55 protein-coding genes (2 of these 55 only partly in view) are annotated in these 55,957 nt (G+C 65.5%); 28 read left to right on the forward strand and 27 right to left on the reverse strand.

Translation table 11 applies throughout. The annotated features are described in order from the left end of the window. Positions 1 to 1,731, reverse strand: the 5' portion of a protein-coding gene (infB, locus tag DV709_RS10460; RefSeq protein ID WP_117594394.1) for a translation initiation factor IF-2. 72 nt of this gene lie to the left of the window's left edge; the window shows 1,731 of its 1,803 coding nt (coding positions 1-1,731); the start codon lies at positions 1,729 to 1,731; its stop codon lies off the left edge, out of view. Positions 1,732 to 1,940: 209 nt separating this feature from the next. Between infB and DV709_RS10465 the strand changes: the two genes are divergently transcribed. Together DV709_RS10465 and DV709_RS10470 are read left to right on the forward strand one after the other, a co-directional pair. Next, entirely contained in the window at positions 1,941 to 2,189 is a 249-nt protein-coding gene (locus tag DV709_RS10465) for a PRC-barrel domain-containing protein (RefSeq protein WP_117594395.1), read from the forward strand. 4 nt (positions 2,190 to 2,193) lie between these two features. Next, entirely contained in the window at positions 2,194 to 2,652 is a 459-nt protein-coding gene (locus DV709_RS10470) for an NOB1 family endonuclease (RefSeq protein WP_117594396.1), read from the forward strand. A 54-nt stretch (positions 2,653 to 2,706) separates the two neighbouring features. Here the strand turns inward: DV709_RS10470 and DV709_RS10475 are convergent, their stop codons facing one another. Further along, positions 2,707 to 3,462 (reverse strand): CPBP family intramembrane glutamic endopeptidase, encoded by a 756-nt coding sequence (locus DV709_RS10475; protein ID WP_117594397.1) that lies wholly within the window; start codon positions 3,460 to 3,462, stop codon positions 2,707 to 2,709. 87 nt (positions 3,463 to 3,549) lie between these two features. Continuing rightward, positions 3,550 to 4,836 (reverse strand): glucose-6-phosphate isomerase, encoded by a 1,287-nt coding sequence (locus tag DV709_RS10480; protein ID WP_117594398.1) that lies wholly within the window; start codon positions 4,834 to 4,836, stop codon positions 3,550 to 3,552. Between the two features lie 117 nt (positions 4,837 to 4,953). On the opposite strand from DV709_RS10480, the gene DV709_RS10485 reads away from it, so the two are divergent. Beyond that, entirely contained in the window at positions 4,954 to 5,466 is a 513-nt protein-coding gene (locus tag DV709_RS10485; RefSeq protein WP_117594399.1) for a hypothetical protein, read from the forward strand. Positions 5,467 to 5,557: 91 nt separating this feature from the next. Beyond that, positions 5,558 to 6,034, forward strand: a complete 477-nt coding sequence (locus DV709_RS10490; RefSeq protein ID WP_117594400.1) for a DUF5812 family protein — start codon at positions 5,558 to 5,560, stop codon at positions 6,032 to 6,034. Positions 6,035 to 6,145: 111 nt separating this feature from the next. Here DV709_RS10490 and eif1A read toward each other — a convergent pair whose 3' ends face one another. Both eif1A and DV709_RS10500 read right to left on the reverse strand, forming a co-directional pair. Next, a complete protein-coding gene (eif1A, locus tag DV709_RS10495) occupies positions 6,146 to 6,430 on the reverse strand; it encodes a translation initiation factor eIF-1A (RefSeq protein WP_117594401.1) in 285 nt (94 codons plus the stop codon). Between the two features lie 137 nt (positions 6,431 to 6,567). Then, positions 6,568 to 6,996, reverse strand: coding sequence for a hypothetical protein (locus DV709_RS10500; RefSeq protein WP_332871836.1), 429 nt, complete (start codon positions 6,994 to 6,996; stop codon positions 6,568 to 6,570). Between the two features lie 79 nt (positions 6,997 to 7,075). Between DV709_RS10500 and secF the strand changes: the two genes are divergently transcribed. Both secF and DV709_RS10510 read left to right on the forward strand, forming a co-directional pair. Next, positions 7,076 to 7,966, forward strand: coding sequence for a protein translocase subunit SecF (gene secF, locus DV709_RS10505; RefSeq protein WP_117594402.1), 891 nt, complete (start codon positions 7,076 to 7,078; stop codon positions 7,964 to 7,966). Further along, entirely contained in the window at positions 7,966 to 9,567 is a 1,602-nt protein-coding gene (locus DV709_RS10510; protein ID WP_117594403.1) for a preprotein translocase subunit SecD, read from the forward strand. Before secF ends, DV709_RS10510 begins: the two co-directional genes overlap by 1 nt. 282 nt (positions 9,568 to 9,849) lie before the next feature. On the opposite strand, the gene rnhB is transcribed toward DV709_RS10510, so the two are convergent. After that, complete coding sequence (gene rnhB, locus DV709_RS10515) at positions 9,850 to 10,497, reverse strand: ribonuclease HII (protein ID WP_117594404.1); 648 nt, start codon at positions 10,495 to 10,497, stop codon at positions 9,850 to 9,852. A 594-nt stretch (positions 10,498 to 11,091) separates the two neighbouring features. Next, complete coding sequence (locus DV709_RS10520) at positions 11,092 to 12,396, reverse strand: tRNA pseudouridine(54/55) synthase Pus10 (protein WP_117594405.1); 1,305 nt, start codon at positions 12,394 to 12,396, stop codon at positions 11,092 to 11,094. Positions 12,397 to 12,586: 190 nt separating this feature from the next. Between DV709_RS10520 and DV709_RS10525 the strand changes: the two genes are divergently transcribed. After that, positions 12,587 to 13,573, forward strand: coding sequence for a DMT family transporter (locus tag DV709_RS10525; protein ID WP_117594406.1), 987 nt, complete (start codon positions 12,587 to 12,589; stop codon positions 13,571 to 13,573). A 192-nt stretch (positions 13,574 to 13,765) separates the two neighbouring features. On the opposite strand, the gene DV709_RS10530 is transcribed toward DV709_RS10525, so the two are convergent. Next, positions 13,766 to 14,086, reverse strand: coding sequence for an antibiotic biosynthesis monooxygenase family protein (locus DV709_RS10530; protein ID WP_117594407.1), 321 nt, complete (start codon positions 14,084 to 14,086; stop codon positions 13,766 to 13,768). Positions 14,087 to 14,294: 208 nt separating this feature from the next. On the opposite strand from DV709_RS10530, the gene DV709_RS10535 reads away from it, so the two are divergent. After that, positions 14,295 to 15,479 carry a trans-sulfuration enzyme family protein gene (locus tag DV709_RS10535; RefSeq protein WP_117594408.1) on the forward strand — a complete coding sequence of 395 codons (1,185 nt, stop codon included), beginning with the start codon at positions 14,295 to 14,297 and terminating at the stop codon, positions 15,477 to 15,479. 153 nt (positions 15,480 to 15,632) lie between these two features. On the opposite strand, the gene DV709_RS10540 is transcribed toward DV709_RS10535, so the two are convergent. The 6 genes from DV709_RS10540 to DV709_RS10565 form a co-directional block, all read right to left on the reverse strand. Next, positions 15,633 to 16,175, reverse strand: coding sequence for a DUF4112 domain-containing protein (locus tag DV709_RS10540; protein ID WP_117594409.1), 543 nt, complete (start codon positions 16,173 to 16,175; stop codon positions 15,633 to 15,635). A gap of 101 nt (positions 16,176 to 16,276) precedes the next feature. Then, positions 16,277 to 17,143 (reverse strand): universal stress protein, encoded by an 867-nt coding sequence (locus DV709_RS10545; RefSeq protein ID WP_117594410.1) that lies wholly within the window; start codon positions 17,141 to 17,143, stop codon positions 16,277 to 16,279. Positions 17,144 to 17,213: 70 nt separating this feature from the next. Next, a complete protein-coding gene (locus DV709_RS10550) occupies positions 17,214 to 17,690 on the reverse strand; it encodes a cation:proton antiporter regulatory subunit (RefSeq protein ID WP_117594411.1) in 477 nt (158 codons plus the stop codon). A 96-nt stretch (positions 17,691 to 17,786) separates the two neighbouring features. Continuing rightward, positions 17,787 to 19,436, reverse strand: coding sequence for a cation:proton antiporter (locus DV709_RS10555; protein ID WP_117594412.1), 1,650 nt, complete (start codon positions 19,434 to 19,436; stop codon positions 17,787 to 17,789). Beyond that, on the reverse strand, positions 19,429 to 21,135 hold the full coding sequence (locus tag DV709_RS10560; protein ID WP_117594413.1) for a cation:proton antiporter: 1,707 nt from the start codon (positions 21,133 to 21,135) through the stop codon (positions 19,429 to 19,431). The genes DV709_RS10555 and DV709_RS10560 overlap by 8 nt, the downstream gene beginning before the upstream one ends. Before the next feature lie 266 nt (positions 21,136 to 21,401). Further along, positions 21,402 to 21,743, reverse strand: a complete 342-nt coding sequence (locus DV709_RS10565; protein WP_157972708.1) for a hypothetical protein — start codon at positions 21,741 to 21,743, stop codon at positions 21,402 to 21,404. 616 nt (positions 21,744 to 22,359) lie between these two features. Between DV709_RS10565 and DV709_RS10570 the strand changes: the two genes are divergently transcribed. The 4 genes from DV709_RS10570 (at position 22,360) to DV709_RS10585 (ending at position 26,642) form a co-directional block, all read left to right on the forward strand. Next, positions 22,360 to 24,165 carry an L-aspartate oxidase gene (locus tag DV709_RS10570; RefSeq protein ID WP_117594415.1) on the forward strand — a complete coding sequence of 602 codons (1,806 nt, stop codon included), beginning with the start codon at positions 22,360 to 22,362 and terminating at the stop codon, positions 24,163 to 24,165. A 160-nt stretch (positions 24,166 to 24,325) separates the two neighbouring features. After that, the gene (locus DV709_RS10575) at positions 24,326 to 25,330 is read left to right on the forward strand and encodes an ABC transporter ATP-binding protein (RefSeq protein ID WP_117594416.1); all 1,005 of its coding nucleotides are present in this window, start codon (positions 24,326 to 24,328) and stop codon (positions 25,328 to 25,330) included. Then, positions 25,330 to 26,100 (forward strand): ABC transporter permease, encoded by a 771-nt coding sequence (locus DV709_RS10580; RefSeq protein ID WP_117594417.1) that lies wholly within the window; start codon positions 25,330 to 25,332, stop codon positions 26,098 to 26,100. Before DV709_RS10575 ends, DV709_RS10580 begins: the two co-directional genes overlap by 1 nt. Positions 26,101 to 26,210: 110 nt before the next feature. After that, positions 26,211 to 26,642, forward strand: a complete 432-nt coding sequence (locus tag DV709_RS10585; protein ID WP_117594418.1) for a universal stress protein — start codon at positions 26,211 to 26,213, stop codon at positions 26,640 to 26,642. A gap of 21 nt (positions 26,643 to 26,663) precedes the next feature. On the opposite strand, the gene DV709_RS10590 is transcribed toward DV709_RS10585, so the two are convergent. After that, positions 26,664 to 27,959, reverse strand: coding sequence for a cation:proton antiporter (locus DV709_RS10590; RefSeq protein ID WP_117594419.1), 1,296 nt, complete (start codon positions 27,957 to 27,959; stop codon positions 26,664 to 26,666). A 165-nt stretch (positions 27,960 to 28,124) separates the two neighbouring features. Further along, the gene (locus DV709_RS10595; protein ID WP_117594420.1) at positions 28,125 to 29,159 is read right to left on the reverse strand and encodes a Gfo/Idh/MocA family protein; all 1,035 of its coding nucleotides are present in this window, start codon (positions 29,157 to 29,159) and stop codon (positions 28,125 to 28,127) included. 211 nt (positions 29,160 to 29,370) lie between these two features. On the opposite strand from DV709_RS10595, the gene DV709_RS10600 reads away from it, so the two are divergent. Continuing rightward, positions 29,371 to 30,567 carry an amidohydrolase family protein gene (locus DV709_RS10600; RefSeq protein ID WP_117594421.1) on the forward strand — a complete coding sequence of 399 codons (1,197 nt, stop codon included), beginning with the start codon at positions 29,371 to 29,373 and terminating at the stop codon, positions 30,565 to 30,567. A 94-nt stretch (positions 30,568 to 30,661) separates the two neighbouring features. Here DV709_RS10600 and DV709_RS10605 read toward each other — a convergent pair whose 3' ends face one another. Further along, entirely contained in the window at positions 30,662 to 31,231 is a 570-nt protein-coding gene (locus DV709_RS10605; RefSeq protein ID WP_117595282.1) for a metal-dependent hydrolase, read from the reverse strand. Positions 31,232 to 31,349: 118 nt separating this feature from the next. On the opposite strand from DV709_RS10605, the gene DV709_RS10610 reads away from it, so the two are divergent. From DV709_RS10610 to glmS, 7 genes are all read left to right on the forward strand, one after another. Then, positions 31,350 to 32,162, forward strand: coding sequence for an undecaprenyl-diphosphate phosphatase (locus tag DV709_RS10610; RefSeq protein ID WP_117594422.1), 813 nt, complete (start codon positions 31,350 to 31,352; stop codon positions 32,160 to 32,162). A gap of 78 nt (positions 32,163 to 32,240) precedes the next feature. Beyond that, a complete protein-coding gene (locus tag DV709_RS10615; protein ID WP_117594423.1) occupies positions 32,241 to 34,811 on the forward strand; it encodes a cation-translocating P-type ATPase in 2,571 nt (856 codons plus the stop codon). A gap of 76 nt (positions 34,812 to 34,887) precedes the next feature. Beyond that, complete coding sequence (locus tag DV709_RS10620; protein WP_117594424.1) at positions 34,888 to 35,181, forward strand: DUF211 domain-containing protein; 294 nt, start codon at positions 34,888 to 34,890, stop codon at positions 35,179 to 35,181. 7 nt (positions 35,182 to 35,188) lie between these two features. Next, complete coding sequence (locus tag DV709_RS10625; protein WP_117594425.1) at positions 35,189 to 35,758, forward strand: VIT1/CCC1 transporter family protein; 570 nt, start codon at positions 35,189 to 35,191, stop codon at positions 35,756 to 35,758. A 130-nt stretch (positions 35,759 to 35,888) separates the two neighbouring features. Next, positions 35,889 to 37,073 (forward strand): bifunctional sugar-1-phosphate nucleotidylyltransferase/acetyltransferase, encoded by a 1,185-nt coding sequence (gene glmU, locus DV709_RS10630; protein WP_117594426.1) that lies wholly within the window; start codon positions 35,889 to 35,891, stop codon positions 37,071 to 37,073. A gap of 178 nt (positions 37,074 to 37,251) precedes the next feature. Beyond that, positions 37,252 to 38,508, forward strand: coding sequence for a sugar phosphate nucleotidyltransferase (locus DV709_RS10635; protein ID WP_117594427.1), 1,257 nt, complete (start codon positions 37,252 to 37,254; stop codon positions 38,506 to 38,508). Then, the gene (gene glmS, locus DV709_RS10640; RefSeq protein ID WP_117594428.1) at positions 38,508 to 40,316 is read left to right on the forward strand and encodes a glutamine--fructose-6-phosphate transaminase (isomerizing); all 1,809 of its coding nucleotides are present in this window, start codon (positions 38,508 to 38,510) and stop codon (positions 40,314 to 40,316) included. The genes DV709_RS10635 and glmS overlap by 1 nt, the downstream gene beginning before the upstream one ends. A gap of 49 nt (positions 40,317 to 40,365) precedes the next feature. Here the strand turns inward: glmS and DV709_RS10645 are convergent, their stop codons facing one another. Together DV709_RS10645 and DV709_RS10650 are read right to left on the reverse strand one after the other, a co-directional pair. Then, positions 40,366 to 40,611, reverse strand: a complete 246-nt coding sequence (locus DV709_RS10645; RefSeq protein ID WP_117594429.1) for a CopG family ribbon-helix-helix protein — start codon at positions 40,609 to 40,611, stop codon at positions 40,366 to 40,368. Positions 40,612 to 40,758: 147 nt separating this feature from the next. After that, positions 40,759 to 41,550: a helix-turn-helix transcriptional regulator gene (locus DV709_RS10650; RefSeq protein ID WP_174786361.1), complete on the reverse strand. Its 792-nt coding sequence runs from the start codon at positions 41,548 to 41,550 to the stop codon at positions 40,759 to 40,761. A 167-nt stretch (positions 41,551 to 41,717) separates the two neighbouring features. Here DV709_RS10650 and DV709_RS10655 point away from each other — a divergent pair, with 167 nt between their 5' ends. Continuing rightward, complete coding sequence (locus DV709_RS10655) at positions 41,718 to 42,230, forward strand: universal stress protein (protein ID WP_117594430.1); 513 nt, start codon at positions 41,718 to 41,720, stop codon at positions 42,228 to 42,230. A 205-nt stretch (positions 42,231 to 42,435) separates the two neighbouring features. Here DV709_RS10655 and DV709_RS18500 read toward each other — a convergent pair whose 3' ends face one another. The 6 genes from DV709_RS18500 to DV709_RS10680 all read right to left on the reverse strand — a co-directional run bounded on the left by DV709_RS18500 (position 42,436) and on the right by DV709_RS10680 (position 48,357). Further along, positions 42,436 to 42,783, reverse strand: coding sequence for a DUF7344 domain-containing protein (locus DV709_RS18500; RefSeq protein WP_449272244.1), 348 nt, complete (start codon positions 42,781 to 42,783; stop codon positions 42,436 to 42,438). A gap of 443 nt (positions 42,784 to 43,226) precedes the next feature. Then, positions 43,227 to 43,694 carry a hypothetical protein gene (locus DV709_RS17730; RefSeq protein ID WP_157972709.1) on the reverse strand — a complete coding sequence of 156 codons (468 nt, stop codon included), beginning with the start codon at positions 43,692 to 43,694 and terminating at the stop codon, positions 43,227 to 43,229. Positions 43,695 to 43,911: 217 nt separating this feature from the next. After that, a complete protein-coding gene (locus DV709_RS10665; protein ID WP_117594431.1) occupies positions 43,912 to 44,271 on the reverse strand; it encodes a hypothetical protein in 360 nt (119 codons plus the stop codon). Between the two features lie 206 nt (positions 44,272 to 44,477). Then, positions 44,478 to 46,457 (reverse strand): hypothetical protein, encoded by a 1,980-nt coding sequence (locus DV709_RS10670; RefSeq protein WP_117594432.1) that lies wholly within the window; start codon positions 46,455 to 46,457, stop codon positions 44,478 to 44,480. Between the two features lie 3 nt (positions 46,458 to 46,460). Next, on the reverse strand, positions 46,461 to 46,967 hold the full coding sequence (locus DV709_RS10675) for a hypothetical protein (protein ID WP_157972710.1): 507 nt from the start codon (positions 46,965 to 46,967) through the stop codon (positions 46,461 to 46,463). Positions 46,968 to 47,274: 307 nt separating this feature from the next. Beyond that, complete coding sequence (locus tag DV709_RS10680) at positions 47,275 to 48,357, reverse strand: saccharopine dehydrogenase family protein (RefSeq protein WP_117594434.1); 1,083 nt, start codon at positions 48,355 to 48,357, stop codon at positions 47,275 to 47,277. Between the two features lie 209 nt (positions 48,358 to 48,566). Here DV709_RS10680 and DV709_RS10685 point away from each other — a divergent pair, with 209 nt between their 5' ends. The 5 genes from DV709_RS10685 (at position 48,567) to DV709_RS10700 (ending at position 51,844) form a co-directional block, all read left to right on the forward strand. Beyond that, positions 48,567 to 49,358 (forward strand): CPBP family intramembrane glutamic endopeptidase, encoded by a 792-nt coding sequence (locus DV709_RS10685; RefSeq protein ID WP_117594435.1) that lies wholly within the window; start codon positions 48,567 to 48,569, stop codon positions 49,356 to 49,358. Positions 49,359 to 49,886: 528 nt separating this feature from the next. Continuing rightward, positions 49,887 to 50,318, forward strand: a complete 432-nt coding sequence (locus DV709_RS17735; RefSeq protein WP_157972711.1) for a hypothetical protein — start codon at positions 49,887 to 49,889, stop codon at positions 50,316 to 50,318. Beyond that, positions 50,318 to 50,527, forward strand: coding sequence for a hypothetical protein (locus DV709_RS10690; protein ID WP_117594436.1), 210 nt, complete (start codon positions 50,318 to 50,320; stop codon positions 50,525 to 50,527). Before DV709_RS17735 ends, DV709_RS10690 begins: the two co-directional genes overlap by 1 nt. Positions 50,528 to 50,714: 187 nt before the next feature. Beyond that, positions 50,715 to 51,083, forward strand: a complete 369-nt coding sequence (locus DV709_RS10695) for a DUF7344 domain-containing protein (protein ID WP_157972712.1) — start codon at positions 50,715 to 50,717, stop codon at positions 51,081 to 51,083. Positions 51,084 to 51,280: 197 nt separating this feature from the next. After that, positions 51,281 to 51,844, forward strand: coding sequence for a DoxX family membrane protein (locus DV709_RS10700; protein ID WP_117594438.1), 564 nt, complete (start codon positions 51,281 to 51,283; stop codon positions 51,842 to 51,844). A 205-nt stretch (positions 51,845 to 52,049) separates the two neighbouring features. Here the strand turns inward: DV709_RS10700 and DV709_RS10705 are convergent, their stop codons facing one another. Further along, positions 52,050 to 52,442 carry a DUF7344 domain-containing protein gene (locus tag DV709_RS10705; protein WP_117594439.1) on the reverse strand — a complete coding sequence of 131 codons (393 nt, stop codon included), beginning with the start codon at positions 52,440 to 52,442 and terminating at the stop codon, positions 52,050 to 52,052. A 955-nt stretch (positions 52,443 to 53,397) separates the two neighbouring features. Between DV709_RS10705 and DV709_RS10710 the strand changes: the two genes are divergently transcribed. Continuing rightward, positions 53,398 to 54,141: an ABC transporter ATP-binding protein gene (locus tag DV709_RS10710; protein WP_117594440.1), complete on the forward strand. Its 744-nt coding sequence runs from the start codon at positions 53,398 to 53,400 to the stop codon at positions 54,139 to 54,141. Next, positions 54,134 to 55,579: a hypothetical protein gene (locus tag DV709_RS10715; RefSeq protein ID WP_117594441.1), complete on the forward strand. Its 1,446-nt coding sequence runs from the start codon at positions 54,134 to 54,136 to the stop codon at positions 55,577 to 55,579. The genes DV709_RS10710 and DV709_RS10715 overlap by 8 nt, the downstream gene beginning before the upstream one ends. Positions 55,580 to 55,680: 101 nt before the next feature. On the opposite strand, the gene DV709_RS10720 is transcribed toward DV709_RS10715, so the two are convergent. Continuing rightward, positions 55,681 to 55,957, reverse strand: the end of a protein-coding gene (locus DV709_RS10720; protein WP_117594442.1) for a PAS domain S-box protein. It continues 2,666 nt past the right edge of the window; the window shows 277 of its 2,943 coding nt (coding positions 2,667-2,943); its start codon lies beyond the right edge, outside the window; it ends in the stop codon at positions 55,681 to 55,683.

Here is a 55,957-nt window from a genome sequence, read left to right on the forward strand (position 1 = left end):
CGGAATCTCGCTCGACAGTTCCTGTTCGAGAATCTTCGCGTGTTTCTCGGGGAGTTCGACCCACAGTTCGTCGCCCTCGTCTATCTGGCGGCCGACCGTCGGGCCGTCGATGGCGACGCTGACGCGGTTGCCCGCGCGGACCTGTTTGACGTCCTCGCCCTGCTCTTGGATGCCGGAGAGTTGGCCGACTCGCGTCGGCTTGTCGCCGTCGAACTTCACGACGCGCATGTTGTTCTTCAGGGTGCCGGACATTATCTCGACGCCGACGACGGCGGGGTCGTTCTGACGGAACACGTGGTCCTGGAGGATGCGGAAGCGCGCCGGGCGGACGATCTTGTCGAGCACCGTCTCCTGCTGGGCGCGCTTGCGCTCGTCGACGAACGCCTCGTACTCCTCGATGAGTTGGTAGATGACGTCGTCGTCGAACAGTTGCACGTTACTGTGGTCGAGTTCGTCGTCGGCGTTCGGCAGCACGTCGACGTTGAACGCGAGGATGACCTTGTGTTCGTCCTCGCGGGCGGTTCCGGCGACGGCCACGTCGCGCGGGGCCACGTCGCCGACTTCCGCGCGCAGAATGGGAATCTCGGCCTCTTTCAGCGCGTTCGCCATCGCCTCCAGACTACCGAGGGTGTCGGCTTTCACGACGACGCCCTCCTCTTCGGTGCTGACCTCTATCTCGGCGAGTTCGGCCTGGACGTCCTGAATCACGTCGTCGACGTCGCGGCTTCTGACGACGCGCACCGGGGCGCCCGCCATCGCCTCGTCGAGGTCGGGGGCGGCGATCTTCACACCCGCCGCGGCCTTCACTTCGTCGACGCGCTCGAAGCGTTTCTCGGTGCGAATCTCGGCGAGCGGTTGCGGTTGCAACAGCGCACGAATCTCAGTGACGATGGGGCCGTTGGTGCCGCCGACGACGATGGTGTCGCCCTCGCGGACGGTGCCGTCGTACAGCACCACGTCGAGCGTCGCGCCGAAGCCTCGCTCCTCCTTGACTTCGAGCACCGTCCCCGCGCCGGGACCGGCGATGTCGACGGCCATCTCGGCTTTCATGTACCGCTGGGAGAGGCCCATCAGGACGGCGAGCAGGTCGGGAATCCCCTCGCCGGTCATCGCCGAGACGGGGATGACGCCGACGTTGTTCTGGAAGTTCTGGACGCGCCAGTAGAGGTCCGCCGACAGCCCTTCGTCGGAGAGTTGGCCGATTATCTCGTAGAGGTTGGTGTCGAGCATCTGTCGCGCGCGGTCGCTCTGACCGTCGTACGACGGCTTGATGGGCGACCCCTCCTGCGGGTTCCACCCCGGCGTGGTGTCGACTTTGTTGGCGGCGACGACGAACGGCGTCCCCGTCCGCTTGAGGATGTCGAGCGCCTCGACGGTCTGCGGTTGGAAGCCGTCGTTCACGTCGACGACGAGGATGGCGATGTCGGCGAGCGCGCCGCCGCGCGAGCGAAGCGTCGAGAAGGAGTGGTGCCCCGGCGTGTCGATGAACAGCAAGCCGGGCAAATCGAAGTCGTCGGGGTCGACGAGGCTGCCGGCCATCGCCGACACGGTGTCGAGCGGCACGGCGGTGGCCCCGATGTGTTGGGTGATCGCCCCGGCCTCGCCCTCGCTGACGGCCGACCCGCGAATCTTGTCGAGGAGGCTGGTTTTCCCGTGGTCGACGTGACCCAGAACGGCGACGATGGGTGTGCGAAGCGTCTCGGCTTGTGGTGGCTGGTCCGTATCTGACATGAAAATCGCCCCGGAGAAGTTCTCTTATCCGTCGAATATCGGGGACCGAAGTTAAGTGTTTCAACTCCGTCTGACGGTGATTTCATCGACGGAGAGACACACGAAAAAGAGACGTTCGTCTCGGTCTGGACGTTCGACGCGGCGGGCCCCGACAGACGCTCGTCAGACGACCCCGTGGCGTTTATGTGACCGGACTCGAATAGGCGGCTATGGCCGACATACTCGCCGAGAACCTCTCGGGCAAAGCCGTCATGGGTTCGGACGGAACCGAACTCGGCATGCTGTACAACATCACGATGAACCACAAGACGGGCGCGCTCTCGGACCTGCTCGTCACCCCCGACGAGGAGGCGCTCGGCGTCGACACGGGGTCGTTCGACCGCGACGACGCGGGTCGCTTCCGAATCCCGGTCAGCCACGTCAAAGCGGTGAAAGATTACATCGTCGTCCAGCGCTAGGTAGATGCAAGTCCTCGATTCTTCGGCGTTCATCCACGAGTACCACACCGACGAGCAGACCGCTTCGATTCCCGACGTCCAGGCCGAGTTAGAGGGCGAACACGCCTTCCGCTTCGACGCGATGGAGGGCGCGGGGATGCACATCCACATCCCCGCGGAGGGTGCCGTCGAGACGATCGGCCGCGCCGCCACCGAGACCGGCGACGCCGACGTGCTCTCGGAAACCGACATGCGGCTGCTCGCCACCTCTTTCGAGCTCGACGCGACGCTCGTCACCGACGATTACGCGATGCAGAACGTCGCCGAACACCTCGGCGTCTCGGTGAAGGTCATCGCCCGCGACGGCATCGACGAACAGCGCAACTGGCGGTTCCAGTGCGCCGGCTGCGGCCGCGAGTTCGACGAGAAACACGACCGCTGTCCCATCTGCGGATCGGACCTCACCCGGAAGAACCCGGCGTAGCCGCGACGCCGACCGACTGCGTACCGTTCTCTACGCGCCGAGAAGTTCCGTGTTCTACGCGCCGGGAATCAGTCCGGTCGCGATAGCGTACTGGCCGAGGAACTGGTAGGAGTTGAACAGCCCGTGGACGACGGCGACCACGACGAGGTTCTCCGTTCGTTCGTACAACAGCGCGAGCACCGCCCCGAGGACGAAGATGACGGCGATGCTCGCGACTCTGCCGCCGCTGCTGCCGACGAGCGCCAGCCAGTGGGCGACGGCGAAGACGGCGCTGGCGACGACGACGGCGACGGCCGGTCCGTAGGTGCGGCGGAGTTTCTCCTGGACGATGCCGCGGAAGATGAGTTCCTCCATCGGGCCGACGAACAGCATCGTCACCGGAATCATGTAGAGGAAGTAGACGGGGTTCTGCTGGCCGGTCGTGATGACCTGGTTGGCCGCCACCTGAATCCCGAGTTGCTGGATGACGACGGAGACGCCGACGAGCGCGGAGACCAGAATCACGAGGCCGCCGACCATCCACCCGAAATCCCGAAGTCCGGGGACGCGCCAGCGGACGATGTGCCACTCGTTTCGTCGGCTCAGGTAGAGGTACGCCGCGATGCCGAACCCGACGTACTGCAGTGAGGCGAGCACGGCGCGTGGTAGGGGTGTCTGCGTCGACACGCCGAGGAGTTGGAGCAACAAGACGCCGACGAGCGAGACGGCGATACCCACGGCGAACGCACCGGCGACGACGAAGACGACGTTCGCTGCGGCCTGTAGATGCGTCTGTGATCGAGAGGTCTGCGGGGATGGGTCTGACTGCATCTGCTCGTCGTACCTACTCGCCGACGCCGAATAGATGCACCGGTCGGGGATGCCGCCCCGAGGCGGAGCGAAGACCGAGAGGACCGCCTACTCGATTTCCAGTCGCGTCTTGTCGCTCACCGCGTCGGCCTCCTCGAAGTCGCCGCCGCCCAGCAGTCCGCGAGCGGCGCGCTTGCCCCACTCGACGGCGGGCTGGGTGAACGTCGAGACGTTCTCCAGTTCGCCGTACAGCACGCAGGCGGCCTCCATCCCGTAGAGCAACTCGCCGACGCCTCGCTCGTCGACGCGGTCGAGTTCGACTCGGACGTTGGGCTGGCCCGCCGCGGCGAGACTCGCCTCCGTCGCCTCGAACTCCGCGTCGAGCAGTTCGCCGAGCGTCGAGCCGCCGAGGTACGACAGCCCCTCCAACTCGGTCTCGGGAATCGGCCGGTCCTCGCGTTCGCGCGGACGGACGAGCGTGACCAGTTTGTCGTGACGTCCCGCCCGATACAGTTGGAGTTGCGAGTGCTGGTCGGTCGCGCCGAGCGCGCGCGCTGGCGTCTGGCCGACGCCCTCCTTGCCCAGGCTCTCGGCCCACAGTTGCGCGAACCACTCGGCGAAGTACTCCAACGACTCCGCGTAGGGCATCATCGCGTTGACCGTCGCGCCGCGGCGGTCGAGCGCGTAGGCGGCCGCGCCGTAGGCGTACGCGGGAGAATCGAACAGCGACCCCGAGAGTCGGTCGGCTTCGTCGCCCGCGCCAGCGAGAATCGCGTCGAGGTCGTGGCCCTGAATCGCCGCGCAGGCGAGGCCCACGGTGGAGAGCGCCGAGAACCGGCCCGGAACGCCGTCGGGCACCTTCAGTGCGGGCAGGTCGTGTTTCTCGGCCAACTCGCGGAGGTTGCCTTCCTCGCCCGTGGTGACGAACGTCCGGTCGGTCCAGTCGACGCCCGCCGACTCCATCGCGTCGCGGACGACGAGGAAGTTCGCCAGCGTCTCGGCCGTCGTGCCGGAGCGAGAGACGACGTTCACCGCCGTTTCGTCCAGCGGCAGGGAGTCCAACAGCGCCGTCGTCGCCTCCGGGTCGACGTTGTCGAGGAAGTGCGCCTCGACGTCGCCGCCGAGCGCCTCCGACACCGTTGCTGCGCCGAGGGCGCTGCCGCCGATGCCGACGGTGAGGACGGCCTCTGCGTCGCCGAACGGTTCGACCGCGGTACGAATCTCGTCGGGGTCGGTCGTCTCCGGGAGATTCAGCGCCGCGTAGCCGTGTTCGGCGTCGGCACGGCCCCGCTCGATGCGCTCGTGGGCGTCGGCGACGCGCTCGTCGAGGCGCTCCAACTGCTCGCGGCTCAGTCCGGGCGTCGAATCGAGGACGTTGCCGAGGTCGACGTACATGGCCGAACGCGCGCGCGCCGACACCAAAGGCGTTGTCTTCACCCGCGACGCGTTCGAGGTGGTATCGACCGACTCCGGACCAATCGGCTTAATCGCCCCCGGTCCCAAGCGCCGACGATGGCCGACGGTTACAACGGCGTCTTCGGCGCGTTCCCGTACGCCCTGACGCACTCGACCTCGTGGCTGTTCCGCCTCTACGTCGTCGTGAGCGCGCTCGTCGCGCTGTTTCTCACGCTCGTCGTCGCGATGGGACTCGTCGTCCTCATCGCCAACACGGCGGATTTCGGCGGCGGACAGCTGACGCTCTCGCGGTCGTTCTACGCCGTCGTCGGACTGCTCCTCGTCGCGCCGATTCTCGCGCCGACCCTGTTCGTCGCCCGACGACACCGACGCGAGGAGACCCGAGAGCACGAACACTACGATTTCGCACTCGGACTCGCGGGGTTCGTCTTCCTCACCTCGCTGTACGTCGGCGCGGTGATCACCGTCCCGCCGGACCTGCAGACGCCGGTTACCGGCCCGCTCGCGCCGCTCGTCGAACTCCTCTACGGACTCCCGCAGGTGGCCGGGTTGGTCCCGCCGCTCTCGGCGGCGCTTTTCATCTTCGGCCTCCACCGTCGGCTCCGGTGACGCGGCGAGCGTCTCCGGTCGACTCTGTCACGACGCCGCACACCGCCGAGACGACGAAACCGAAAAACGTCGCGGCGACTTATCGCTGGGCATGAGTAACGACGAATCGAAGGAAGGGACGTTTCTCGTCACCGCCGCCGACGACGAGACGGCCGTGTTGAAAGACGTCGAGGACGGGCAGGTCCACGCGCTGGCGTCGAACCCCGGTGTCGAACGACACGACGCCGTCGAGGGCGTCGTCGCGCCAGACCCGCCGATGAACGTCACGTGGCAACTCGTAGAGGTGAAATCGCGTCGCCCGCTCCGAATCGAGGAGAGCGACGAGTCGCCGACGACGATGGCCCGCGACGTCGCCGCCGACCAGCCGACGGGCGAACTCACCCGCCGCGAACGCGCCGGTACCGGCGAGATCCACGTGGTTACGGTCCCCGAGGAGACGACGGAGCAGGCCGTCGCCGACGTGCTCGACGACGAGGAGGGACTGCTGTCGCGGGCGGCGAGACTCGGCGTGAATCGGGTCGAGATACGCTCGTCGCCCGGCGTCGTCGTCGTCCGGTACATGCCGTGACGGCGTCGCGCGAACGGAGACGCGTCGCTCGTCGGGTTTCGAAAATGCCGAGAACGTCACGTCGGCGTCAGTTGCGCATCGACGGCTCGCCGCGCCGTCCGGAGAAATCGATTACTGGATGTGGCCTTCTTGGCGGAGCTGCTCGGCGTCCTGGTCGGTGTAGCGCCACTCGATGTTGGCCTTCTCGTCCTGCCAGTCCCACGGTTCGACGAGGACGACATCGCCCTCGTTGATCCACGTGCGGTACTTCATGCGGCCGGGAATCCGGCCCATGCGCTCTTTGCCGTCGTTGCAGCGGACGCGGACGTGGTTGCCACCGTTGTGCTCGGTGACGACCGCGAACAGCTCGTCGTCGTTGGGCATTCGAAGGTTTCTACGCCCGGTTTCTTCGCTCATAGCTTAAGAAGGATACGGAGACGGTTAAGACGTTTGGGGTCCGCGTTAGCGGATGTCACAGCGTGCCACGAGCGACGCGCGACTCCGTCGGTTGGGCGACCACAGCGCTCACCTCGTCGGTTAGGCGGCCGCAGCGCTCACCCCGTTGGCCCCGCTTTACTCTGCACGCGCCATCCGCCCTCCATCGTCTCGTCGCGTTCTGTGTACGCCACCTCCGTCTCGTCGCCGACGAACTCGCCGCCCTCGACGGCTTCGACGCGGAACGGGACGTCGAGGCTGTCGCCGCAACAGCCGACGTCGACGAACGTCTCGAACGTGTCGCCGACGGCGGCCGCGTCGAGTTTTCGCCGAAGGTAGCCCCGGTATCGGTCGGACGAAATCTGGTCGCGACCCCAGTCGCTGAGGTTCTTCGGGTGCGAGAGGACGACCCGCGTCGCGGTTCGTCGACCGGTCTCGTCTTCCGTCTGGTTGTTTCCGTCGTCCGTCCGGCTGTTTCCGTCGCCCGTCCGGCTGTTCCCGCCGTCCGTCCGGCGGTTTCCGTCGTCCGTGTGGGTGGGTTCGGCCATCGGGAGCCGTACGTGACCGACGCACAAGAGCGCACGGGAATTTAAGAAGGCTTATTCGACGCGCTGACTACCGCCCCGCATGGTCGCATTCGACGTACCGGAGGTCGATTACACCCGGTACACGAATCGCCAACTCGCGGCGGTTCCGCTCGCCGTCCTCGCGCTCGCAATTCTCGTCATCGCGGTCACGTTCGCGACGACAGGCGCGCCCGTGGCGCTCGGAACCGAGTTCTCCGGCGGAACGGAGGTGCGACTCGCCGTCGACGCGCCCGACGGACAGGCCGAACAGGTCATCCAGCGGGCGTTCGACGCGGACATCGAGTCGATTCAGTCCGTCCCCTCCGACGGGACGTACGTCGTCACCTTCGGCCCCGGCACGGACCCCGCGCAGTTGGAACAGACGGTAGAGAACCCGCCGAACGACGCGGCCCAACAGCTCGAAATCGAGAGTTTATCGACGGTGTCTGCGAGCTTCGCCGGCGATTCACAGCAACTCGCGCTCGGCGGCATCGCCGTCGCGTTCGTCGGGATGAGTCTCGTCGTCTTCGCGCTGTTTCGGACGTTCGTCCCCTCCATCGCCGTCGTCGTCTCGGCGTTCTCCGACGTGGTCATCCCGGTGGCGATGATGAACGCACTCGGCATCGAACTGTCGCTCGGGACCGTCGCCGCGCTGTTGATGCTCATCGGGTACAGCGTCGACTCCGACATCCTCCTGAACGACCACATCCTGCGGCGGTCGGGCGACTTCTACGAGTCGACGTACCGCGCGATGCGGACGGGTGTCACGATGACGCTCACGTCGCTGGCGGCGATGGTCGTCATGACTATCACGGCGACGTTGTTCGGCATCCAACTGCTGTCGGCTATCGGCATCATCCTCGTGTTCGGGCTCACCGCCGACCTGATGAACACGTACCTGCTGAACCTGAGTCTGCTTCGCTGGTACAAGTTCGAGGGGGTGAAGCGCTGATGGGCGCGCTCCGCGACAACTGGCGCGTCATCCTCCTCGTCGTCCTCCTCGCGGCGAGTATGGTCGCGCTGTTCGGCCCCGCCGGCGGGGCCGCCGGAGGCGACGGCGGCAACGAGACCGTCGGTAACGATACCGTCGCCGGAGCCAGCGACGGGCCGACGAACCTCGTCTACGGGCTGGACCTCTCCGGCGGGACGCGCATCCGCGCGCCGCTCGTCGGCGTCACCGCCGAGGAGGTCGAGTTCGAGAACGACTCCACGCCGCAGGTGAGCCGAAACGTCGCCGACGAACTCGACGGCGTCGACGTCACCGACGTGACGGTTCGTCAGCCGACGCAGGACCGTCCGGCGACCGTCGAGGTCACGACCCGAAACGTCACGACCGACGACCTCGCCGCGGCGCTCGACGCTGCGGGCTACGAGTACGGCGACGTCCGCGACGGCGTCACCGAGGAGACGCGCGAGCAGACCGTCGACGTCATCAGCAACAAGATCAACCAGGCGGGGCTCTCCGGGGGCTCCGCGCGGGTCGTCTCTACGTCGACCGGCGACTACTTCGTCCTCATCGAAGTGCCGAACGAGCAGCGCTCCGACGTGCTCGACCTCGTCAGCCAGCAGGGGCAGGTACAGGTCGAGGCTTACTACCCCGACGAAGGGAACGGCTCGACCGAGTACCGCCGCGAACTGGTGCTCGAACAGGGCGACTTCCAGGACATCGGCAACGCCGAGCAGGGTCAGGGCAGCACGCCGCCGAACGTGCCCGTCGTGATCCGCGAGTCCGAAGCGCCCGAGTTCCAAGAGAAGATGGTCGAGACGGGCGTCGCCGGCAACGGCGGCTCCGCCTGCACGTACGACGAGAACCCCAACGGCACCCAGCCGTGTCTGTTGACCGTCGTGGACGGCGAGGTAATCTACTCCGCCGGAATGAGTCCGGGTCTCGCACAGGACATGCAGAGCGGTCAGTGGGAGAACAACCCGCAGTTCGTCCTCCAGACGGCGAACTACTCGGAGGCGCAGCAGCTCTCTATCAACCTCCGCGCCGGCGCGCTCCCCGCGCCGCTGGACATCGGTCCGGGCGGCGAGGGGACCTCGTCGTACATCTCGCCGACGCAGGGTGAGAACTTCCGCATCAACTCGCTCATCACGGGCATCATCGCCGTCCTCGCCGTCAGCGGCGTGGTCTTCTTCCGTTACGGCTCCGCGCGCGTCGCCGCGCCGATGGTGTTGACCGCGCTCTCGGAGGTCGTCATCCTGCTCGGCGCGGCCGCGTGGCTCGGCTACCCACTGGACCTGGCGGTCATCGGCGGATTCATCGCCGTCATCGGGACGGGGGTGGACGACCTCATCATCATCGCCGACGAGGTGATGGCTGAAGGTGACGTCCGCTCTCGAAAGGTGTTCCAGTCGCGGTTCAAGAAGGCGTTCTGGGTCATCGGCGCGGCCGCCGCGACGACCATCATCGCCATGAGTCCGCTCGCCGTGCTGTCGCTCGGCGACCTCCGCGGCTTCGCCATCTTCACCATCCTCGGTGTGCTCGTCGGTGTCATCGTCACCCGTCCGGCCTACGGTGACATCCTGCGGTCGCTTCTGACCGACCGCTGAACGGGTTCCGACGCCCAGATTTCTCTCGGTTTTCTCGCCTTTCACCCGGTTTCGAGGCGGTTCTCGCCCGAACGTCTGATTCGACGCGACTTTTCGCCCCCTCGTCCGACTCGAATCCTATACGCACAAGGCGGTGGACGTAGAACCGGTGGATATGCACCTACCATCGCTCGGCACACCGGAAGGCGCGTTCGACTACCTGATGATCGTCCTCCTGGCGACGACCGTCTTCTTCGGCCTGTTCTTCGGCGCGCTCGAACTCGGCGTGTTCTGACTCGTCCGTCAGAACTCAGACAGCGCCGACTGCTCGGCGGCCGCTAGCACGTCGGCGCAGGTCTGCCAGGACGCCCGCGCACAGTCGGGGAGCGCGCCGTGTTCGCGGACGTACTCCCGCAGAAACGTTCGCGTCGTCGGGTCGCTCGGATAGCCGCTGCCGACTTCGCCGTACTCGTCGGCGATGGCGGCCACGCGGGCGTCGCGTTCGACTTTGGCGACGACGCTCGCGGCGCTGACGACCGGGTGAGCCTCGTCGGCGCGGTGTTCGGACTGCACGTCGATGGTCCGACCGCCGGCTTCGACGGCCGTTCGAACCCGGCGACCGAACCGCGCTTCGTCCACGTCGCCCGCGTCGACGACGGCGACGTCGCCGTTCTCGGCGGCGGCGGCGAGCGCCTCCGCCTGCGCGGCGACGGTCAAGCCGTTCATGTCCGTCTCCGGGTCGTCGATGCGCGCGGGGGTGACGACGGCGACGCCGACGGTCACCGCCGAATCCTCGCGGAGTCGCGCCGCGAGCGACTCCCGCCTCGCGGGCGAGAGCCGCTTCGAATCGTCGAGTCCGTCCGGCAGCGCCGCCGAGGGTGCGCGAACCGCCGCCGCGACCATCGGTCCCAGTACCGGACCCTTCCCCGCCTCGTCGGCACCGAGTTGCATGGTCGCGCCTCTCGCGGTGAACGCTAAGGTGTTTCCGTCCGCGTCGGTCGCCTGTCCACGTCCCGCCCGTCCGCGTCGGTCGCCTGTCTGCGTCTCGCGAGATACGACAAATACGGAGACTGTGTCAGTGAGTGAGTGGTATGACAATAATTTATTATGTCGCTGTCGTAGGAGGCCCCGCGGGAGGCGAGGTGTGTCAACCAGAGGTGGATGCTGTGGACCTCCGTCCGACCGCAGGTGTGTCAGCGTCCTCCCGCAGTCCGTCAGCACCCATGCGACGGCTAAGCGCAGCCGGTAATAATTCTTGCTATGATTGCGTTGGTATTAACTAGTTCTGCCGACTCGGAGCCGCCTCCGTCTCCGAACTACCGACGGTCGAGTAACAGGAGCGACGCCGCCGGAACGTCGGCACGCGGACGATTTGCGGGCGTCCACCCGTCGGCGGTACCCACCGAGTTGCTCATGAAGGTACGCTCGCGTGCGTGAGAGCGGATTCTCGCACCGTCCGGCGGCGTCTGCGTTACTGTAAAACGTGATAACTGATAATCGTGTTGACCATTATCGCGCGGTGAGACGTTGCTCGTCCGCGGCGAGCTACCTGAAGAACTCCTCGCGCTCGAACGGTTCGTCTTCGCCTTCGACGGCGAGCACGTCGAGGGCGGTGACGACGGCGGAGACGCCGAGCAGGTCGGCCAGACTGGGTTCGGTTCGGCCGTCGTCGCCGGAGACGAGTTCCTTGATGTAGAGGCCGCCTTCGCCGTGTATCTCGACCGTCGCGTGGCGGTCGTCGACCAGTTCGGCGCTCGCGTCGTAGACGTGCCGCGTTCGCGTGAGGTTCGCGCGTCGGTGGTCGACCCGCTGCGGCGTGTACTGTTCGATAGTCGCGCCGGTGAGTTCCTCGACGGCCTCCGAGAGCGCCGCCTCGCTCACGTCGGCGTCGAACTCGACTTCGGCGTGGTACGTCTTGCTCGCGTCCAGTCCCTTCACCCGTTCGACCATGTCGTGTTCGGCGAGGCGGAGTCCCTCGACCTCGACCTTTCCGTCGGCGAACGCGTTGATGTCGCCTTCGAGGCGCTCGACGTCGACGTCGCGGCGTCGGGGTTCCTTGATTTCGACGACGAACGGGCGACCGGTCCCGAGCATCAGCGCGTCGACGTCCTCGCGGCCCGCGCCGTGGAACAGCGCCTCGACGCCGTCCATCACGTCGAGGACGAGGGGCGCGCTCAAGCCTTCGACGCTGTCCTCGTAGAGGTAGCCGCTGCCGCCGCAGTGGTCGCAGGTCTGTCGACCCTGTCGACCGCTGCCGTCGCACTCGCGGCAGGGCCACTCGGTCTGCGGGATGTCGCGGACGAGCTTTCGGTACCGACCGTAGACGAACGCCGAGTTCACCTCGGTCTCGACGGTGTCGGAGTCGATGTCGAGGACGAACTGCACGTCGGGGCGCTGGAAGTCGACGACGGTGTCGGTGAGGCGGCCGAACCGCTTGCCGACCTCGCGGTTGAACTCCGATTTGAACGGCTCGCCGGCGTCTCCGGGGAGGCCGGCCATCTCCCGGAGCAGCGCCTCGTTCTCCTCGACGAGCGGCGGCGCTCGGGTGCCGACCTGGTACGTCTCGAACTCGACAGTCTCGCCCTCGCTTCCGTCGCCGCCCTCGACCGTCGCGGCGGCGCGCTCGGCCCACTCGTCGAACCGTCCGCAGAGCCCCTCGCAGACCCAGCAGTCGGCGGGGTCGACACTCTCGGGTTCTTCGTCGTCTTCCAACGCCGCGGCGACGCGGAGCGACCGGCCGCGCTCGGCGTTGGTGAGTCCGTAGCTTCGGTCGGCGAACACCCGGCCCAGACAGGCGTCGCAGAGCGGCCCGCCCTCGGTCAGCGCGCGCGCGTCGTCGAGAATTCCCATAGACGGTACTCGCGTCGGCGTTCCTTTCCGTCTTGCTATTCGGCGGCCGGCCTCGACGGGCATCCCCCGGGGCCGCTCGGCGACTCAAACGGTCGTTCACCATGTATCACGGTCCCGGATGAACCGCGGTATCACGACTGCGAGAAGCTTCTTGTGCCCCCGTCTTTTACGCCCGCTACCACCTATCGGAATGAGCCGCTATCGAAATCTCGCGTTGTTCCTGACGCTCTCGGTCATCTGGGGTACCGCCTATCTCGCAATCGACGCCGGTCTGGCGACGCTGCCGCCGGTGCTGTTCGCCGCGCTCCGCTACGACGTCGCGGGCGCGGCGCTGTTCGCCTTCGCGGTCGCCCGCAGCGACCGCTGGCGGCCGCGCACGTTCGCCGAGTGGCGACTCGTCGCCGTCGGCGGCCTGTTAGTCATCGGGCTGAACTTCGCGTTTCTGTTCTCCGGCCAGCGCTACGTCGGCGGCTCCATCGCCGCCATCGTCGCCAGTACCGCGCCCGTGCTGACGCCACTCTTCGCCCGGTTTCTGCTGCCCGGCGAGCAACTCGACGCGCGAGGCGCTGTCGGCGTCCTGCTCGGACTGGCAGGCGTCGTCGTCGTCGCCACCGGCGGGAGCACGCTCGGCGGCGACCTCGTCGGCATCGTTCTCCTCGCGCTGGCGGCGGTGAGTTTCGCGCTCGGGACGGTCCTCACCGAGCGCTACGACGCACCGCTGTCGCTGGTGCCGACGCAGGCGTGGATGATGCTCGTCGGCGCGGCGTTCCTCCACGCGGTCAGCGGACTGCTCGGGGAAACCCCACCGCTGGCTCTGTCGTGGACGCCGACCGCCTTCGCCGCGCTCGCGTACCTCGCGCTCGTCTCCAGCGCCGTCGGCTACGTGCTGTACTTCGACCTGCTCGACCGCCTCGGGGCCGTCGAAATCAGCCTCGTGAAGTACGTCGTCCCCGTCGTCACCGCGCTCGTCGGCTGGGCGGCGCTCGGCCAGTCGCTCTCCGCGGGCACCGTCGCGGGCTTCGCGCTCATCGTCGGCGGGTTCGCGCTGCTGAAAGGCGGCGACGCGTTCGACGAAATGGTTCGCCTGCAGGCGCGCGTCGGTCGCGGTTACGACGCCGAGAACGTCTACGTCCCCGACAGCAGCGCCCGGCGTAACACGGCGTTCGGCGACGACTGAGGAGACTGACGCAAGTCAACTGGGAACCTCGTGCGGTGAGGTGCCTCAACCGTCGTCGGCAGCGTCCGGCCCACCCCGATGTTCGGTTCGAGCGACCACCACGCGGTGTTCGGATTGACGACAGGTCACGGTTACGCCGAACTCGACGGTGCGCAGTTTCCTGTGCGGAGCTAATCGACCAGTCGACGACCCCTACACGAGCGGGCTCGCATCGTCACCGAACCCGCTTCCGTACGTCTCAACGACTTCCGTAACGGTGACCTCGTACGCATCGTACCACTCCGTCCACCGCTGCTTCGCGCGTTTGTGGTCCGCATCCGCTCCAAACGACTCGAGCGCGTCCGACGACTCCCAGTAGTAGACGACGAGAACCTCCTCGTCGTCCGGCGCGTGCCACGTCTGCTTGCCCAGATATCCCTCCGTGTCCTCGGCAGCCGCCTGTATCACGTTGTTCAACTCGTGAAACTCCGCATCGTACTCGCCGGGAGCGAGGCGGAACGTTACCAAATACATCTGGACTATCCAGTCGTCCGCGGGAACAAGACGCTTCCCCCCGCGAGCAGACGACGGTTGGGCCCACCGACTCGCCGACCCATCGCTGAGGCGGGTTTGGGTCTCTGGCCACCCTCGCCGGAAACTCCACACCTATTTTCCGCGACTGAGAACAGCCCTCTGAACGCTTCTCTAAATCGAGGTCGAGAGGTTCCGTGGTGAGTATTCGATGACACGACACGACAACCAGTCCGACAGGAACCGATTCGCGACCATCGCAGTCGGCGCAGCCAAAGCCGAGACGCATCCTCGCGGGGATGGAACGAACGACGTCGTCCCGCCGCTCCACCTCTCGACCACGTTCGAGTGGACCAGCGGGGAGGACGCCAACGAACACGACTATTCGCGCGAGAGCAATCCGACCCGGGCAGCGCTCGAAGAGCAGTTAGCCCGCCTCGAAGGCGGCGAACACGGATTGGCGTTCGCCTCCGGAATGGCCGCCACGTCGACGACGATGCTGTCGCTGGTCCCCCCGGGAGGCCACGTCGTCTCCTCGGACTCCGTCTATAGCGGAACCGAAAAGCTCCTCACGGAACACATGGCCGGACATCTCGGCGTCGACGTCGATTTCGTTGACGTCCGCGACCCCGACAACGTCGCCGATGCAGTCGACGCGAACACGGACCTCATCTGGGCAGAGACACCGTCGAACCCCTTGATTCGGCTGTGCGATATCCGAACGATAGCCGATATCGCCGACGACCACGATGCGCTGTTCGGCGTGGACAGCACCTTTGCGAGTCCGTACTACCAGGCTCCACTCGAACTGGGTGCCGACGTCGTCGTTCACAGCACTACCAAGTATCTCAACGGGCACTCCGACTCGATCGGCGGAGCCGTTATCACCGACGACGGGGAGGTTTTCGAGCGATTGGCGTTCGCACAGCGGGTCGGGCTCGGGAATATGCTTTCGCCGTTCGACTGCTACCTCGTTGCGAGAGGCATCAAGACGCTGCCCGCGCGGATGGAACACCACGAGAAAAACGCGACGGCGGTTGCCCGGTTCCTCGAAAGCCACGACCGGGTCGCTCGTGTCCGCTATCCGGGTCTCGAAAGCCACCCGCAACACGGTCTGGCGAGCGAGCAGATGTCGGGGTACGGCGGAATGCTCTCCTTCGAGTTCGACGGCACACTCGTCGAACTGGAGGCGTTCGTCGAGGGACTCGAACTGTTCACGCCGGGAGCGAGTCTCGGTGGTGTCGAGAGCCTCATCGAGGTACCGTCGCTGATGATTCCCGACGAGTTCAGTCGTAGTGCGGACTCAGCGGAGATTCCCGAGACGTTGGTCCGGGTATCCGTTGGTCTCGAAGACGCCGACGACCTCTGCGAGGATCTCCGGACGGCGCTCCCGTAACCTCGGCCCCGTTCGTCGTACCCGATTGCTGGGTCGACCGACGTGGATGCGAGTGACGAACTGCTGCAGACACCCCTGCATTCAGTACGCCGTTAGTATCGACCGAAACGTAGTCTACGCCCCGAAAACTGGCGAAATCGAGCCGGTGAGCTGTCAGACCAACCGCCCCACGAGCCACAGCACCGCCAGCGTCGACACGACACCGAGCGCGAGCAACAGGACGAACAGCCCGCCCACGACGACTGTGAAGAACCGTCGGTCCACCTCGCCCGCTTGCGGGTCGGCGCGGCGCGCCTCGGCGAGACGGACGTTTCTGGCGTTCGCCTTCCACACCGCGTCGAAGAGGTCGCCGACGACGGGGACCGACCCGACGACGGCGTCGACGGCGAGGTTGAACAGCATCCGAAGCACCGTCACCTTCGGAACCCCGAGGTAGGCCGCCTCGGCGACGATGTACGCCGACACCGCGGTGATTGGAACGTCGCCGACGACGGGAATCAAGCCGATTATCGGGTCGAGACCGATGCGGTAGTTCGTCCCCGGAATCCGAATCGAGTTGTCGAGGAGGCGGCCGAGGCGTCGCAGTCGACGGAGCGTCTCCGCGTGCTCGGCGACTCGGCCCGCTGATTCGAGGCCGGTTGCAGCGTCGGCACTCTCGACGGCGTCGGGTCGTGTTGGCTCCGCCGCGTCGTTCACACGAGCGACTCAACGCCGAACGCCAAAACGTCTCGGCGAGTGGCGTTCGAACTCACCGGCCGTCGCGCCGAGCGGTCGTTACCGACAGCTCTGCTCGGAAACTAGCCGAGCCGCGAGACCAGTCGCGCGAATCGAGACGGAAGCGTCCGGTGCCGCTTCGCCATAATCACCGAACTCGACGATTCTCGACCGATTTGCTCGGGGAGCGACCCGACCAACGACCGTCGGAACAGGCCGTCGGACGCCGCACCGAGAACGACGAGGTCACAGTTCGAGGACTGCTCGACGATGGCGTCGACGGTCGATCCGCTCTCGAGTATCTCCTGGGTGATCGTCGACACGCCGACGAAATCCGCGATGACGCGGGCGAGTGTCTCTTCGCGTTGTCGTTGCTGTTGCGTCGCGTCCCCCGGTGCGTGGACGGTCACGACGTGAACCGCCGCGTCGTGGACCCGTGCGAGGGACCCGGCGACAGTCGCCGCCAACTCGGTGTTCGGTCCGCCGGCGACGGGCAGTAAGATTCTCTCGAGTTCCTCGCTGCGGTCCATCCGTTGGACGAGCACGTCGCAGGACGCGTCTCGAAGCACTTCGTCGAGGTGCGACCCCAGAACGAGGTCTCGGCGACGGGGGCGGCCTCGCCACCCCACGAGAATCGTCCGAACTCGTCGGTCTTCGGCGGCGCTGAGGATACCACTCGATATCGAGCGGGCGAACCGGATGCGACTGGAGACGTCGAGTTCGGGGTCGACCAGGTCAGAGGCATAGGTGAGAATCTCGCGTTCGTCGTCGACGAGTCGTTCACCTTCTGAGAGCGGCAGCTGGTCCGGCACTTCGACGACCGTCAGGAGTTCGAGTGCGAGTTGCTGGTCGGTGGCGAGGTCGGCGGCCGTCGAGACTAACTGGTCCGCCGTCTCCGGGTTCGCGATCGGAACGAGAATCGACCGTTCTCTGGAACGCGTCGACCTCATCGGCTCGCGCCCCTCTCGTACTGCGTGATTGGTGTGAGATGTCGCCGCTTCGTCGGAGTCTCGTGGAACATTAGCTCAGGAATCGGTCCAAGGCGGCGTGTTGGTCCTCGTCTCCGACCGCCACGAGAACGTCGTCTCCGTGTATCGTCTCGTCTCTGCTCGGGTTCGAAAGCGTTCGGCCGCCGCGCTGGATGGCGATGATGGAGACGCCGGTTTCACTTCGTATGTTCGAGTCGGCGATTGTCTGTCCGGCGACCGGCGAGTCGGACGCGACGTGTATCCACCGAACCCGGCTCTCGTCGAACACGTCTTCGAGGTCCTGACCGACCGGCTGAAAGTACGTCCCGTTGAAGATGCCGGCCAACTTCTGTGCCTCCGACTCGGACAGCTCGAAGAGCTTGTCGCTGTCGACGCCTCCATCTCCGTTCCAGAACGTCTCCCGAGTGCCGTCGTTGTGCAGGACGATGACGAACTCACCGTCCTCGTCTTCGAACTCGACGTTGTACCGGATACCGATTCCCGGTAGTTGCGTTTCGCGGACTCTCATGGGGTCACGTTCGTTCGGCCCGGATATGTGTGTTCGGCCCGCCCGAAACGTGTCCGATTCGGTCGATACGTGTACGACCCACTTCGGGCGTGTTCGTCATCGAAACTCGGTCTCGACGTCGAGGCGACGCGCATTCTGCGAGCGGACTTCGTCGGGAGTCGCGTGTTCGTCGAGTATCGCGCGGATCTTCTCCAGGAGCCGCTCGGACGCGAGGAAGTCGGGAACGAGTACGTAGTCGGCACCTCGTTCGAGCAACTCGACGGACTCGTCGACGCGGCCGGCCCGAAGGACGACGTCGGCGTCGGTCTCGAGGTCGAGAATCTGTCGGGAGATACGTTCATCGGAAACCGTCGAGAGTATCAGCTTCGCGTTGTCGACGTTGACTCTATCCCAGGTCGATTCACTCACGGCGTCGCCGAAGAGGTGATTCTCGTGTTCGGTCGCGAGTCGGTGACGGTCGGGATCGTGTTCGACGACGACGAACGGCTGCCCCTCCGCTTCGCACGTCCGGGCGGCGAGCGTCCCGAGTCGCCCGTAGCCGACGACGACGACGTGGTCTCGAAGCTCCGGGTCGACGGCGCTGCGTGCCTCCAACTTCGCGTGCGACGACTGAAGCGGCACGACTCGACCGAGCAGTCGGTACAGGTCGTCGCCGTACTGCCGCGTCACCGTCGACGTGACCATCGTCACCGCCGCGACGAGGATGATTGCCTCGAACAGCGCCTCCTGGATACGGCCGAGTACCAGCGCCTGGATGGCGATGATGAGCGCGAACTCACTCACCTGGTCGAGTCCGAAACTCGTGAGCGACGCGGTGCGGGGTTCGTACCCCTGATACAGCAGCGCGTAGATCGTCACGAGCGGTTTGAGCACGACAATAGCGAGCACGAGGACGCCCGCGAGCGCGAGGACCCGCGGCGACGGAACCGCGACCAGACTCCCGAGCGTGACGAAAAACACCGCCGCGAAGAAGTCGTCGAACGACTCGAGTCCCGCTTCGAGCGCTAACTTCCCCGGGAACTCTCGTGTGACCGCCAATCCCGCGGCGAACGCACCGACGACGATCGAGACGCCGGTGAACTCGGCCAGACTGATGAACCCCAAGAGCAGGGCAACGCCGGTGAGGATGACGAGTTCGTCGGAGTCTCCCGACAACGAGACGAGCAGGTCGAAGAGGTAAACGCGGACGAGTGCGGCGACGATGAGGATGACGACACCGTAGCCGAGTTTGAGCGCGATTCCGTCGGGGGTGAACGCTTCGGCGCTCAGTACGAGAATGAGCACGACGGCGAACAGGTCCTGTACGAAGTGAACCGAGGAGATGAGCCGTCCCTGGACCAGGTTACTGCGGATGTCGTGGAGCGCGAGTTCGCGGCCGACGAGCGACGAACTGAGCGCGGCCGCACTCGCGAAGTACACCGCGTTGAGCGAGTCGAGTCCGAGCAGTCGCCCGAGCGCGTACACGAGTCCCCCGACCAGAAGCACCTGCCCGGCAGCCACGTGTTCGCTGTCGCGGGCGACCGCCCGGAACCGCTTCGGATCGACTTCGACGCCGAAGGCGAACACGAGGAAGGCGATTCCCCACTGTGCCAGTTCCAGCGTCGTTCCCTCGGGGACGAACGGCGCGAGCGCCATCCCCGTGATGATGTAGACGGGGACCGCCGGGATGCCGAAGCGCGTCGCGACGAGCAGGAATATCGCGGCGACGATGAAGATCAGCGCGAGCGGCGTCAGCAGTTCAGCCATCGGTATCACCCTGTATCCAGCGCAGGTGACCGATGTCGCGTTCGACCCCCGCCCAGAACTCGTCGGGGTCGTGGACGTACCGACGGAGGTAGTCGGTCAGTTTCTCGCTCGTGAGTACCGTGCTCATGACGACGTAGTGAGCGCCGTGCTCGTACAGCTCTGCGGCGTCTTCCGCCGAGTTCGCCTCGGCGAACACCACGGTCTCGGGTCCGACCTCCGCCAGCAGTATCCGATTGATGGCCGGTTCGACGGTCGAACTCAACACGAACCCCGCGCGTTTGAGTCCCGCTGCGCTACGGATTTCGCCGTGCTTGAAGTCGCCGTAGATGTAGTCGTAGTCGGCAGCCTGGTGAATCTCGGCGTGGGCCGGGCTCCGGTCGACGACGACGACGTCGCCGAATCGCTCCTGGAGCAAGGGGAGGCCGGCGCGGATAATCTCGTCGTAGCCGACGACGACGGCGTGGTCTCGGTAGACGTGGAGGTCGACGTCTCGTTTCTCCTCGCTCTCGAAGCGCGTGAGGTAGGGTTTAACCCGCTCGTAAATCTCGTAGTTGTAGTTGATGAGGTACGTCGAGAGGCTCATCGTCACGATGGCCATCAGACTGAGATAGCCGAGAATCGACGCGTCGATGAACCCCTGCGTGACGGCGAGCGCGCCGACGACGAGCGAGAACTCGCTGACCTGCGACATGTTGAGACTGCCGACGAACGACGTCTCGGGGGTGAACTTCTCCTGGTCGATGAGATAGAAGATGATGAGGAAGTTTCCGACCATCAGCGCGGCCGACGCGACGAGTGCCTCCACCCAGTAGGCGAGGAGATTGTCCGCCGCCAACCGGAGCCCGATACTCGTGAAGAACACGACCATGAAGAAGTCGGTTATCGGCCGGATACGCTCAGTGAGTTCGCTGGTGTAGGGCACCTGCGCGAGGCTCAGTCCAGCGAGAAACGCGCCGACCTCCAGCGAGAGGTCCAGTCGCTCGGTTCCGACGATGAAGACGAACGCCCACGCGATTCCGACGACGAAGAACGCCCGACTGTCGTCGGCGACCGCCCGAAACAGCGTCGGGAGCAGGTACCGCGCGGAGAGATACGAAACGACACCGACACCGCTCATCAGAGCGAGTATCGTGGCGACGCTGACGACTATCTCCTGTGGATTCGAGAGCGACTCCGCGCTCAAAACCGCCAGGAGAATCACGAGATAGATGTCCTGTATGATGAGGACGCCGATATCGATTTTACCGGGGAGCGTCGCCAGTTCGTCTTTGTCCGACAGCAATTTCACGATGATCGGCGTTGCGCCGAACACGGTCGCGAGGGCGATGATGGTCGTCTCCAACAGCGTGAACCCGAGCGCGTACGCGACGACGAACGCGAGCGCCGTCTGCAGAATCGTCTGCCAGACGGCGACGTTGATTATCGGGCGGAGTATCTCTCGAACATCGTCGATACGCATCTTCATCCCGATGAGAAACAGCAGGAAACCGAGCCCGAGCTCGCTCATCAGCACGACGAGTTCCGACTGTGTGACGACGTCCAGAAAGACCGGCCCGAGGACGAGACCCGTGAAGATGTACGCGACGATGGTCGGTTGCCCGGTGAGACGAGCGACGTAGCTGAGAACGACCGCCGTCGCGATGATGATCGCGAAATCGGTCGCGAAGGGAGGTGGTCCAGACTGGAGAACACCGAACATAGAGAACATATTCTCCTAGATACTAATGAACGTATGGTATTATTGGAAAAAACACACGTAGGTGAAAAGTACTCGACCTTCTTCAAGATTTAGCCGACATCGCGGGCCAAATGCACAAAACCACGCACGAAGGTTCCTGCGGCCATCGAACCCCCGAAAGATACGAAGAAGGCTCTCCGATGGGAGCCGAACCCACCTCCGCCGGAATCGCCCGGCGTGCCCCACCGCTGGACCGCGGAGAGTGCGCGCCAGGAGCCGAGACGCGCTCACGCGTCGCGGACATCGCGCACCTCCGAGAGGACCGACACCCGTTTGACGCCGAAGCTGTCCAGCAACTGGGTTTCCAGCGCGGCGGCGTCTCGACGCGCCGTCGCACCCTCGCCGGCGTCCACGTCGAGTTCGACGACGAGCGTCGCACGGACTTCGACCGTCAGGTCGTTCAGGCCGGGCTGGAGGCCGCAGAGCTCGAACTCGTCGACGTTCGTCACGCCGTCTAGCTTTCGCAGTCGCTCGCGGACGGCCGTCCGGAGGTCGCCGGAGGCGTCGCGCGAGACGAACACCGTCAGGTCGGCTGACGCCGACACGGAAGGCAGTTTCTGCACTGACATGAAGGGGCCGGGAGGGAGTCGATTCCTCACCTGTCCGCTCGATGGACCGCTCTGGCCGCTTGAGCTACCGACCCCACCGCGCGAGGCGGCGGCTTCGGTCGGAAGACGTTTCGTCGGGCGACGGCGGACGCGGCACGCGCCGCGGTGCCGACACGCGGGTCCGAGACGCGCGCGTCGCTGCCGTCGATAGTCGCCGGAGAATGAACCGTGGGGTTCGACTCCGACGACCGCGCTGGATACGCAGACGCCGGGGGCGTCGCGCGCTCACGCGATGACGGAGTCGAACCGACCGTACGGCTTGGATGGGCCAGACCCAACTCCGGCGCAGTTGCCGGTGGACACACCGCTCGCCGGCCGCTCGGTGGCGGAAGTGGGCGACGTGGTGTGGTGGGTCTGGCTGAGCATCGTTCACCGTGCCCGCTTCTGCGGGCGCTTACGGGACACGTCACGCGGTTAATACATAAACGTTGTCGGTGTATGTCACGGTCTGTCATCCAACTCCCGTACACCGCGGTAACATCGCTGTAGCCGCTCATCGCAGTAGCCGCTCCCTCTCGCGCACGCGAGCGCGAAGGCCTTAGGCGTGTCCGGCACTAACTCCTACTTGGTTAGCTCCATGACACTAACACCGCCGACGGACCCGTCCGACGAGGGCGGCGACGTCCCCGAGTACGAGGAAGTACGCGTACCTGTGCTGGTCGTCGGCGCGGGGGCCGCGGGCGCGCGAACGGCCATCGAACTGGCCGAGCGCGGCGTCGAGAGCCTCGTCATCGGGAAACGCTCGCACGGCGACGCACACACCACGTGGGCCGCCGGCGGCATCAACGCGGCGCTCGGAAGCCTCGACCCCGAGGACGACTGGCGAATCCATGCCGCCGACACCTACGACGAGGGTCACTTCGTCAACGACCCCGACGCGGTCGAACTGACGACCAAGCACATGCCCGACCGCATCCGCGAGCTCGCCGAGTGGGGCATGCCGTTCGACCGGACCGAAGACGGCGAAATCGACCAGCGCTACTTCGGCGCGCAGTCGTTCCGCCGGACCTGCTTCGTCGGCGACCGAACCGGCGAGGCCATGCTGGAGACGCTCGTCTCCAGAGCCCGGGAGCTCGAAATCCCGTACCGCGAGAACGTGATGGTGACGCGTCTGCTGTCTGACGGCGCGCGCGTCCACGGCGCGGTCGCCTACGACATGGACGACGGCCACTTCGTCCTGTTCGAGGCGAATCACGTCGTGCTCGCGGCGGGCGGGTACTCGTCGCTGTACGACCGCCACTCCTCGCGCGACGAGGAGAACAACGGCGACGGACAGGCGCTGGCGTACGAGGCGGGCGCGGATCTGCTGGACCTCGAGTTCGTCCAGTTCCACCCGACGGGGATGGTCCAGGACCCCGGCTGGGAGGAGGAGTGGTCTGGTCGTCTCGTCACCGAGGCGGTGAGAGGAGAGGGCGGTCGCCTGTTCAACGTCGAGGATGGGCGGTTCATGGAGGACTACTCGCCGAACCAGATGGAACTCGACGCCCGCGACGTGGTGGCTCGTGCCATCGCTCAGGAGGTACGAGAGGGCCGTGGCACCGAGAACGGCGGCGTCTACCTCGACATCTCCCACCACGACCGCGAGTTCATCGAACGGCGGCTGCCGAAGATGTACGAGCGGTTCCAGAGCCTCGGTATCGACCTCGCCGAGGAGGCGGTGGAAGTCGCGCCGACGGCGCACTACTCGATGGGCGGAGTCGACATCGACTTCCGAACGGGGGAAACGCGCATCGAACGCCTCTACGCCGTCGGCGAGACCGTCGCGGGCGTCCACGGCGCGAACCGCCTCGGCGGCAACTCGCTGGCGGAGACGGTCGCCATCGGCAAACTCGTCGGCGAGCACGTCGCCGATGTCGTCGACGAATCGACCGACGGCGAGCCGTCGCTGCCCGCCGGGATGCGGACGCTCGCCGAACGCGAGTTTCGCGCGCTCGCCGACCTCGCCGACAGCGACGGCGACACGACGCCCGCCGAGTTGCTCGCTGAACTCCGCGGTGTGATGGAGGATGACGCAGGCATCCTCCGCGACGAGGAATCGCTGGAAGAGGGACTCGAAAAACTCGCCGCGCTGCGCGAGAAGACGACCGACCTCCGTCTCGACGGCGACCGGACGAGTCGCGCGTTCGAGGACGCGGTCGACCTCTCGTTCATGCTCGTCGTCGCCGACGGCGTCCTGCAGTCGGCGAAGCGCCGCACGGAGTCGCGGGGTGCGCACTACCGCACCGATTACCCCGAGAAACGCGACGAGTGGCGCAAGAACGTCCTCGCCCGCCGTGGCGACACGGGGATAGCACTGTGGGACCGTGCGGCCGGTCTGCCGAGCGAGGAGGTGCAGGAGGCGATCGACGAGGGTCACGAACTGGAGTACCACCACCTGGAGTAGTCGGAGTCGCCTCCGACAGTACGGCCGTCGGTGAGTCGCGCCGATGCTCGCCCCTCCTTCGACGCTCCACCACCCGTTTCACCCGTCGTGACCGGCGCTACCACACCGCGTTGCTTCCCCCTTCGCTGACCTTAATCCGTTCCGTCGCCGACGACCGACAATGACTGCCGCCATCGAAGTTCGCGATTTGCGGAAGCGGTACGAAGGGGTACAGGCGCTCGACGGGGTGTCGCTCACCGTGCCCGAGGGCTCGTTTTTCGGTCTCCTGGGTCCCAACGGCGCGGGGAAGACGACGTTCATCTCGATTCTCGTCGGTCTCGTCCGCAAGAGCGGCGGGACCGCGGAGGTGTTCGGCCACGACGTCGAAGACGACTACCGCGAGGCGCGCGACGCCATCGGCCTCGCCCCGCAGGAGTTCAACGTCGACCGGTTCTTCCCCATCCGCGAGGTGCTGGAGCACAAAGCCGGCTACCACGGCATCCCGGCCGAGGAAGCCCGAGAGCGCGCCGACGAGGTGCTCAAGCGCGTCGGCATCTACGAGAAGCGCGACACGCGCTTCGACTGGCTCTCCGGCGGGATGAAGCGCCGGTTCGTCCTCGCGCGGGCGCTCATCACCGACCCCGACTTGCTCATCCTCGACGAACCCACCGCGGGCGTCGACGTGCAGCTCCGCCACGACCTCTGGGAGCTCATCACCGAACTCAACGACCAGGGGACGACGATTCTGCTCACGACCCACTACATCGAGGAGGCCGAGCGCCTCTGCGACGAGGTCGCGATTCTGGACTCCGGTCGCATCGTCGCCGTCGACAGCCCCGAGGACCTGATGGACCGCGGCGCCGACCGCATCGAGATACAGTTGCGAAACCCACCCGCGGAGGCTCCGTCGCTCGCGGCGGGCGAGGGCAACGTCGAGAGCGTCGAACTCGAAGACAACCGCCTCGTCGTCACCGCCAGACAGGGCGGGTTGGTCGCGCCAGACGTCGTCCGCGAACTCGACCGCGAGGGCTTCGAAATCGTCGACCTCGAAATCTCGCGCACCTCGCTCGAAGAGGTGTTCGTCGAGATGACGCGCGGCGAGGAGACCGTCGGCGACGAGGGCGGCGACGAGAGCGAGGCCGAGAGAGCGACCGCGGCAGCGCCCGGCGCGGGAGGTGACCGCTGATGGCGGTGTTCCCGACCGGCTTCAAGACGCTGACGCGCCGCGAGATTCTCCGGTTCGTCCGCCGCCCGCGCAACACGTTCGTCCCGCCGCTCATCACCAACGTCCTCTACTTCTCGGTGTTCGGCGTCATCCTCGGCGACCGCGTCGGCCAGATCGCGGGCGTGCCGTACATCCTGTTCATCCTGCCCGGCCTCGTCGTGTTGGGAGCCATCTCGAACGCGTTCGAGAACGGCTCCTTCTCCATCTTCCACGGCCGGTGGAACGAGTACATCCACGAGGCGCTCACCTCGCCGCTGTCGTACTCGCAGATGGTGTGGGCGTACACGCTGTCGAGCGCGCTCCGCGGCGTCATCGTCGGTATCATCATCTCGGCGGTCGGCGCGGTGTTCACGAGCGTCGGCGTCGAGCGCCCGCTGTACCTCGTCGCGTTCGCCGTCGTCATCACGGTGCTGTTCGCCAGTTTCGGCATCGTCGGCGGCCTCTGGGCCGACGACTTCGACGACCTGACGATGATGAACCAGTTCATCCTCAGGCCCTTGGTCTTCTTCGGCGGCGTGTTCTACGCGCTGGAGAACCTCCCCGACGGCCCGCTGCAGACCGCGACGCTTCTGAATCCGATGTTCTACATGGTCGACGGCGTCCGGTTCGGCTTCCTGGGCACCTCCGAGGTCGACCCGAACCTCTCTCTGGCCGTGCTGTCGCTCATGGCGGCGGCGATGGTCGGCGTCAACACGGTGCTGTTCAAGCGCGGCTACGGGCTGACGGACTGAGCGAGTCACGGACCTGAGGAGACTGGTTCTCGACTGTCGTCGTCGACGACGGGTCACTGAAACGGTGTGTCGTCCAGCGTTTTTCACACTCGGCCCGGTACACTCGCGTGATGCACGACACGATTCTCGTTCCGACGGACGGCAGCGACGCGAGTCTGGCCGCCGTCGACGAGGCGCTCGCGATCGCCGGGCCGCAGAATGCGACGGTCCACTTCCTGCACGTCGTCGACGTGGGGACGGAGATGTCGGCGGCGGCCTCCGGACAGATCGCCCAAGAGCTCTCGGACACGCTCGAACAGCAGGCCGACGAAGCGCTCGACGAGGCCGTCTCGCGCGCCGAGGGCGCCGGCGTCGACTACGAGCGCGTCATTCTCGAAGGAACCCCCGACTCGGCCATCGTCGACTACGTAGAGGAGAACGACGTCGACCTCGTCGCTATCGGGGCGACCGGACGCTCCGGCCTCGCCGAAAAGCTCCTCGGCAGCACGACCGACCGCGTCGTCCGCTCCGTCGAGGTTCCGGTGCTGCTGGCCAGAGCGTAGCGCTTCGCGTCGAGCACCCCGTCACTCGCTCTCTGTTTCTGTCGCTCGCCCGCGCAGACGGTCAAGCGACTCCATCACGGGGCTGGCGCTCACTCCATGGACGATGACGGAGATGAGGACGACGAAGCCGACGAACGCCCAAAGCGAGTTCGCGGCGACGACGAGTTCCCGCTGTCGAAACGACGCGTGCACCAGCGCGTACGAGAGGTAGTAGAACGAGCCAATACCGCGGATACCGAAGAAGGAGACCACGGCGCGCTCGGCCGGCGGTGCGGCCGAACCGACGAAGGTGGCGACGCCGGCGAGCGGTCGAATCACGAACACGAGCGCGAGACCGAGCAACGCGAGCGGGAGCGTCAACGGCGCGAGGAGGCCGCCGGCGAGCGCACCGCCGAAGAGCACCAACACGGTCGCCAACAGGAGCCGTTCGACCATCACGGCGAAATCGTGGAGTTCGCGATAGTAGTCGTGTTCCCACTCGAAGTGTCGGAGTGCGAGCGCGGCGACGAACACCGCGATGAAACCGTACCCGCCGACGAGTTCGGTCAGCCCGTAGGCGAGAAACGTCGCCGCCAGCGCCTCGGCACCCGCGGTCACCTCCGCGAGGTGGAGCGTCGCCGGCGCGCGGAACACCGTCCGCGCCATCAGTTCGCCGACGAGGTAGCCGACGACGATACCCGCAGCGATTTTGTAGAGGACGTCGACGAGCACCCAGTCGAGGAGCCACGCCCCCTCGCCCGAGAGCGCGGCGGCCGCGACGGCGATGGCCAGGTTGGTGAACGGGAACGCCAGCCCGTCGTTGAGGCCGGCTTCGGAGGTGAGCGCGAACTGGACGGTCCCCCACTCGTGTTCCGGGGCGTGTTCCTCCTCTAACTCCGTGAGCGGCGCGCCGGCCCCGATGTCGGCAGCGAGCACGGGGTCGGTCGGCGCGACGACCGCTCCCAGCAAAATTGCCGTCGCCGGCAGGAGTCCGAGAACCCCCCACGCCAACAGAGCCACGGCCGCGATGGTGAGCGGCAGCGCGACGCCGAGCAGTCGCCACGTCGAACTCCACGAGCGCCAGTCGAACGGCCGGTCGAGTTTCAGTCCCGCCCCCATCAGCGAGACGATGATCACCAGTTCGGTGAGCCGCTCGGTGACGGCGGCGTTGCCGACGGGGTCGACGCTCGGAACGCCGGGCAGCGAAAACAGGACGACTCCGAATCCGACGTAAATCATCGGAAACGAGAGCGGTCGGTTTTCGAGAAGGCGGGGTAACGCGACCGCTCCGAGGAGCGCAAGCGCGACGATTATGAGGGTGACGTCGTAGTCGCTCATTCGAAGGGCGTACGACGAGGACCGCGAAAGAGGCTCGGCGAGTTCCTCCCGTCGACCACAGCTCCGTTCGTTCCCGTCGGATCGCCCGAGTGTTCGGGGCCGAACCGATGGCGCTCGTGGCTGAGACGAGTACTCGCTGGGAGGCGTCCAGACGGATGCTCGAACCTACGAGAGCGACCGCTCGGCGGCGTCGACGAGCGTCTGTACCTCGACGACGCGCTCCTCGTCGGCCGACTGGTACGCGGCTTCCGTGAGCGCGACGACCTGTAAACCGCCTTCGGCCGGCACGGCGGGCGACGCCCGCCCGGCGACGACGTCCGCGAAGTGCCGCATCTTGTCGCGCGTCACCGTGTCGAAATGCACGTCCTCTCGAATGCGGACCGCGTATCTGGTCGCGCTCTTGTGCTCGACGTAGAGCCGGTCGCCGGTGTAGACGAGACTCCCGCGCGACCCCCAGACGACGTAGCCCTCGCGGGGGTCCATCGAGGTGCCGTCGCCGGTCACGGCGATGCTCGCCGTCGCCTGTCGTCCGTTCCGGTCCAACCGGACCGAGAGCGCGGCGCTTACGTCGACGCCGGGGGCCGCGTACTCGACGGTGGCGGCGACGCTCTCCGGGTTCGAGTCGGTGATCCACAGCACGGCGTCGAGCAGATGTGACCCGGTGTCGTACAGTTGGCCGCCACCCGAGAGCGCCGGGTCGACGCGCCACGTCCCCTGATGCGGCGTGATCCAGTCCTGGCCGATGTGGCAGGCGACGGTGTGAACGTCGCCGATTCGTCCGCTGTCGACGATGTTCCTCATCGCTCTGAACGCCGGGTGGAAGCGTCGCTGATAGCCGATCTGAAGCGTCTGCCCGCACCGTTCGGCGGTCTCGACGAGCGAGAGCGCGTCGGCCACGTCGACCGTCATCGGCTTCTCCAGCAGCACGTCGATACCCGCCTCCAGACAGGCTGTCGCGTGGTCGTAGTGATAGGCGTGCGGCGACGCGACGACGACCCCGTCGAGTTCTTTCCCGCGTTCGTCAAGGAGCGTCCGGTAGTCGTCGTACGCCGGGGCCTCGAAGTCGCTCTCGAAGACCGAACGAGCGCCCGCGGAGACGTCGGCACAGGCGACGACGTCGACGTCCGCCAGGTCGTCGAGATAGTGTAGTTCGAGGTGACCCATTCCGCCGACCCCGATAGCGCCGATTCGTGTGACCATCTCGTCGTGAGAGACGACGACTGAAAATATGTTCCTTGTGAACGAATACCGTACAATCCGGCGACGAAGTAAGTCGGACAGGGCGGCGAGCCGGAGAGATGGACTCTGTCCGCGACTGCGCCGAGGCGTCAGGCTTCCGTTCGCGCCTCGAACTGCCGGCTATCCTGTTTCGAATCGAAACGCTTTGTTAGGCGTACGCACATCACCGACCATGAGCGCGACTGTCATCCGCAACGCGACGATTCACACGGCGACCGACGAGGGAACCGTCGAGGGCGACGTACTCATCGAGGACGGCAAAATCGCGGGCGTCGGCGAGGTGGCCGCGCCCGACGACGCCGAGGAACTCGACGTCGGCGGCGCGCACGTCACGCCGGGACTCGTCGACGCCCACAGCCACGCCGGGATGGCCGAGTGGGGCGAACCCGAGGACGGCGACTTCAACGAGGGTACCGACTCCGTGACCCCGCACGTCAGCGCCCTCGACGGCTTTCACCCGCGCGACGAGGAACTGAAACACGCGTTCCAGAACGGCGTGACGAGCGTCTCCGCGCGGATGGGCTCCGGGAACGTCGTCGGCGGCGTCATCTGCTCGATGAAAACGTACGGCCTGACCGCCGACGAGATGCTCATCAAGGAGGACGGCATGAAGGCCGCGATGGGCGAGAACCCCAAGCGGTTCCACGGCGAGCGCAAGGACCGCCAGCCATCGACGCGACCGGGCGTCGCCGCCACCCTCCGGCAGGCGCTGATGGACGCCGAGGACTACGTCGCTCGCCGCTCGAAAGCCCGCGAAGATGGCGAACCGTTCGACCGCGACCTCGGGATGGAGAACCTCGCCAAAGTCGTCGAGGGCGACCTCCCGCTCCGCGTCCACGCCCACCGCGCCGACGACATCGTGACCGTCTTCCGCATCGCCGACGAGTTCGGCATCGAGGACCTCTCCATCGAACACGCCACCGAGGGCCACCTCGTCGCCGACGAGTTCGTCGAGCGCGACGTTCCCGCCGTCTGCGGGCCCTCGCTGTACTCGGGCGCGAAGTACGAACTGCGCAACATCACGTTCGAGTCGCCGGGCATCCTCCACGACGCCGGCGTGAAGGTCGCCATCCAGACCGACGCCCCCGTCCTGCCGCAGCAGCACCTCGACGTCTGCGTCGGCCTCGCGGTGCGCGCCGGTCTCCCCGAGGAGGCGGCGCTCGACACCGTCACCCGGAACGCTGCGGAAATCCTCGGTATCGAAGACCGAGTCGGCACCCTCGACGTCGGCACCGACGCCGACATCGCCGTCTGGGACGGCCCGTTCTACGAGATCGAATCGAGCACCCGACACGTCTTCGTCGACGGCGAACACGTCTTCGACCGCGAACGCGACGACGTAGACCCGCGCGAGGAGTACGCCTGGTAGTCGACCGGACGTCGGCCGAGCGTTCGTCGTCGACCTGGCGGCGTTTCGCTCCGAGCCCTGACACCCGTCTCCGAGCCCTGACGCCCACCTCCGACTACTCACGCTCGCCGGACGACTTCTCGGCGGTGTGTGCGACTTCGAGGCCGAGCGACGGCAGCGGCGGTGCACCGTCGCGCCACCACCGGACGAGACCGACCACCGTCACGACGAGGCCGAAGGCGACCCCCGCCGTCAGTTCCAGTTGGAGGAAGAACTCGACGATGCTGTAGTCGTACTCGGGTTCGTCGACCGGAATCAGCGGCCAGACGAGGAAAGCCAGTACGCGGACGTTCCCCTGACCAAGTTGCCAGAGGACGTCGCCGAGCAGGTGCGAGGCGTACCCGACGACGAACGCGTCGCCGACGCGGCGACGGTCGAAGCGGCGAGCGACGAACGCCACCGCGAGGAGGAGCGGGACTGCGACGAACAGGGTGTGCGCGAGCGTTCGCCCGCCCGGAAGCACCTTGAACGTCCACGAGAGCGGTTTGTCGACGAGGTCGGGGAACTGCGTGCCGACGGCGAGCGCGCACGTCGCCGCCAGTCCCGACGGCGGACCGGTGCGGCGGAACCGAAGCCCGTACGAGTAGAGGAGGTAACCGAGAGCGGCGTGACCCCAAGGGAGCATCGTCGTCGAGTACGCCGGTTCGGAGGATAGGCGCTTCGGCCCGCACCGGGTCGTCGCCTCGAATCTCACGTCGCCTCCGAAGGGCAACTCTCATCTACCTGGTCTCGTCGCATAGGTCATGGACCGTGACCTCCTCGTCGCGCTCGTCGTCGGCGTCGTGCAGGGCGTCTTCGAGTGGCTCCCCATCTCCAGCGAGGGCAACATCGCGCTCGCGCTCACCGCCGTCGGGAGCGACCCCTCGCGGGCCGTCGCGTTCGCGCTGTTTCTACACGTCGGCACCGCCGTCTCTGCGACGGCGTACTACCGCGACGAACTTCGGACGGTGCTCGCGGACCTCCCGCGGTGGCGACCGAACACGGCGTTCTCGGCGACGCCGACGCTGTCGTTTCTCGGCGTCGCGACGCTCGTCTCCGGCGTCGTCGGCGTCAGCGCCTACCTCCTGTTGGTCGAGGCGGCGTCGGCGCTGACGGGCGGCCTGTTCGTCGCGCTCGTCGGCGCGCTGCTCGTCGCCACCGGCGTCCTCCAGCGCGTCGCTTCGGGGCTCGAGTTCGCCGGGCGCGACGCGCCGAACCTCGTCGACGCCGTGCTCGTCGGCGGCCTGCAGGGACTGGCCATCCTGCCGGGCGTCTCCCGGTCGGGCGTCACCGCGAGCGCGTTGCTGTTCCGCGGTCACGACGGTCCCGAGTCGTTCCGTCTCTCGTTTCTGCTCTCGATTCCGGCGGCGCTCGGCGGCGGCCTCATCGCCGTTCTGGACGACGGGCTGGCCGACGTGACGCTCACGGAGGCTGGCGTCGCACTCCTCGCGGCGGCCGTCGTCGGCTATCTCTCCATCGACGCGCTGATGCGCGTCGTCCGGCGAGTCTCCTTCTGGGCGGTCTGCGTCGGCCTCGGCGCGCTCGCGCTCGTCGGGGGCCTCGTCGTCACGCTCTGAGCGTCGTCTCTCGCGCTCCTTCGGAGGCGCACTCTCGCAGGTGTACTACCAATGTGTTGGGCGTCGTACACTCGCCCAGTGTCCGAGTCCGCACACAGTCAGCCGACCGACGAGGTTCTGTCCGCCTACGACGCAGAGCGCGGCGGTTTGTCGTCGACGGACGCGCGCGAACGACTCGAACGACACGGCGAGAACGACATCGTACAGAGCGGTCAGCGCTCGTCGACGGCCATCTTCGTCGCCCAGTTCGACAGCGTGCTCATCTGGGTGCTCGTCGCCGCTGCCGCGCTCTCGGTCTGGGCGGGACACGCCGTCGATGCGGCGCTCATCGCGTTCATCGTCGTCGCCAACGGCGTCTTCGGCTTCGTTCAGGACTACCGCGCCGAGCAGAGCCTCGAATCGCTCCGAGAGCTCACGACGCCGACGGCGACCGTCCTCCGCGACGGCGAACGCGTCGAACTCGACGCCACCGAACTGGTCCCCGGCGACGTCGTCGTGTTGAGCGGTGGAGACGTGGTACCTGCGGACGCGCGGGTCGTCGAAACGACCGACCTCGCGGCCGACGAGTCCGCGCTCACCGGCGAGAGCGCGCCGGTCACGAAATCGGAGACGCCCGTGAACGCCGGTACCCCGCTCGCCGAGCGTTCGAGTATGGTGTTCAAGGGGACGAACGTGACTCGCGGACGGGGCGTCGCCGTCGTCACGGCCACCGGCATGGGGACGGAAGTCGGCGCGATCGCGCGCGAGCTCGCGGCGACCGACGAGACGGAGACGCCGCTCCAGCGGGAACTCGACACGCTCGGTCGACGACTCGGCGGCGGCGTCCTCGTCCTGGCGGCGGTCGTCGCGCCGGTTCTGGTCTACCGGGACACCGAACCGATTCAGGCGGCGCTCACCGCAGTCTCGCTGGCTGTCGCCGCGGTCCCCGAGGGGCTACCGGCCGTGGTGACGCTCACGCTCGCGCTGGGGGTGCGGAAGATGGCCGACGAGAACACGCTCGTCCGCCGTCTCCCCGCGGTCGAAGCGCTCGGGGCCGTAGACGTCATCTGCACCGACAAGACGGGCACGCTCACGGAGGGTCGGATGTCTGCGAGCAGGGTCTGGCTGAACGACACCGTGGTCGACCTTCGCGAACGGGACTCGACCCGCGAGGGAGGCGACGGCCTCGACCGCGCGGAACGCCTCTTTCGCATCGCTGCACTCTGCAACGACGCGACCGACCCCGACGACGACCCGACCGAGTGGGCGCTGGTCGAAGCGGCCGAACGGTGGGGGCTCGACGTGCCGCGGTTGCGCGAGGCGCATCCGCGGACCGGCGAAGTGTCGTTCTCCTCGGAGCGGAAGTGGATGGGGACCGTCCACGGCGACGTCGGGTACGTGAAGGGTGCGCCCGAGGTCGTGCTGTCGAACGCCGACTCCGTCCTTACCGAGGGCGGTCGGCGACCGCTCACCGACGACTCGCGCGAACGCATCGAGTCGAGAGTCGGCGAGTTCGCCGACGACGCGCTTCGAGTGCTGGCGTTCGCCTACACCGACACGCCGGCGCGACTCGACGAGGGACTCACGTTCGTCGGGCTCGCGGGGCTCATCGACCCGCCCCGCGAAGAGGTCGCCGAGGCCATCGCCGCGACCAAACGCGCGGGAATCGCCGTGAAGGTGGTGACGGGAGACAACGTCCGGACGGCGACGGCTATCGCCGGGTCGCTCGGTATCGACGGCGAGATGCTCGAAGGGGACGAACTCGAACAACTCGACGGCCGGGCGCTCCGAGAGCGAGTCGAGTCGACCACCGTCTTCGCGCGCACGTCGCCGGCGCACAAGGTGCGAATCCTGCGCGCGCTCCAGGAGAACGGTCACGTCGTCGCGATGACCGGCGACGGCGTCAACGACGCCCCGGCGCTGAAAAACGCCGACATCGGCGTCGCGATGGGCGTCCGCGGGACGGACGTCGCCAAGCAGGCGTCGGACGTCGTCCTCCTCGACGACAACTACGCGACCATCGAGCGGGCGGTCGAACGAGGGCGCGCTATCTTCGACAACGTCTGGAAGTTCGTCGCGTACCTGTTGAGCGCGAACATCGCGGAGGTGGCGCTCGTCTTTCTGGCTTCGATCTACGGCTATCTCATCCTGCCGGCCGTCCAACTGCTGTGGATCAATCTCCTCACCGACGGCCTTCCCGCGCTGGCGCTCGGCGTCGACCCCGAGAGCGGAGACGTGATGGAGCGCCGGCCGCGAAACCCCGACCGCGGAATCGTCGACCGCCCGATGCTGGCGCTCGTCGCCGGGATGGGGACGGTGACGTTCGCCGTCGTCTTCGGGCTCATGTTCCTGACGCTCGACGGGTCGCCGGTCGTCACGCCCTACGCGATGACGATGGTGTTCACCGCCTTCGTCGTCCTCGAGTTCGAGAAACTGTACGTCATCCGGTGGCTGCGCGAGACGCCGACGCGCTCGAACCGCTGGCTCGCGGCCTCGGTCGCGGTCTCGCTTCTCCTCCAACTGCTGGTGCTGTACACGCCGCTCAACCGGTACTTCGGCACAGTTCCGCTCGGCCTCGACGACTGGGCGCTCGTCGGCGGCGTTCTCGTCGTCTGTCTCCCGGCGTACGTCGCGGTTGCGCTCGCGACGAAACGGCTCACGAACGGATGAACGGGGTACACCCGCGGCTTCGACCGCGGGTCGACGACTCCAGAGTTAAGCCCCTCGTGACCGTCTTCACCGTGCTATGACAGTACCGATACGGCGACTCGTCGTCGACCTCCTGAAGCCCCACGAACCGGACCTCGTCGCGGTCGCCGAAGCGGTCGCGGAGAGCCGCGGCGTCGACGGTGTCAACGCGGTCCTCGTCGAAACAGACCGCGAGGTCCAGAACTGCAAACTCACGGTCGTCGGCGACGGCGTCGACCCGACGGCAGTCGAGGAGACGGTCGATCGCCTCGGGGGGACCGTCCACTCCATCGACGAGGTCGTCTGCGGCGAGGCGATGGTCGAACAGAGCCCGACGCCACAGGACCGCTGAGTCTCCGATGACGAGCTATCGAGAGCTCCTCCGGCGCGACGAGGTTCGGTCGATATCGCGCCGGTACTTCATCTCGAACGGCTTCGACGGCACGCTGACGAGCATCGGTATCGGCGTCGGAGCCTATCTCTCGGGCGTCCCGGACGGACTCACGGTGTTCAAAATCGGACTGGGGGCCGCGGTCGGTCTCGGAACCTCCGGCGTCTGGAGCGTCTGGGAGATCGAGCGTGCCGAGAAGCGCGCCGAAATCGCCCGCATCGAGCGCGCGATGCTGACTAACCTCCAGGAGACCGACGTCCAGCAGCGACAGGAGAGCGCGCGGAAGATCAACGCGGCCGCGAGCGGAGTCGGTCCACTCATCGGAATCGTCCTCCCGCTTTTGCCCTTCCTCGCCGTCGGGGCGTCGCTGTCGCTGTTTCTCGCCACCGTCGCCTCCGTGCTCGTCGGCGTGCTCGTGCTGTTCGTCTTCGGGGCCTATCTGGGCACCATCTCGAAGCAGAACTGGGTCGTCGCCGGGATTCGGATGGGAGCGGCTGGGCTCGTCGTCGCGTTTCTCAATCTGTTCCTCCCGGGATGACGACCCGTGCTCCGGACCGGCGGTGTCACGTCGAGTACCGTTCGAACCGCGGAGTATCCCGGTGTATGTGTTGTTTTACCACAACCTCAGTCGGAATTCATATCTTGCTGGTCGGTGTGCGTGGGAGTATATGCAAACGCTCGTGCTCGCCGCCGGGCAGGGGACGCGGATGCGCCCCCTCACGGAGAGCCGTCCCAAGCCCATGCTGCCCGTCGCCGACCGACCGCTCGTCGCCCACACCGCGGACGCCGCCGTCGCCGCCGGGGCGTCTAAACTCGTCCTCATCGTCGGCTACGAGGCCGACGAGGTGAGAGAGTACTTCGGCGAGGAGTACGCCGGAGTCCCCGTCGAGTTCGCCGTCCAGGAGGAACAGCGCGGAACCGCCGACGCCGTTCGCGCCGGTGCCGAGTATCTCGACCCCGGGCCGTTCGCCGTGCTCAACGGCGACGCGCTGTACGACCACCCGTCGCTGGAAGCGCTGTACGACGACGGTCCCGCGGTCGGCTCCTACCGCGTCGACAACCCCAGCGAGTACGGCGTCCTCGACATCAGAGACGGCAACGTTCGCGGCGTCATCGAGAAACCCGAAAACCCGCCGTCGGACCGCATCAACACCGGCGCGTACATCTTCCCGGCGGAGGCGCAGAACTGGCTCGACGTCGAGACGAGCGAGCGCGGCGAACTCGAGCTAACCGACGTACTGGCCCGCGCTTGCGAGGAAGCAGACGTCACCGACGTGCCGTTCGAGCGCTGGCTCGACGTCGGCCGACCGTGGGAACTGCTCGCGGCCAACGAGTGGAAAGTCGGCGAACTGGAGCGCGACGTCCGCGGCGAGGTCCACGGCGGTGCGGACCTCCGCGGCGACGTCGTCGTCGAAGCGGGCGCGGAGGTCGACGCCGGCGTCGTCGTCGAGGGACCGGCGCTGATTCGCTCGGGCGCGTCGGTCGGCCCGAACGCCTACGTCCGCGGTGCGACCGTCGTCGGCGAGGGCGCGAAAGTCGGCCACGCCGTCGAAGTGAAAAACAGCGTGTTCATGGAGGGAGCGACGGTCGGCCACCTCTCGTACGTCGGCGACAGCGTCCTCGGCCGCGACGTGAACTTCGGCGCCGGCACGAAAGTCGCGAACCTCCGCCACGACGGCGAGGCCGTGAAACTCACCGTCAAGGGCGAGCGCGTCTCGACGGGTCGCCGGAAACTCGGCGTCATCTGCGGCGACGAGTCGAAGACGGGCATCAACGCCAGCCTCAACGCGGGCGTCATCCTCTCGGAGGGCGCGGCGACGAAACCCGGCGAGTCGGTCACGCGCGACCGGTAGCGTCCGGTCGCGTCCCGACTCGTCTTCGGTTCGGTACGGCTCTTGAACGTTCTCTAGTTCGGTACCGCTCTCGAACGTTCTCCGGTTCGGTGCCGCTCTCGAACGTTCCTCGACTCGGTACAGTTCGACCAGCCTAGAGAAAGCAAAGTTCATCCCGCTCGTTGCGGACGCCTTTTGTATGTCTATTCAGTCGGCCGTCGTACTCGCGGCGGGCGAGGGGCGACGTCTCCGCCCGTTGACGAGAAACCGCCCCAAGCCGATGCTTCCGGCGGCGACTCGGCCCATCATCGAACACGTCTTCGACGCACTGCTGTCGGCGGGTGTCACCGACCTGCACGTCGTCGTCGGCTACAAGCGCGAGCGGGTGCAGAACCACATCGGCCCCTCCTACGAGGGCGTCTCGGTCACCTACCACGTCCAGGAGAAGCAACTGGGGAGCGGTCACTCGCTGTTGCAGGCGGCCGACGCCGTCGGCGACGAGTTCCTGGTCGTCAACGGCGACCAGGTCGTCGAACCGCAGTTGGTGCAGGCGGTCGTCGAGACGCACGACTCCTACTCCGAGAGCGAACGCGAAGCCGTCGCGGCGACGCTCTGCGTCGTCGAGAGCGAGCGAGCGTCGAGATACGGGTCGGTGCGTCTCGACGGCGACCGGGTCGTCGAACTCGTCGAGCAGCCGAAAGAGGGGCGTTACCGCCTCGTCAACGCGGGCGTCTACGCGTTCACGTCGACGATATTCGAGGCGATCCGTGAGACGCCGGCCGTCGACGGGACGACGGCGCTTCCGGACACCATCGCCCGACTGGTCGACAGCGACGCGTCGGTCCGCGGCGTCCTCTCGGAGGGGTACTGGACCGACGCGACGTACCCGTGGGACCTGCTGGCGGCGACGCGCCGGCTGCTGGCCGACGGCACGCACCTGTTCCGCTCGTCCGCCGACACCGAGACGAGAACGGACGCCGGGGTCCGGTGTCACGGCGACGGCGTCTGGGTCGCCCCCGGCGCGCGCGTTCACGAGAGCGCGACGCTGCAAGCGCCCGTCGTCGTCGCCGCCGACTGCGAGATCGGTCCGGGAGCGGTCGTCGGTCCGAACGTCGCCGTCGGGCAGAACGCCACCGTCGAGTCCAACGCCGTCGTCGTCGACTCCATCGTCGACGAGGACACCCGCGTCGGACCGAACTCGACGGTCGTCGACTGCGTCACCGGTCAGGCCGTCTGGTTCGGGCCGTCGTGCGCCGTCACCGGCGGTCCCGGCGACGTCCGGGTCGACACGCGGATTCACGAGGGGAAGCGACTCGGTGCGGTCGTCGGCGACCGCGTCCACGCCGAAGGCGACGTGAGTTTCGCGCCGGGAACGCTCGTCGGGTCGAACGCGACGCTTCGGACAGGGACGACCGTCTCGGGCGTCCTCGACCCGGGTTCGGAGGTGGTGCGCTGATGTGCGGCATCATCGCCTGCGTCGGCCGGGGCGACGAGACGCTCGACGTGCTGATGGAGGGCCTCTCGAAACTGGAGTACCGGGGGTACGACTCGGCGGGCGTCGCGCTCTCGAACGGTGACGCCGACGTCGACGTCGTCAAGCGGGCGGGCGAACTCGACGCGCTCCGCGGGGCGCTCTCGGAGCGCTCGGTCGGCGGTCGAGTCGGTATCGGCCACACGCGCTGGAGCACGCACGGCCCGCCGACGGACGTGAACGCGCACCCGCACACCGACTGCAGCGGCAGCGTCGCCGTCGTCCACAACGGCATCATCGAGAACTACGACGAACTCCGCGAGGAGTTGGAGACGGCGGGCCACGAGTTCCGAAGCGACACCGACACCGAAGTGGTTCCGCACCTCGTCGAGGAGAAACTCGCCGCCGGCGCGTCGCCGGAGGCGGCGTTCCGCGCGGCGGTCGACCGCCTCTCGGGCAGTTTCGCGCTCGTCTGCATCGTCGCCGGCGAGGAGGCGGTGTTCGCCGCCAGACGGGACTCGCCGCTGGTGCTGGGCGTCGGTGACGACAGCTACTACCTCGGCAGCGACGTGCCCGCGTTCCTGGCGCACACCGACCGCGTGGTCTACCTCGACGACGGCGAGTTCGCGACGCTTCGGCCCTCGGGGTGGACGGTCCGAAATGGGGCGGACCGCCGCGTCGACAAATCCGTTCAGACGGTCGACTGGAACGTCGAGGACACCGGCAAGAGTGGCTACGAGCACTACATGCTCAAGGAGATCAACGAGCAGCCGCGGGCGCTTCGGCAGTGTCTCTCCGGGCGCGTCGACGAGCGCCGCGGCGAGGTGACGCTGCCGGAGCTCGACGGACTAGAGACGCCCGAGAGCGTCCACCTCGTCGCCTGCGGCACCTCCTACCACGCGGCGCTGTACGGGGTACAGTTGTTCCACTCGCTCGGCATCCCCGCGCAGGCGTTCCTGGCCAGCGAGTACGCGACGGGCGTCCCGCCGCTGGGCGACTCGCTCGTCGTCGGCATCACCCAGAGCGGCGAGACGGCCGACACGCTGTCGGCGCTCCGGGAGGCGCGCGCCCGCGGTGCGCAGACGCTCGCGGTGACGAACGTCGTCGGCAGCACCGCCGCCCGCGAGTGCGACTACGCGCTCTACATCCGCGCGGGCCCCGAAATCGGCGTCGCGGCGACGAAGACGTTCTCCTCGCAGTTGGTCTCTCTGAACTTGCTCGTCGAGTATCTCGCCGGCGACCGTCGCTCCAGCGAGGAGCGGCGAGCGGTGTTGCAGACGCTGCGCGACCTGCCGGGACGAGTGCAGCAGGTGCTCGACGAGTCGACGGCCCGGGAAGTCGCCGACGAGTATCTCGGCGGCGACGGCTACTTCTTCATCGGTCGGGGGTTGAACTACCCCGTCGCGCTGGAGGGGGCGTTGAAGTTCAAGGAGATCACGTACGAGCACGCCGAGGGGTTCGCCGCCGGCGAGTTGAAACACGGGACGCTCGCGCTCGTCACCGAGAACACGCCCGTCTTCGCCGTCGTCACCGGCGACGACGTGCCGGCGAAGAAGACGCTCGGCAACGTCCGCGAGGTCGAATCCCGCGGTGCGCCCGTCGTCGCCGTCACCGACGACGACCAGATAGAGCGCTACGCCGACGCCTCGCTGCGCGTCCCGTCGGGCTCGGCGCGGGTCGCGCCGGTGCTCGTGAACGTCCAGTTGCAGTTGGTCGCCTACTGGGTCGCAAACGCGCTCGGGCGGTCGATAGACAAGCCGCGGAACCTCGCGAAGAGCGTGACCGTCGAGTGAGAGCCGTCGAGGCGCTCGTCTCTCGACCGACGCTCACGTTCGGCCCCGGTCAGTAGGGGGAGCCGTCGCCCTCGACGTTGTCGCGCAGCGCCGGGTCCTGCTGTTCCTCGACTTTCTGGTTGAACAGCTCGTCGTCCAGTTCCTCCCCCGGTTCGTCCGTCGTATCGTACGTCGAGACGCCCATCGAGAGTAGTTCCTCCATCGCCGCCTGTCGGTTCAGGAACTCGCCCTGTTCGACGAGGCGGTCGATGCGGTCTGAGAGGTCGTCCGGCAGCGTCACTTCGACTCTGGACATACCCGACCGGTCAACGTTCGGCCGAATAAAACCAAGCGTCGGGGCGAATTCTCTCGCCGCTCTGTCGGAACGTCCCCACTTCGTCGGGAAGCCTCCCGAACGCACCCGTCGCTGCTACGCCTTCGACGACTGCGGCTGGTCGCCCGACTACGAGTCGACTCCGGCGTCGACGCCGACGCCGCGGTTCCAGTAGTCGTCGACCGCCCGCACGGCCCACTCGCGAATCTCGGAGTCGGTCGACTCCAACAGCGCCCGCAGCAACCCGTCGTCGTCTCTGAGGAAGAAGAACACCGTCTCGTCGGCGACGCCGACGGCGAACGGAATCGGCTCCTCGGCGAGTCGGAGGTCGGCGTCCTCACAGCTCAGTAGCTCGCGGAGGCGACGCTGCGAGGCCGGGTCGTCGCGGAGCGTCTCGACCGTCTCGCGGGAGAGAACGCCGCGCAGCGACTGCGTCCCCTCGACGACGGCTCCGTGCAGGGTCTCCAGCATCTCGTGGTTGAGGACGTAGGAGGCGACCAGTTGCGTCTCCGCCCGCGCCGATAGTTCGAGCGCCCGCTTCAGCGGTCCGTTCGGACTGGTCCGCGTCGGCCGGGTGATTCGTGCGTCGCCGAAGCGGGCGAGGTCGACGTCGAGATGCGCCGTCGGCAGCCACTGGACGACCGGACGGATGTGAACTTCGGTCTCGACGTTCGACAGGAGGTCGGTGAAACTCGCCGCGACGAACGACCCCGACGGCGTCGGCACGTACTGCGTCCCCTCCCGCTCGACCCAGCGACGCTCCTCGAAGTCGCGCAGAATCCGCGCGAGCGTCGGCTGTGAGGCGCCGACGGCGTCCTCCAACTCGCGTCGCGTGTGCGGACCGCTCGCCACCGCGTCCAAGACGGCGATCCGGTTCTGCGAGCGCGCGAGGAACTCGATCTCCTCGAGCGGGTCCGTCATGGATAGAGTTCTCACAGCCTCCGGCATAGCTGTTGAGATACGGTCCGGGGCGTATTCACGGCGTGAATAACTCCCGAGCGCCGACTATCCGACGCGGGATGAAATATCGAAACGTCTCGAATACTTTTCTGGACAAATATATGCTTCTACGCCTTTTAGCGTTAGATATGGCAGCACATTCGGCGTTCGCCGAGGACACGACTGCGGTGGGAGATCAGAGAGCGGAGCACCGTTTCGAGCCCGCACCGGCGGCCGTCTCCGGCGGAGACGGCGTCTTCGAGCACGTCCTCCTCGCGGTCGACCCCGAAATGGACGAGCGCGTCGCCGAGGTCGCGCTCTCCGTGGCGGCCAGCCACGGCGCGCGCGTCGACGCGCTGTCGGTCGTCCGGATGAACGCCTCGGTCGACCACTGGGACGTGGTCGTCGAACGTCGTGAGGAGCGTGCCGAGAAGGCGCTGGACGCAGTCGGCGACGCCGCCGCCGACCACGACCTCTCGGTCGAAAAACGACTGCGCTACGGTACACCGGCCGAGGAGATAGCGAAGTACGCCGAGCATCACGACGTCGACCTCGTCGTCGTCGGTGAACCGAGTCGAAGCGGCCTGCGTCGGTTCCTCTCACCGAAGAGCGTCACCGACCGCGTCCGCCGGTCGACTTCCGCGCCGGTGCTGACGGTTTAGTACGGGCGACCATTTCTCTGCGAACGCCGTATTCCCGCGATGCTCACGCACTCGTTGCGGGTGCGCTTGCTTTGTCGAAATCGTTAGAGCGTAATAGGAATCGCGTGCTGAATAGAGAGGGTGTATGCAGCAGATAGTCGTTGTTCGTTTAGCCTCCGCGACGAAACAATCGTTAGGGAGGTAGGCTTATGGAACACTCACGAGATTACGGCCAGTTCTCAGGAAGCTCTTCCTGATGGTTGGCGATGAGCGTGACGAGTGGCCGTATCTCTTCGAAGTTCGGCCCGCGCGTGATAGTGTTGGATTCGCGGTCCCAATCGATGAATCCAGCATCCGCGAGCTGAGGTAGATGGTTGTGATGGAGCGTGACGATGAACTGTTCGAGTTCTCCGTCTTCTGTCGTAAAGTCAGACCTCTCGAACTCGTCCACATCCCGTGGATTATCTTCCGCGAGGGTTATCAGTATCCGGCGGCGAGTGGGATGACTCAGAGATATGAATTGTTGGTCGAGTGTAGTGCTTCCAGTTTGTAGGGCGTCGGTGATTGCTGTCATGGTTGCGTGGCTCGTCAGGAACGCGTGATACTGCGATGCGTCCCGCGTGCCGGCCACGCGAAGGGAACAAGGGAACAGCGTAACAACCGGGAAGGCCCGGTTTAAGCGACCTCTTCATCATCAAGGTCGAACGCACAATGTGTACTCGTGGTTTCTGTATAGGAAAGAACGGGCCACAAATGGATAAGGGTGCCGTCTCTGAAAACTTCTCTACTGAGCAATGTAATCTCTGTACCGACCGATTTCGCTACCAGCTTGTGACCGATATGCGCACTGTATTCAGCAGTCGGTGAACGAATTCCTCAACTGCTGTCAGTAACGGAGTGCGAGATACAGAGGGTGCATCCATCACAGAGGTAGAGCTATTTTCAGGTCAAATACTTGAAGATAACCTTCGGGGAAGGGAGCGTAGTAGTCAATCACCATTCTTGACGGTAGAGAGGTTATCGACACGACTCGGGATATTTGACACTAATGTACAGATACCCTTCTTGGTCGATGCCAACGTCCAGCCCAACACAGTCTCCTTGTTCTGTCAGTTTAGCAGTTTCCCACTCACTATCGTTTTCAGCTATCTCTCGGTCGGCGTCTACATAGAGGACATATTCACCAGAGTCTGAAACTGGATTTTCCCAGTATGTCCCACCAGCAGTAGTGTAGTGCGGAGCGTTCTCCGCTTTTGTCGCCGCATCTGCAGTGTATCGTTCCCAAAAGACGACAGTCTCCGTCTTCGCATCCCGAATCATCACGTCAAATAGGTGGGGTTCGGTATCGAGATTCACGATGGTAATATCCGTTATGTAAACTTGTGGTGGCTTCTCTCCAAACGGATTGTATGATGAACAGCCAGCCATCCCACTACAGAGTGCAATACCAGATAGTCGGAGAGCTGAACGGCGCGAAAATCCCATACCACGAACTAATTACAATCTGTTAAATATGTTTCTCAACTGAGGACCTCTACTGTACTTAGTGTTGTGACTTATCTCGATTTGGAACCTTACCGTGCGGCATACGCGCGTTCTATTCAGCACACTCTCACCAAGTTGTCACTGACTACGCGTTTCGATAGAGCTCATACTCTCCAACTCGCTCGTAGAACGCACAGCCGAAGAGACCCAACGAGTATTAGCTCGCTGTCTCTGGTCCGATGGTGATGTTTTCGAGGTGGAATCCGACGTTGTCGACGGTGAACTCGATAGCGCCGATCTGATGGTCACGACCGTCGATGGACACCGTCGCGCCGTCGGTCGACAGGGTCGCGTCGTCGATCGTGTAGCTCGCGTCGTCGATTTCTAACTCGGGGAAGCCGGACCCGGTCAGGTGGACGTCGGTGATATCGACCGTCAGGTCCGTCACGCCGATTTCGTGGGCGTCCGTCGCGGTCGACTCGGTCGAGGTGTCGGCGAGCGCGCTCGTGCTCGCGCCACCGAGCAGGAGGGCGGTCACTGCGAGCGCACAGAGGGTGTATCGAAGGAACGTGTTCACGGGTTGGTGACCTCCACTGTAACTACCGGGTCGCCCGCGACGAGGAAAGCTCTTCTGCCCATATTCGGACTAACCAGACCTTCTGCGCCGAACGAACGTTTCGAGTGGTCGCGGGACGACAGGTCTCGGTAATTCTTTTCGACGTGGCTCCGCCATCCCGTAGTCGACCACGGGCCACCTGCGCCGCGGAACTCTCGCTGTGCTCCTCAGAACCAACTCAACTGTGCGTTCAGCCAGTCGATTACCGGCAGCACGTAACCGCTGTCGGTCGCGAGGTAGATCGTCCCCGAGAGCAAGAGGAAACTCGTCGTGAGCCCACAGACGCAGCCGAGAACCGCGGCACCGACCGCGCGCGTCCGCGCCGGCACCGTCGAGTGAAACAGCACCCAGACGGCCAGGCAGGCGGCCGCGACGAGATTGAGCAGGGCGTGGACCTGCATCGCCTCGCCGATACTCGCCTCCAACGCGAGAACGTACGTGAGAACGACCTGCGTCCCGATTATCACCGTCCCTGCGTACGAGACCCCGAGCGCGCGCGGATACCGGAGCAGTTCTCTGCTCTCGGTGAATCGAAACACCGCGTAGACGAGAAGCGGCATCGCCGGTAGGAGGTACCGGCCGGTGATGGTGGCGTGAAGGGGCAGTCGCGGGAGGTACATGAGCGTGAGCACGACGGCGTACACCGCGACGAGGAGGTCGGTCGCCGACAGCGCGTCTCGGCCGTGCGCGCGAACGTGCCGGAGTGCAGCCTTCGGCAACAGGACGACTGCGGCGAACACCGGCATCGCTTCAAGCACCGAGAGGTTCGCGCTCTGTCCGAAATCCTTCCGCGCGACGTTTTCGATGTAGCCCGCTCGGACGAACGTCGCGGCGAGTCGGTCGACGTCGGCCGCTTGCTCGACCGTCCTTGCGACGTGCCGGGCGAGGATATCGACGAGTCTCGTGACTGTCGCGCTCGCGGCCTCTGCCGCGGCGACGACCGGCGCCAACAGCGCCCCGGGAGAGCTCGACGACCCTCCAGTAGCTCCGCCTCCGGTCGCTGCTTCGCCCGACCCGTCCGCTGGCGACTGTCCGGACGCGTCGGATGTCTCGGTCGCCGAGCCCTGCGACGCTCCGGTCGACGACCCCTCCGCACCGCTCCCGGCCGAAACCGCGTCGACGGCTTCGTATCTCGGCAGGAACCGCGGCGGGAAGAGCGGGTTTCCCGAGACGAGCAGGTTCGTCACGAAGAACGGGAGCAGCGAGAGTCCGAACGCGCCCAGTATCGTCGCGAGTTCGCGCCGACCGTTCGATGGAGCGGTCAGGAGATCGACGACTAACAGCGAGACGAACAGGATGAACGCGTCGGCGGCGTGGACCCACGCCGCCAGCCCGACGAACACGTAGGCGAGCGCGCGAAACAGCAACGATTCGCGGCTCCGGTCGGTCTCTCGACTCCGGTAGAAACTGTAGACGGTCGCAGCGACGAGGAGCGCGACGAGCGTGTGACGCTTCGGAATCGTCGCCCAGAATCCGACCGGCGTCGCCAGTATCACGATCAGACCGGCGGCGACCCCCGCGCGGAACGTGTGGGTCCGCGAGACGAGTCGGTAGAGCAGTACGGCGGTGAGCGCGGCGGCGGCCATCGACGTCATCTGTAGCGAGACGTGCGCTATCCATCGACCGTCGAGCTGTGTCGCAACCGAGAGGTTGGCGACGAACAGTCCGACGGCGACGAGGGCTCCGCCCGTCCGTCCGAGCGACTCCCGCCCGAAAATCCGGCCGAGGAGCACGCCCGCGGCGAGCACTGTACTGCACCACAGTCCCGTGAGAACGATTCGGAGGTCGGCGACCGATGCCGCTCCCTCCAGCGCCCACGCCACCGGGAGCGTGAGCGCGATGTGACCGACGGTCCGCGAGTAGCGACCGCCGTCGCCGGCGACCATCCCCGGCGTCTCGCCGGAGGCCGGTCCGTAGACGATCTCGGTGACGACGAGGTGACCGTTCGCCGCGTTGTAGAGGCCGTTGGCGACGGTGTAGTTGTCGGTGATGAAGAAGCCGACGCGCCAGAACAGCCCGAAGAACGCGAGGCCGCTCACGAACAGTAACAGCCCGTAGCGGTCGCCGAAGACGAACGTCAGGAGCCGGTTCTTGTACTCGGTGTAGCGGTCGGTGGCGTACTCGGAATCGGTGACTGTGTATGCCATAGATTATGCGACGAAGACGGTGACGGTTCGCTTCTCGAGTACCCGCGTACCGCTCGCCTCGCGGACAGTGAGTTCGACGGTCGCCCGGTAGCTGTCGGCCTCGATTCGATTCGAGGCGACTCTGACGTTCCCGGGTCCAACGGCGAGTTCCTCCGAGTCGGCGTCGTCGACCGCTCGGAACGCGTCGGTGCTGAACGACAACTCGGGAATTTCGAGCGTGTAGCTGACGAGCACCGGCCCCGACGTGTCGACGGTGAGCGTCGTCGTCGGGGCGTCGAGTTTGTGGATTCCCGACCCGGTAACGCCCGCTCGGAGCGCGTAACCGTCGGCCGGTATCGTCGCCTCGGCGGCCGTGAGCGTCCCCGTCGCGCCCGTGAACGTCGATTCGGCAGCGTCGGACGACCGGTCTTCGGGCGTCAGGTCGACCCCGGCGACGGCGGGACCGCTGACGACGGCAGTGAGGAGAAAGCACGAGAGAGCCACGACGACCGGGTCACGCCACCTTGACATCGATTGTAGCTGGACGAATCGTGTTAATAAATGTATTGATGATTTTGCTCTAATTGAGTGTATAAAAATTTGATATTTTACGGCAGTCGCCCTCGGCGTCCATCGGGCGACGTACACTCACGGGAGGGACGGTCGACGTCTCATCGACGTCTCGTCGACGTCTGCGGCAGTTCGTGAACCGACTCCCGACGGTTCGTCGCTATGACAATCTATCAACAGTACTGGCCGTTCGCCGCCGCCGACACCGAACTCTCGAAGGGCGACGCCGTCTCCTCAGTGATGTCACCTCATCAGCGATATCGTCTCCTCAGACCAGCGGCACGACGCTGTCGAGGTTCTCCACGTCTTCGCGTTCGACGCCGTCGAACGAGAGGACGAACTCCGACCCGAACGCGGAGGCGGGCGTCTGAAAACCCGCCGAGACGTCGCCGTCGAGGACGCGCCGCGCCGCCTCGACCGCCGATTGCGCGGCGAAGTTGTACGTGTCGGGTGTCTTCAGTCGCGCCGCGGCCCTGTTGCCCTCGTCGTCTTCGACCTCGCCGAGGATGTGGTTCGCGCTCTGGGCGCGTTCCTGGGCGGTCGGCCCGGAGACGACGGCGTCGACGACGCCCATCAACAGTCGTTGGACCGGCGGCGTCGCCGCCACCGCGACGAGCGGTCGAGTGCGCTGCATCGCGCTCACGGCGAACTCGGGCACCGTCGCGTACACTTCGATGTTCTCGATGCCCGTCGTGTAGTACGCCGCCGAGACGTCGCCCCACGGCACCGTCACGCCCGTCTTCTCGCCGCCGCCGAAGTCGAACTGCCGCGTCCGCCACGCCGCCGGAACGGTCCGCAGCGCCCCGTTCTCGCGGACGACTCCCGACTGCGGGAGCTCCTCGACGATGGATTTCAGCGTTCCCGGCGAGAACGTGCCGAGGCCCTCTAACGCGAGCGTCAGCGACGTCGCCGACGGGAGCCGCGATTCGAGATGGGCGGCCAGACAGTCGGTCGGGACGACGTCGAAGCCGACGCCCGGCAGGACGGTGACGTCTCCTTTCTCGGCGTCGCGGTCCAGTTCGGCGGCCGCCTCCAGGACGTCGATCTCCCCTGCGAGGTCCAGATAGTCGACACCCTCCCGCAGACACGCGGTTCGCAGTTTATCGGCGGTCCGCGAGAACGGTCCCGCGCAGTTCAACACCGCGTCGACGTCGGTGATCTGCCGGCGGACGACGTCGGGGTGGTCGAGCGCGAAGACGCGGTAGTCGACGCCGAGTTCGAGCGCCTGCTCTTCGACGCGCTCGGTGCGACGGCCGGCGATGACCGGCGATAGTCCCTCGTCGACCGCGGTCCGCGCGACCAACGCACCGATGTAGCCGTACGACCCGTACACGAGCAGGTCTGTTGACATACGGTGGAGTCGACGCGCAGTCGCAAATAACACGGTGTGGGTCGTCCCGTCTCGGTCGCCCTTTTTCGTCGTCGGTCCGCTCGGTCCGATTCGCTGTATCTACCTCCGAGCGAATCGCCTCGCTCAGCCACCGGAGCGAAGACGCTTATCACGCCGACGCCCCTACTGTGAGCCGATGTCCTCCCGAGAGTACGCGCAGGTGGGTGGCGATGGGTACTGCTAGCGGGTCGGTCACCTCGGCGGCGACCGCGATCGTCAGCGGGACCGCCCTCGGCGTGTTCGGTCTCGGCTTCGGGACGCTCCTGGCGGCGCTCGTCATCGTCGCCGTGCTGTCTTCTGGCGTCGCCGAACTCTCGCCGACGCTCGTCTTGGTGGTCGGGTTGGTGACGACACAGGGAATCGGCTGCTTTCTCACCGCTGTCGTCTACGCGCGGTACCGACACCGAATCGGGGCGCTGCTCGCGAGAGTCGTCGGCCAGCGGAGTTGGTTGCCGACACAGCAGTTCGCGATTCCGGCTCGCATCCCTTCGCTCCGTGACCTGCTGTTGGTGGCCGTCGCCTACGTCGGCGTCTTCGGACTCGTCGGCGCCGTCGGCTACGCGATCTCGGCCGCGGGCGTCGAGGGTGCGACGAACAACAGCGTGGCCCTCGGATTGGAGAATCCCGTGCTCTTGCTGTGGCTGATTCCGGGGTCGATTCTCCTCATCGGTCCCGGTGAGGAGCTTCTGTTCCGCGGCGTCGTCCAAGGGCGGTTCCGCAAGCGGTTCGGCCCCGTCGTCGCCATCTCGCTCGCGAGCGTCGTCTTCGCGTCGGTGCACTTCTTCGCGCTGTCGGGGGCCGCGAGTGCGCGCTTCGTCACCATTGGACTACTGCTTGTCCCCGCCGTGACCTTCGGCGTCGTATACGAACTCTCTGAGAACATCGTCGTTCCGGCGCTCGTCCACGGACTGTACAACGCGACGCTGTTCGGCTTCCTGTACCTGAGTACGCTCGTCTCGTGAGTCGAGAGTTCACTCACCGACGGGAGCGGTCGCTCGTAGACGAAGTTGGTTGCCGAGTCGAAAGCCGCCCGCAGCCCCCCAGCCGCGGACGAGCCATGCAGTGAGTGAGATGACAGTCACAACTCACGTGCCGTCGTCAGGACACGTCGGAGAACGGGGCCCCCGAAACACGCCCGACAGTTGTGTCTCTGATACGCCATATATAGGTCTTTTGTGTTTTACAAGACAGTCATATTTCAGAGACGTTCGATACAGGGTGTCTAAACAACCGTCTCGAGAGTAACCGAACGCGTGTCTCGACCGGCGATGCGAGGTTACCCGTCCCTAATTCCGAGTTGTGTCGATTCTCGGGTGGACGGGCCTCCGTCGTCGGAATCAGTTCGACCGCATCCGGTTTGCGACGCTCTCTGAGGTACTTTTCGGGCCGTCCGCCCAGTTCCCGCTGAAAGACAGCGTCAGGGGTGCTAACGGACGACGCTGTCTCTCCGCGAGGACGACGGTGACAGGTGATGGTAGGGGGTAAGGTGGATGGAGAATCAACCGGGCAGATTCTCCACATCGGCTGATGCTGACGCTTCCCTCAAGTCGCTCGGTGCGTCCCTTCGTGGCGACCCCGTAGGTTTCGTCGTCGTCCTCGCTGGTGCGACGCCTCAGTGGCGGTGTGGGAGTGGGGTCGCCATGTTCTATGGGTGGATGGAGAGTAATAAATTTATTCCGGATAAAGAGTTACAGTCAATCTATATTGGAAATAATATTGTCACGAGAGGAGACGTTTACAGGGATGCCTGCGGAGGACTGATCCGCGATATTTCGGGCGACGGGTCGGTCCGAACTCCGGCCGGGAGCGACGTCGGGAGAGAAGTCTTCATATACTTCCAATCGCTTAAGGGGTGCAGAATCTCTACAGACACCGACGAGGACCCTCCGTACAGCCGCTCCAAAACAGATACCCGACGATAATGGACACACAGCAAGACGATAGTTCCGCGCTCAGGGAGTTCGAGCAGTCACTCGAGACGCTCCTCCTAGAGGCGTTCGCTCGAGGCGTACCGCTCGAAGGGCGGTGGCAGATAACACTGAACTCGCCGAACCTCCCCGATTGGTCGATTCAAATCACCGAAAAGCCGCCAGCACAACCCGAGTACGACCCGGATTTCATCGAAGAGTGACATCCAACCGTTCGATGACCAACCTCGGAACAGTAGCTCTCCGGTAGAGAGTCCGCATCTGTGACACATGTGAGGGACATAACACTTATGTAGTTTACTGGCTGTGACTCTTACTGTACACTGCTGAAGTCGGCGGCGAAAAGACTGGAGACGTATGCTGTGTAGGCAGGTACGGAGAAGGTACATCATGACTACAAAAACAAGTGACACAAACCCTTCAGATGGCAATCCGAATCTTTCGCCGTCGGAGATCTTTTCGCTGCTGTCGAACGAGAGACGTCGGTACGCGCTGTACTATCTGACCACGCAAGTCGGAGCCATCCACCTCGGTGAGCTAGCCGAGCAGCTCGCCATCTGGGAGGGCGAACCGACGATGGACCACTATCACCGAATCTACGTCGGATTACTCCACAACCATCTCTCGGCGCTCATCCGCGCCGACGTGGTCGAGTACGACGCCGCCGAGGAACTGATCTCCATCTCGGACGGAATTCGTCCCGTCCGTCCGTATCTGGAACTCTCAGAGTCCGAGGATATGAGTCACTTGGATTGGTGAACTCTCTCCCCATCTCGCAGTAGTTTCCGCTCAAAAATACGGCGACGTACCGTACACCGACGAGCGGAGCCGAGGCTGTTCTACGCGATTCACCGAAGCTCGTCCCCGTCGACAACTGCACGACGCGGGACGATTCTCACCAGTCGGGAACCAGATTCCGTATTTATACTCCCACCGGTACTCTTCTCAACTGTACTATGAAGACGATAACCGCTGCCAACCGATTCGAAAGCACCATCGGTGGACTGACTGTCGGCGCCCGCGCACACAGCCTCAGCGTGTGGTTCGTCCTCGCGCTCCGTCTGATGATGGGCTACGCGTTCTTGTACTCGGGCTGGACGAAGCTCACCGGACCCGAGCCGTTCGCCGCACAGGGGTACTTGGCGAACGTCGCCGCGACGAACGGGAACCCCCTCGCCGGCGTGTTCGCGTGGATGGGAACGACCCCCTGGTTCGTCAGCTTCGTCGACGTGGCCGTACCCGTCGGTGAACTGCTCATCGGGCTCGGACTCCTCGTCGGGCTTCTCACCCGCCTGGCGGCGTTCTTCGGCGCGACGATGATGGCGCTGTTCTACTTCGGTAACTGGGACATCGCCCACGGGCTGATCAACGGCGACTTCGCGTACATGCTCGTGTTCCTCGCCGTCGCGGCGTTCGGCGCCGGCCGCATCCTCGGCCTCGACGCGCTCGTCGAGAACCACGAGGTCGGCGGCGAAACGCTCGTCGAGAAGTACCCGAAACTCGAATACGTCCTCGGATGAGCGGTCTCGTCTGAGGCTCGGTTCTTTTGCACCGACCACGCGCTACTTCAGTCGGAAGCTCCCTCGCTACTGGAGTCCGAGACGCGTTGTCGACAACTCGGTCTCCGACAGGCTAGGAAACTCGCCGTCGAGGCGGAGTGTAGTCGAGGAAGATGTACACCGGTCTATCGCTGTCGAATACGCTCGTGGCGTGAATCGTGGGCGACTAGGTGGTGTAATACTCGGTGACGTTCTCGCCGAGGCTCGCTTCGAGGCTGGCTTTCAGCGGTGTGGCCTCCTCGGTGAGCTCGACCGAAATCCAGTCGCCCTCTCCGTCGTATTCGACGATGTCGGCGGCTGCGAGTTTGGGGAGGTGCTGATGGTAGAGTGTGGTCAGCACCTCCTTGACGTCCTCGTCGCTCGGCGAGTCGTACTCTCGGCGCGCGACCGCCGCGGCGAGGTCTTCGAGGAGAACGGGCCGTTGCTGCTCTGTGAGGTGTGCAAGGACGGCTCGACGACGAGGATGACCCACCGCGTCTGCGACGAGCGTTTCGAGGGAGCCACCAGAGAGATACTCGAACGCCCGATCCGGTGTCGCATCCTGCGAGGGCTTCATCATGTGTACTACGATGGCCTCCACAGGGGCGTGAAGTCACGGCACGTAAATTCCGGGAGTATATACGTCGAATTCACGTGTTTCGGACGGTATCCTGCGTTGTCAGGTAGAGCGGCTACCGACGACGCGAGGCTCTCGGATACGCCCGGTTCTGATGCCGATTTCCCCGGCGACGCCCGCAGACAACCGTTCACGACGCTCAATACTCACGCACCACAGCTATCCTCTCCCCCCGCTCTCTCTACAGAGATGAAGCGTCGTTTGCTCCAATGCTCGGGCTGCAACGGGTACGTGCTCGGTCAACGCACGCAAGACGAGAGACTCATCCCGGTCGGCACGAAGGACTGTCCGGACTGTGGAAACGCTAACTTCACGGTTGCCGACCGGTAGACACCGCCGTCTCCGTCGCCGCTCTGACAGCGGGAACCTCTGTACGAGTAGACCGGTCTCCGGAGTCGCGAACGGAGTGAAACCGCCCCAGAACCGACGACGCGGACTTTCCCTGGATTCGCGTCAAATGGTGCACTCGACTCTCCGAGCTGTCGAATGGTCGCTACGGGCCGTCACTGTACGCGTGTGCGGAGACGCGTCCGAGAGGATTCTCTGACTGGGTTGCTGGCGGGGAACTACCCTCAGGCCTCGTATTCGGGTATTCCCTCGAACGCCCCCTATCGTCGCTCTCACACCGAATCGGTGTAGAGAGTAGGGCAGCCAGCAACCGTAGAGAAATTCAACGCCTAGCGATAACAAACATCAACCTACTATTTTAGGCAAAAATACGGCCGGGTGGTCACCTACTCGCCAGTCACCTACTCGTCAGTCACCTACGAGTGAAGTGTGGACTTCCGCTTCGGACGATCCGTAACCGGGTTCACGCCGGACCGGCCCGTCGACAATTTTTGGAGACAATAGTCGGTTAATTATATACGTTTGGGGAGAATGATGTCGCCAGACTTCCGTGACTGCAATCCAGATCGAAGCGCTCTACAAGAGGTACGGAGACGTCACCGCGGTCGACGGGCTCTCCCTCGCCGTCGACGACGGCGAACTGTTCGGCCTTCTCGGTCCAAACGGGGCCGGCAAGACCACGACGATGGAGATTTTGACCGGCCGGCTCACACCGGAGCGCGGTCACGTCACCGTGCTGGACGTCGACCCGGTCGAACGCCCGACTGCAGCCCGCGAACGAGTCGGAATCCTTCCCGAAAAGGAGTCGCCTCCTAGCTTCATGACTCCCCGGGAGTACTTCGAGTTCGTCGGTGCAGTCCGTGGAATTTCCGACGACGAGCTAGACGAGCGAATCCGGATGTGGGCCGACAGACTCGGTTTCTCGGAGAAACTCGACACACTGTCCACGGATCTCTCGCGCGGCCAACAGCAGAAGGTCATGATCGCGAGCGCGTTCCTCCACGAGCCTGCTCTCGTGTTCATCGACGAGCCGCTGGCCAATCTCGACCCAATCGTCCAGGAGCGGGTGAAGCGCTTTCTGCGCGAGTACCGGGATGCCGGCAACACGGTAGTCGTCACGACGCACGACGTGGATGTGGCCGAGGAGCTGTGTTCGCGCGTGGGGATCGTGTACAACGGGACGCTCGTCGAAGACGTTCGCCCGGCCGAACTCGCGACCGACCAGACGCTCCTCGACGTTTTCTTAGACCGAGTCGACGCGACCGTCGAACGAGGTGTTCCAGCGGGTGACTGACGGCCGAATGCGCCGCGTCTTCGTCGAGATGTTCGTCGAAGAGTGGCGAATGCACAGCCGCCTCTTTCGCGGGAGTCATTTCGCTCTGTTCCCGGCGTTTGTCGCCCTCTTGACCGCAGGGATGGCGTGGTTGCTCGTCGTCACCGGTACGGAGCCGGAAACCGTGTTTGCCGGTCTGCACGCGCTTGCACTCGTCTTCGGTCTTCACACGGGGTCGATAGGTTTCGTCGGACGGGACGCACTCCAGAACCTCCTCGGCGACGTGACGCTCTTGGTCTTTACCGCCCGGACGCTGCCGCTCTCACAGCATCGGTTGCTCGGCATCTTCGTCGTGAAGGATGTCGTCTACTACGCGCTATTGTTCCTGTTGCCGATGACATTCGGGACGGTGTTGGTCACCCTCGAGACTGAAGGGGTTTCGGGGTTGATCTCTACGGGCGAGACGGCACTCGTCCTGTGGACAACTCTGACGGCGACGTTCGTTCTCGGGATGGGAGCGACGATCGCAGGACTCGGACTCACTCGGCGGGGCGCTTCCGGTCTCGCGATGCTCGCGCTTCTCCTCGCGGCCGTTGCTGCGGCGGCCGTCGGCGGCGTCGACGTCGCCGCTTACACGCCCTACGGCGTGTTTCTCGAACCGACGCTCTCGCGAATCGGTGCGGTAGTGGCGCTCGTGTTCGCGGTCTTTCTCCTCGGAGCCGCTACGTTCGATGCGACTGCACCCCGGCCCACTCGCACTGTCGGACCGTCGTTTCGTCGATGGTGGCGTCGTATCGGAGATCCGCTCGCGACGAAGACGCTCCTCGACGTACACCGCAGTGCCGGCGGATTCTGGAAGGTGTTCTTTTCGGCGGCAGTTCTCTTCGGCGTCACCGTCAGTCTCGTCGATTTCGCCGGCCAGGTCACCGGCGTCTCGCCGTCTGTCGGCGTTTCGTTCGGCGCGATTCTGGGGCTCTCGGGATTTACGACGTACAACTGGCTCACACAGTCTGACGACCTCGACTCGTACCTCGTCCATCCCGTGTCCGTTCCCGCCGTCTTCGAGGCGAAGTTCCGGGCATTTCTCCTGCTCGGTCCATCTGTCGGACTCGCGTTTTATGCGCTCGCGCTCGGCTGGCGCAGGAGTCAGTATCTCGACGCAGTCGTCGGAGCCGTCTTGCTCGTCGGTGTCGCGTGCTACATCTTCGGGGTTACGGTGTATCTGACGGGACTCTCCCCGAACGAGTTTCTCTTCGACACTGCCCTGTTTGCGGTCTTCGGTGTCGCACTGATGTTCCCGCTGGTCCCGATTCTCGTCGTCGGGTTTGCACTCGCACCGCTGTCTCTCGGTAGCGTGGTCGCACTCGGGGGTGGCGGGGCCGTCCTCGCAATCGCCGGCGTCGTCCTGTATCGACGGTCGATTCCACGGTGGTCGAGACGATACCGGGAGCTCCGGTGACTCGCGACTGCAGTCGTGGGATTCTGCCTCACATCTACTGTCGTGGGGTTCAACCTCGCAACTAACGTCGTGGGCCTCAACCTCGAATCCGCTGTGACGCGCTACGCGTCGGGGACCGTAAACGAGAACGTCGCTCCCTCGCCGGGGTCCGAGTCGGCCCAGATATCACCGCCGTGGCGCTCGATGATCCGCTGACAGACCGCGAGTCCGATGCCGGTCCCATCGTACTCCTCGTGGGTGTGAAGTCGGTTGAAGACCTCGAAAATACGATCCGTGTCGTCGGGGTCGATACCGATTCCTTCGTCGTGCACCGAGACGGCCCACTCGTCTCCCGCTCTCTCGGCCGAGATGTGAACGCGCGGGGGTTCGTCACCGCTG

Source organism: Haloprofundus halophilus, assembly GCF_003439925.1.
Taxonomy (GTDB): Archaea; Halobacteriota; Halobacteria; order Halobacteriales; family Haloferacaceae; genus Haloprofundus; species Haloprofundus halophilus.

What these genes read in the sequence shown, in the direction of transcription:
- DV709_RS10465 (WP_117594395.1), top strand. Translation starts at nt 1,941, where the DNA reads ATGGCCGACATACTCGCCGAGAACCTCTCGGGCAAAGCCGTCATGGGT.
- DV709_RS10470 (WP_117594396.1), top strand. Translation starts at nt 2,194, where the DNA reads ATGCAAGTCCTCGATTCTTCGGCGTTCATCCACGAGTACCACACCGAC.
- DV709_RS10475 (WP_117594397.1), bottom strand. Translation starts at nt 3,462, where the DNA reads ATGCAGTCAGACCCATCCCCGCAGACCTCTCGATCACAGACGCATCTA.
- DV709_RS10480 (WP_117594398.1), bottom strand. Translation starts at nt 4,836, where the DNA reads ATGTACGTCGACCTCGGCAACGTCCTCGATTCGACGCCCGGACTGAGC.
- DV709_RS10485 (WP_117594399.1), top strand. Translation starts at nt 4,954, where the DNA reads ATGGCCGACGGTTACAACGGCGTCTTCGGCGCGTTCCCGTACGCCCTG.
- DV709_RS10490 (WP_117594400.1), top strand. Translation starts at nt 5,558, where the DNA reads ATGAGTAACGACGAATCGAAGGAAGGGACGTTTCTCGTCACCGCCGCC.
- eif1A (WP_117594401.1), bottom strand. Translation starts at nt 6,430, where the DNA reads ATGAGCGAAGAAACCGGGCGTAGAAACCTTCGAATGCCCAACGACGAC.
- DV709_RS10500 (WP_332871836.1), bottom strand. Translation starts at nt 6,996, where the DNA reads ATGGCCGAACCCACCCACACGGACGACGGAAACCGCCGGACGGACGGC.
- secF (WP_117594402.1), top strand. Translation starts at nt 7,076, where the DNA reads ATGGTCGCATTCGACGTACCGGAGGTCGATTACACCCGGTACACGAAT.
- DV709_RS10510 (WP_117594403.1), top strand. Translation starts at nt 7,966, where the DNA reads ATGGGCGCGCTCCGCGACAACTGGCGCGTCATCCTCCTCGTCGTCCTC.
- rnhB (WP_117594404.1), bottom strand. Translation starts at nt 10,497, where the DNA reads ATGCAACTCGGTGCCGACGAGGCGGGGAAGGGTCCGGTACTGGGACCG.
- DV709_RS10520 (WP_117594405.1), bottom strand. Translation starts at nt 12,396, where the DNA reads ATGGGAATTCTCGACGACGCGCGCGCGCTGACCGAGGGCGGGCCGCTC.
- DV709_RS10525 (WP_117594406.1), top strand. Translation starts at nt 12,587, where the DNA reads ATGAGCCGCTATCGAAATCTCGCGTTGTTCCTGACGCTCTCGGTCATC.
- DV709_RS10530 (WP_117594407.1), bottom strand. Translation starts at nt 14,086, where the DNA reads ATGTATTTGGTAACGTTCCGCCTCGCTCCCGGCGAGTACGATGCGGAG.
- DV709_RS10535 (WP_117594408.1), top strand. Translation starts at nt 14,295, where the DNA reads ATGACACGACACGACAACCAGTCCGACAGGAACCGATTCGCGACCATC.
- DV709_RS10545 (WP_117594410.1), bottom strand. Translation starts at nt 17,143, where the DNA reads ATGAGGTCGACGCGTTCCAGAGAACGGTCGATTCTCGTTCCGATCGCG.
- DV709_RS10550 (WP_117594411.1), bottom strand. Translation starts at nt 17,690, where the DNA reads ATGAGAGTCCGCGAAACGCAACTACCGGGAATCGGTATCCGGTACAAC.
- DV709_RS10555 (WP_117594412.1), bottom strand. Translation starts at nt 19,436, where the DNA reads ATGGCTGAACTGCTGACGCCGCTCGCGCTGATCTTCATCGTCGCCGCG.
- DV709_RS10560 (WP_117594413.1), bottom strand. Translation starts at nt 21,135, where the DNA reads ATGTTCGGTGTTCTCCAGTCTGGACCACCTCCCTTCGCGACCGATTTC.
- DV709_RS10565 (WP_157972708.1), bottom strand. Translation starts at nt 21,743, where the DNA reads ATGTCAGTGCAGAAACTGCCTTCCGTGTCGGCGTCAGCCGACCTGACG.
- DV709_RS10570 (WP_117594415.1), top strand. Translation starts at nt 22,360, where the DNA reads ATGACACTAACACCGCCGACGGACCCGTCCGACGAGGGCGGCGACGTC.
- DV709_RS10575 (WP_117594416.1), top strand. Translation starts at nt 24,326, where the DNA reads ATGACTGCCGCCATCGAAGTTCGCGATTTGCGGAAGCGGTACGAAGGG.
- DV709_RS10580 (WP_117594417.1), top strand. Translation starts at nt 25,330, where the DNA reads ATGGCGGTGTTCCCGACCGGCTTCAAGACGCTGACGCGCCGCGAGATT.
- DV709_RS10585 (WP_117594418.1), top strand. Translation starts at nt 26,211, where the DNA reads ATGCACGACACGATTCTCGTTCCGACGGACGGCAGCGACGCGAGTCTG.
- DV709_RS10590 (WP_117594419.1), bottom strand. Translation starts at nt 27,959, where the DNA reads ATGAGCGACTACGACGTCACCCTCATAATCGTCGCGCTTGCGCTCCTC.
- DV709_RS10595 (WP_117594420.1), bottom strand. Translation starts at nt 29,159, where the DNA reads ATGGTCACACGAATCGGCGCTATCGGGGTCGGCGGAATGGGTCACCTC.
- DV709_RS10600 (WP_117594421.1), top strand. Translation starts at nt 29,371, where the DNA reads ATGAGCGCGACTGTCATCCGCAACGCGACGATTCACACGGCGACCGAC.
- DV709_RS10605 (WP_117595282.1), bottom strand. Translation starts at nt 31,231, where the DNA reads ATGCTCCCTTGGGGTCACGCCGCTCTCGGTTACCTCCTCTACTCGTAC.
- DV709_RS10610 (WP_117594422.1), top strand. Translation starts at nt 31,350, where the DNA reads ATGGACCGTGACCTCCTCGTCGCGCTCGTCGTCGGCGTCGTGCAGGGC.
- DV709_RS10620 (WP_117594424.1), top strand. Translation starts at nt 34,888, where the DNA reads ATGACAGTACCGATACGGCGACTCGTCGTCGACCTCCTGAAGCCCCAC.
- DV709_RS10625 (WP_117594425.1), top strand. Translation starts at nt 35,189, where the DNA reads ATGACGAGCTATCGAGAGCTCCTCCGGCGCGACGAGGTTCGGTCGATA.
- glmU (WP_117594426.1), top strand. Translation starts at nt 35,889, where the DNA reads ATGCAAACGCTCGTGCTCGCCGCCGGGCAGGGGACGCGGATGCGCCCC.
- DV709_RS10635 (WP_117594427.1), top strand. Translation starts at nt 37,252, where the DNA reads ATGTCTATTCAGTCGGCCGTCGTACTCGCGGCGGGCGAGGGGCGACGT.
- glmS (WP_117594428.1), top strand. Translation starts at nt 38,508, where the DNA reads ATGTGCGGCATCATCGCCTGCGTCGGCCGGGGCGACGAGACGCTCGAC.
- DV709_RS10645 (WP_117594429.1), bottom strand. Translation starts at nt 40,611, where the DNA reads ATGTCCAGAGTCGAAGTGACGCTGCCGGACGACCTCTCAGACCGCATC.
- DV709_RS10650 (WP_174786361.1), bottom strand. Translation starts at nt 41,550, where the DNA reads ATGACGGACCCGCTCGAGGAGATCGAGTTCCTCGCGCGCTCGCAGAAC.
- DV709_RS10655 (WP_117594430.1), top strand. Translation starts at nt 41,718, where the DNA reads ATGGCAGCACATTCGGCGTTCGCCGAGGACACGACTGCGGTGGGAGAT.
- DV709_RS18500 (WP_449272244.1), bottom strand. Translation starts at nt 42,783, where the DNA reads ATGACAGCAATCACCGACGCCCTACAAACTGGAAGCACTACACTCGAC.
- DV709_RS17730 (WP_157972709.1), bottom strand. Translation starts at nt 43,694, where the DNA reads ATGGGATTTTCGCGCCGTTCAGCTCTCCGACTATCTGGTATTGCACTC.
- DV709_RS10670 (WP_117594432.1), bottom strand. Translation starts at nt 46,457, where the DNA reads ATGGCATACACAGTCACCGATTCCGAGTACGCCACCGACCGCTACACC.
- DV709_RS10675 (WP_157972710.1), bottom strand. Translation starts at nt 46,967, where the DNA reads ATGTCAAGGTGGCGTGACCCGGTCGTCGTGGCTCTCTCGTGCTTTCTC.
- DV709_RS10680 (WP_117594434.1), bottom strand. Translation starts at nt 48,357, where the DNA reads ATGTCAACAGACCTGCTCGTGTACGGGTCGTACGGCTACATCGGTGCG.
- DV709_RS10685 (WP_117594435.1), top strand. Translation starts at nt 48,567, where the DNA reads ATGGGTACTGCTAGCGGGTCGGTCACCTCGGCGGCGACCGCGATCGTC.
- DV709_RS17735 (WP_157972711.1), top strand. Translation starts at nt 49,887, where the DNA reads ATGGAGAATCAACCGGGCAGATTCTCCACATCGGCTGATGCTGACGCT.
- DV709_RS10690 (WP_117594436.1), top strand. Translation starts at nt 50,318, where the DNA reads ATGGACACACAGCAAGACGATAGTTCCGCGCTCAGGGAGTTCGAGCAG.
- DV709_RS10695 (WP_157972712.1), top strand. Translation starts at nt 50,715, where the DNA reads ATGACTACAAAAACAAGTGACACAAACCCTTCAGATGGCAATCCGAAT.
- DV709_RS10700 (WP_117594438.1), top strand. Translation starts at nt 51,281, where the DNA reads ATGAAGACGATAACCGCTGCCAACCGATTCGAAAGCACCATCGGTGGA.
- DV709_RS10705 (WP_117594439.1), bottom strand. Translation starts at nt 52,442, where the DNA reads ATGATGAAGCCCTCGCAGGATGCGACACCGGATCGGGCGTTCGAGTAT.